Below are 57,543 nucleotides of genomic sequence, written 5' to 3'. Positions count from 1 at the left end.
GTCGCCAACCTCGCCGTCGACCATTACGCCTGGCTGCTCGTCTTGTTCGCTCTTGCCGGGGCCGGTCTCGGCTCCACGTATTCGCTCGGTTTGGCTCATATGACAGAAGTGTTGCCACGTTCGTTGTTACCGACCGGCAATATGCTCTATAGCATCTCGTTCAGCGTCGGTTCGATCAGCGGACCGATGATTGGCGCGTTTTGGATTGCGTTACCGAAAGAAGTGTATTTCTTGATGTACACACTTATTCTCGGCATCTTGGCTGTGAGTCTGTTCACAGCGAAAGCGAAGCCAATCGACGCATAAAAGGGTGAGTCTCGACGGAGACTCACCCTTTTTCGTATCACTCATTCCTTGATTGGACCGAGACGAACGTCGTTCCGTTCGAACGCGCGCATGAACACTTCATCGAGCGCGAACGGTTCTGTCTCTAGTGAGGCCAGCACGTCCGACTTGATTGTGACTTCAATGACGCGATCATTGATATGCCACTTCGTCTGGATGTCCTCCCCTTGCCTCGTGGCACGCGCGTCTACTTGGTCGTGATGCTCCTTCAATCCGCGACTTACGCACTTCATCACGTATTTGACGTACTCGTCCCGTGGTTGACGCGAGATGAGTATATTTCGGACAATCGGATTTCTTGCCATGGCACAATCCTCCCTTCTATCAGATTCGCACGCAAGTCTTTACAACGAAGACCGATTTTCAACTGAAAGAATTCAGAATTTTTAATATATTTTGCCATGGGAACAAGATTCCGTCAACCGTGCGTCAGCTTTGTTTGATCAACGGGCCGAACGGTTGACTCGCCCCTGGAAATAAGTCGAGAGATAGATGCCCGCGATGACGAACAATAATCCTACAAGCGCGTTCCACGGGATCGTTTCACCGAGTAAAACGCTCGATAAGACGACACCGAATAAGGGAACAAAAAACATATAAAGTGATACCCGGCTGACCGGATTATATTTCATGAGTGTGTTCCATAACGTGAACCCGATTGCAGACAAGAGCGCGAGATACAGCAAGAAGAAAAGCGTCGTGACTGTGTAAGGAAGGAACACATCCCCTGGCGCGAGCACATAGCCGACGACGAGAAGACCGAGCGAGCCGAAGACCATCGCCCAAGCCGTCATCGGGGCGACATCATGTGCGCGTGAGTAGTCTTTCGCAATCAAGTTCCCGAACGCCCCTGAGATCATCGCCATAATGAGCAAGATCTCGCCAATCCCAAATCCTATCTCTGCGTGCGCTGTCGGCCAGTTGGCGATGACGATCCCAGAGAACCCGAGTGTGAGGGCAATCCCCTTCAATCGGTTGAGACGATCATCCTCATAACGGAAATGGGCAAGCGCCATTTGGAAGAATGAGGTCGATCCCGCGATAATCGAACCTTGCACCCCGGTCGAGATGGAAAGCCCGATATAAAAGAACAAATATTGTAAGAATGTCAAAAATGCCCCTAAATGTGCATACGCCTTCAACTTTTCCGCGTTTAATCGAATCGGCCGTTTGAAGACGAGGTGGCTAATCACGAGCAAGAGCAGTCCGGACAATAAAAAACGTTCGCCGGCAAAAAACAACTGCTGGCCGTACTCGTGTTCTTGAATATCGAGCGCCTCGTAGCTCAGTTTAATGAACGGGAACGCGCTCCCCCATAAAAACGTGTTGAATAGCGCGAGGAACGTGACCGTCCAAGGGCGTTGAAATACATTCTGCATGACACAAAAACTCCTTAATCTTTTAGTTTGTGAGTTATTACGATTGGTGCTAAAATAGACTTACATGATAATCATTATAAATAAGATTATGAGCCGAAACTAGTATTAAATCCAATCATATCAACAATAGATAATGATAATCATCCTCAATCATTATCATTTAACTGATATATATTCTCATTTAGAAAGAGGTGCTCACATGAACACATCAACCGTCACACAGGAAAAAAGCCACGTCTTCAAACGGGCCAACTGGTTCGAACATATCGAGCTCATCATGGCGCTCATCAGTGGTGTATTGATTGTACTCGCATATATCGCGGAAAGACAAGACGGAGCTCCTGCGCTCTACGTCACCCTCTATTTGACCGCCTTTTTAATCGGCGGATATGCCAAAGCGAAAGAAGGTCTGACCGATACGTGGGAAACCCGTTCGTTGAACGTCGAACTGCTCATGATCATCGCGGCCATCGGCGCCGCAGCCATCGGCTATTGGATGGAAGGTGCCATCCTCATCTTCATTTTCGCTTTGTCCGGTGCACTCGAGACGTACACGATGAACAAAAACGAACGCGCCCTCGAGTCATTAATGGAACTGCAACCTGAACAAGCGACGCGATTGAACGCTTCGGGCGGCCTCGAGGTCGTCCATATCGACGACCTTCGCGTCGGAGACCACATCTACGTAAGACCCGGCGAACGTATCCCGGTCGACGGTCGGATTTTGAAAGGCAGTGCCTCGATCGAGGAAGCCGCCATCACCGGTGAATCGATTCCGGTCGACCGAAACGTCGGCGACGAGGTATACGGCTCAAGCGTCAACTTGAACGGTGTCTTGACGTTAGAAGTGACAAAACTCGCCACGGAAACGTTGTTCCAAAAAATCATTCAAATGGTACAGCAAGCGCAAGAAGAAAAATCACCGTCCGCCCAGTTCATCGACCGGTACGAGGGACGCTACGTTCAAGTCGTGCTCGCCTCCGTCACCGCAATCATCTTGCTCGGACCTGTGTTGACGCCGTGGTCGCTTGAGACGAGTATTTACCGCGGTATGATTTTACTCGTCGTCGCTTCGCCGTGCGCCCTCGTCGCAGCCATCACTCCGGCCGCACTCGCCGCCATCGCTTCGTCCGCCAAGCATGGAATTTTGTTCAAAGGCGGCGTTCACATCGAGAACATGGGCCGTTTGAAAGCAATCGCCTTCGATAAGACCGGCACGCTTACAATCGGTAAACCAGAAGTCCAATCGGCATTGATCCATCCAACCGTTGAGAAAGAGCACGTCTATCGCATCGTCAGCTTGATTGAAGAACATTCGATGCACCCGCTCGCCGAAGCGCTCGTCCAATTCACAGGGAATTACACAGGAACGATGGAACACTTCAAAGACGTGACCGGGTCCGGGATTGAAGCGACGATCGATGGTGTCGCCTATCGGGTCGGCAAACAAAAATTCGCCGATCCGAGCGGAGATTTCTTCCGCGACGATGTCGAACGTTTAAAAGCTGCCGGCCATACGCTCGTGTTCGTCAGCGATGAAAAGATGACGATTGGAGCGTTCGCGCTCCGAGACACACTACGCCCTGAAGCCAAACAAGCGATCGAACGACTCAACCATCTCGGTATCGCGACGATCATGATCACAGGCGATAACGAGGCGACAGCCCGCGCCATCGCCACTGAGGCCGGGTTGACCCGTTACATCGCCGAATGTCTCCCAGAAGAGAAGGTCGAGCAAATTAAACAATTAAAACAAGAATACGGTAGCATCGGCATGATTGGCGACGGCATCAACGACGCCCCTGCCCTCGCGACAGCCGATGTCGGGATCGCCATGGGTGAAGGGACAGACGCTGCCCTCGAGACGGCCGACGTCGTCTTAATGAAAAACGACCTCCGTCGGTTGAGCTCGGCCATCAAACAGTCCCGTAAATTGAATCGCGTCGTTCTCCAAAACGTCGTGTTCGCCTTAGGTGTCATCCTCGTGTTGATCGCGACGAATATCTTCGAACTGCTCGTCATGCCGTTCGCGGTCGTCGGCCATGAAGGATCGACCATCCTCGTCATCTTGAACGGGCTTCGTTTGCTCAGCACCTCGTGGGAATGACAAAATTCGACACTCATTCAAACCGTCGTTGAAAGCCGTTAGTAATTTCGCTATAATTGAAACAATGTGTCTAATGAGACCGGAACTGATAGGAAGATTGGCTAAAGGTGGTACAGTATATGAATACGATTGCAGTAATCGGCAAGGTGTTTGTCGATATTAAAGGAACCTCGTTCGCCCCGCTTCATAAAGATGCCAAGAACGTCGGTGACATCGCGTTCTCGAACGGTGGGACCGGCCGAAACGTCGCCCAAAACTTAGGTGTTCTCGGGAATGACGTCCGTTTCGTGTCGACCGTGACGAACGATCAAATCGGGATGGGTGTTCTCGAAGAACTCCGCGGTTTGAACGTCAACGTCGATCACGTCGATTTGCTCGATGACAATGGGATGGGCATGTGGCTTGCCGTCATGGATAACAACGGTGACCTGCAAACGTCAATCTCGAAGCAACCGGACGAAGCGATGATGGAAGAATGTATCCTCCGTCGCATCGATACAGTGTTCGCTGAAAGTGAGGCGGTCGCGATTGACCTCGACTTGTCGGTCAATGTATTGAACGAGACCATTGAACTGTGCCGCGAAATGAAGCTTCCGCTGTATGGCGTGTGCGGTCATCTGTCGGTGATTGAACGGAACCGTCATTTACTCCAAGGTTTCACCGGCTTCATCTGTAGCCGCGAAGAAGCGGAGATTTTGTCTGATATGTCCATCGTCACTGTGGACGATGCGTTACGCGTCGCCGAAGTGCTCGCAATGAAAGGAGCTCCGCTCACAATCGTCACGATGAGTGAGCTCGGCGCCGTCTATGTCGACTTACGCACGAATGAACAAGGTCACGTCCCGACGACGAAAGTGAAAGTTGCCGACTCGACCGGTGCGGGTGACTCATTCTTCTCCGCTGTCATCTCTGAGTTGATGAAACGTCACCCGATTGAAGATGCGCTCCGACTCGGGATGCGCGTCGCTGGGAAAGTCATCGCCTCGCACGATAACGGCCTGACACCTGACATGTACGCCTCACTTGAACAACCAGCAACAGATTAACCAAAACGCATCGGCCGCGAGTCGATGCGTTTTGTTCACGATACGAAATCGAAAGGAACGATTCCATTGGTCAGAACGAAATTACGCAGTGCCATCATCCTCGTGAATGAACATGACGAAGTCGCGCTCATTCGCCGAGAGAAAGAAAACCTTTTGTATTATGTGTTTCCGGGCGGCGGTGTCGAATTCGGTCATACGGCTGAAGAGACGGCCGTCCGTGAAGCGTTCGAAGAGCTCGGCGTCCACGTCGAACTTGAAGGCGTGGCCGCACATGTCGCCTTCAATGGAGAGTTGAACCCATACTACTGGGCCCGGATGACCGGTGGTGAGTTCGGGACCGGGACAGGTGAAGAATTTCAAGCAGAGCAAACGAACGGGTCGTATACGCCGATGTGGGTGAAGCGAAGCGCGCTCAGCCATTTGCCGGTACGACCACCATCACTCGCCGACTTGCTGTCGAATGAAGCCGAACGATTTTTCAATAAAACGCTGGCGGAAGACTGATTTCATGTGTAGCCTCCTGACATTTCGGGAAAGAAAGTTTCTAACGATAACGTTCAGGAGGCTCATATATGGATACTACAGAAGTAAAAGAAAAAAAGAATTGGTTCGCCTTCGGGAAAGAGTTGCTTCGTCGCTTCAAAGAACATGATGTTCAAGATTACGGCGCGACACTCGCTTTTTTTTGGTTCTTATCGATTTTCCCGGGTATCATCTTCATTCTCGCATTGCTGTCGTTCTTTGACATTTCTCAGGCGTCGTTCCAAGAGCAGTTGAACAACTTGGCGCCCGGGGCGGCCGCGACTGAATTTTTGACCGGTATCTTCGACGCCATCGGCGAACCGCGCGGCGGACTCCTCTCGATCGGTGCGATTTTAGCCATTTGGTCGGCGGCTAAAGGGGTTGAACGCTTGATCAATATGGCGATTCACGCGTACGGGGAAGATAACGAACGTAATTTCTTCGTCAGCAAAGGCATCGCCCTCGGGTTGACGTTATTACTCGGCGTTGGCATGTTACTGCTCATCGTCTCGAACGTGTTCGGTTCGCAAATCATCGATTTCGTGGCCCGTTTCATCCCTATTTCGGGGGCCGACGTCATCTTGATCAACGTGTTCCGCTACGTGTTGACGACCGTCATCTTGATTTTCACGCTGTCAATTTTCTATAAAATCGCCCCGCAGCAACACGTGTTCTGGAAAAGCACGATTCCAGGTGCGATCTTCGGCGTCATCGCCTGGCAGCTCGTCTCCCTCGGCTTCAGCCTGTACGTTTCGAACTTCGGCAATTACGATTCGACGTACGGCTCACTCGGAGGAATCATCGTCACGTTGCTTTGGTTACAATTGACCGGCATGATCATTTTGATCGGCTCAGAAATCAACGCTACTTGGCAACGTTTCTTCAAAACGCCGAGCGAACGTGAGTACGAGAAAAACTATAAGAAAAATAAAAAGTCCAAATCAAAAGATTCGGACGATGACGACTATAAAGATATCCCCGTCAACACATACGGGTAACGAAAGAAAGGCGGTCTCTCCAGAAGAGACCGCCTTTTGCATTATGCTTCGACGACGTCGAGACGACCGGTCGCAGGGTCGATGACGAACCCATGGACGTTCGTGCCCGGCGGCAAGAGCGGGTGGTTTTTGACGAGGTTGACCGAGTTGACGACGTTCGCTTCGACCGAGTCAAACCCGTGCAACCACTTCTCCAAATCCATCCCTGACGACTTGAGTGTTTGAAGTGTCTGCGGTTCAATGCCGCGACGTTCCATTTCTGCGATGACCGCATTCGGATCAATCGCCGCCATGCCGCAATCATAATGACCGATGACGATGACCTCTTCGGCCCCGAGCGCATACAACGCGACGAGGATCGAACGCATGACCGATCCGAACGGATGTGACAATACGGCTCCCGCATTTTTTATGATTTTGGCATCCCCGTTTTTTAGTCCGAGGGCTTGAGGCAACAACGCCGTCAGACGCGTATCCATACACGTTAAAATGACGATTTTTTTATCGGGAAACTTATCCGAGACAAATTGCTCATATTGTTTCTCTGTTACGAATTTTTCATTGAACGCTAGCATTTCTTGAACGACTGACATGTGGTTCCCTCCTCTTAATTCACGCGATTAGCCGCGCGACCATTAACCCGATGACCATCCAAGCGCCAAACAACGTGTTCACTTTTGCGGTCATCGCCATCGCCGGCATGAGTTCAGCCGGTTCACGCTTGACCCAAAAACGCTTCACTGCCCGTACCATGATTGGAATTGTCAGCAATGACAACAGCACCCACGGCGTCACGCCAAACCCGAATACGGCGACGAGGATGCCGACCAATGCCGCGATAAAGAATCCGGCCAAGACGAGAACGGCACGACGATGTCCGACGAGACAGGCGATTGTTTTGCGTCCATTCACTTTATCATTATCCAAATCACGAATGTTGTTCGCGAGCAAGATCGCCCCGATCAAAAGCGCCATCGGAAACGATACGAGCAACAGTTCTGTCGTCACCGTCCCGATTTGGATATATCCCGAGATGCCGATGATGACATAACCCATGAATAGGCCAGCGACGATTTCCCCGAACGGCGTGTAGGCGATCGGGAGCGGACCTCCCGTGTACAGGAATCCGACGACCATCGACAGCACACCGATCCAAATTAAATGCCAACTCGTTGAAGCCGCAATATAGAGCCCGAGCACAGCCGCCACCCCATACATACCGAGCGCGATCCCGAGCACTTGTCCGGGTGTGAACCCATCACGTACGATCGAGCCACCGATTCCAATGGAACCTTCGTGGTCGAGTCCACGCTTGTAATCATAATATTCATTAAATAAATTCGTCGCGATTTGAATCAAGACCGAGGCGATGAGCATCGCTAAGAACAATCCCCACTTCAACTCGACTTGCCCGAGGACGATGAACGTCCCTAACAGCACCGGTATGAAGCTCGCTGTCAACGTATGCGGGCGAATCATGCGCCAGTACGCACCTTTCTCTCTCTTCTTCATGCACTTCCCTCCCTTCGTTAGTTTACGTCTCTTTGAAAAAACCTGTCAATGCCCGCCGCTCGGACGGCTCCCTTCACTTTCTCGAGCATTTGACGGCCAGTTCTGTTGTGAAGTCATGATACACTAAAGAATGAGAATTCCATTGGATTGAGGAGGCTTTTCTTTCATGCCAGATACTCAAACACACATTAAACAACGAATCGAACAAGCCCATAAACGGGCACGTGCTTGGCAACGACCGGTACTTGCCTCGTACACGTGGGAAATCCCTTCGTTCGACGCGTTCCATATTATTCAAAACACTGAAACGTCCCACTACTATTTTTCGACGCCAGACCGCTCCCTCGAGATGCTCGGATGTGCCGATGCGCTCGTGTTGACGGCTTCCGGTCCCGAACGTTTCCAACGTCTACAGTACGATTGGAGCCTGCACCGCCGGGACGTCGACGCGGTCATTTATGCGTTCTCGGGCTTTTCGTTCGACACGTTCGTGCGGCCCCAAAAAAATATGTGGGAAGCGTTCGGTGAAGCATCGTTGGTCGTGCCGAAATTTCTATATCGCCGCTCGGGCGACAAGCACACGTTGACCGTTTCAACGCTCGTCTCGGCCAAACGTTCGGTCGAACAATATTTGATTCAATTGGCCGATCAACTCGCCCAGTTCAACGCGCTACATGCGCCCGACGAACAAACACCGACTTACTCGCAAGTCAAAGACGGCGTCGACCATTTCAAGTCGAGTTTCCAACAAGCTAAACTGAACATCACTGAAGAACGAGTCGAAAAGATTGTCATCGCCCGGGAAGAAATCTACCAGACCTCGGAAGAGGCGTTCCCGTTCGCGACGACACTGCGCCACTTGTCAGAACATCAGACGGGCAGTTACGTGTTCTTGTATCAGCCGAAGCGGGAAATCGGATTTTTCGGAGCGACGCCGGAACGGCTCGTCAAGAAACAAGGACCGTACATTGAAACGGCCGCCATCGCCGGCACCATCAAGCGACCAGACACCGAGATCGAATCGGATGTAGCCAAACAGACGTTACTCCACGACGCCAAAAACCTCGAGGAACACCAAATCGTCGTGAAGGACATCAAGAACGCCCTCACACCATACGCGGCTACCATCAAGGCACCGGAGTCGCCGCGCATCTTGGAGAACCGGTCGGTGTTCCATCTGCACACACCGATTCAAGCAACGCTCGATACGAACGCATCCTTGCTGTCGATCATCGAGTCGCTCCACCCGACCCCGGCGCTCGGTGGATCTCCGAAACGGACGTCTGTCCGCTTGTTGCGCGAGATTGAACGGTTCGACCGCGGCTGGTACGGGTCACCGTTCGGTTGGCTGAACACGGACGGTGAAGGAGAGTTCGTCGTCTCGATCCGGTCGGCTCTTGTCCACCATCAATTCGTGGCGCTATACGCAGGCTGTGGAATCGTCCAAGAGTCTGAACTCGAAGCGGAGCTCGCCGAGACAGAAATCAAGCTCAGTCCAATCAAGCAAGCTCTCGGATTGGACAAAGTACGCGCAGGAGGCAATGAAACATGAATGAACCGTTAACGGAGTGGGTCGCCGGTATGATGAACCGGCTCGTCGAACAAGGGGTCGAGGACGTCGTCATCAGTCCCGGCTCTCGCTCGACACCGCTCGCCATGGCCGCCTATCTTCATCCGAGCGTCCGACATCATATCATCGTCGACGAACGGTCGGCCTCCTTTTTCGCACTCGGGTTGACTCGTTCGCAATCATCGTTGCGCCCGGTCGCGCTCATCTGCACGAGCGGTACTGCCGCCACCAACTACTTTTCGGCGGTGGCCGAGGCAAATATCTCACAACTGCCGCTCGTTGTGTTGACGACCGATCGGCCGCACGAACTTCGGAACGTCGGGGCGCCTCAAGCGATCGACCAAGTTCGACTGTACGGCGACCACGTGAAAACGAGCGTCGACCTCCCCGTTCCTGAAGCTGCGAGCCAGCGCTACATGGAACAGACAGTGGCCCGGCTCGTTCGGACGAGTATGCATGCGCCATTCGGCCCGGTCCATGTGAACATCCCGTTCCGTGAACCGTTGTTGCCGGATATCGAGCGCTTGACGTCACTCCTGGGCGGTGAAGCCGAATCCTCTGACCCGACCTATCTTAAACCGACAAGTCTCGACTTGAAACGGTTCAAACAAGAGATTGACGTCAATCGTCTCGCCTTCATCGTCGGACCAGGTACTCCGACATCATGGCTTGAGCCTCTCTATGCGTCGGCGCTGGCCCACCGTATTCCGGTCTTCGCCGACCCATTGAGCGGGATGCGCCGGTTTGACCATGTCTTGACGAACTATGACGCGTGGCTCGCTAGCGAGGATCGCACAGAATGGACACCTGACGCGGTCGTCCGGTTCGGGGCTGCCCCCGTCTCGAAACGGCTGAATCAGTGGCTTCACGACGTGCCATACGTCTTGATTGAGCAACCGGGATCGTTCCGCGACCCGTCGAACAGCGCCACGGTCGTGTACGGCGATGCGATTGATTATGTCGCCACCATCAACAAAGACTATGACGCCGACTTATTCGATCGTTTCGCATTGTTCGAACGCGTCGCCGAATCCGCAAAACCTGCTTTGAGCGGAGAAAGTGCATTGACGCGTCATTTGCTAGCGTCTCGTCTTGATCGCATCTTCGTCAGCAATAGCATGCCGATCCGTGATATCGATACAACACTTTCAGCCGGTCAGTCAATCGACGTCCTCGCCAATCGCGGGGCGAACGGGATTGACGGCATCATCTCGAGCGCGCTCGGTGCCTGTCACGATACGGACAAGGCCGCCCTGTTAATTGGCGACTTGGCGTTTTATCATGACAGCAACGCCCTGCAACTCGTCAAATCGCACCCAGGTACGTTCTCCATCGTCGTCGTCAACAATGATGGCGGCGGCATCTTCTCCTTCTTGCCACAAGCTTCGATCGCACCGCAAATGTTCGAGGACTTGTTCGGGACGCCGCTCCACTTGAACTTGCGCGGATTTGCCGAGACATACGGACTCAGCTATCGCTTGCTCGAGCAGCCTGAAGATGTCATGACGGCGATTGAAGCAGGCGTTCAGCTGATTGAATTTCCGTCTGATCGCGCTAGAAACGTGGCCGAGCATCGTCGTTGGACCGCTTCGCTCACGGACCGTTTGACGACGGAGAACGAGTCGTGATGCGTTCCGTGCGTGGCGTCTCCTATGAGGTGCTCGAACGTGGAAGCGGCCGTCCCGTTTTGCTTCTTCATGGGTTCACTGGGAGTGCGACTTGGATCTCCCAGTTCCCTGAGCTCCCCGTCCGGCTCGTCGCCCCGTCGCTATTGCAACACGGCGGCACCGGACAGCAAGCGGTCGGGCGTGCCAAGATGAGTCAACAGATTAAAGACTTGTCGGCGCTACTCGATACGGACGAAGGTCCGTGGACGGTCGTCGGTTACTCGCTCGGCGGACGTATCGGGATGACACTCGCCGCCTATGATGATCGGGTCAACCACTTCATCGGCATTAGCACGACGCCCGGGCTCAACATAGCGGCTGAACGTCGACAACGCCGGCTTCAAGACGAAAAGCTCGCCGAATTCATCGAGCGAGCAGGACTTGAGGCGTTCGTTGACCGTTGGGAACGTCTTCCGCTCTGGCATCAAACCGACGAGATGCGCGCCGCCCTACGTCCTGAGCGGTTGGCCCAACGTCCAGCCGCACTCGCGGACAGCCTCCGCGCCATCGGGACGGGTAGCATGCCGTCGCTCTGGCCGCTACTCGACCGTTTACCTCGCACCGATTTGATCGTCGGGGAACACGATGTGAAGTTTCAACAGATTGCTCGGAATATGCAGTTGATTCGTCCCGATATTGAAATTCATGAAATTTCGGACGCATCTCATGCTCCACATGTCGAGAATGCCCAACAATTTGGTACAATGATAGAGAAATTGATTTTAGGGGGAATTTAAATGGAATCAGTAGCAAACTGGACATCGGTCCGCACGTACGAAGATATCAAGTACGAGAAGTGGAACGGCATCGCAAAAATTACCATCAACCGCCCGGAAGTACGGAACGCGTTCCGTCCACTCACGGTCAACGAGCTCATCGACGCGTTCGCACGCGCCCGTGACGATAAAGAAGTCGGTGCCATCATCTTGACTGGTGAAGGCGATCAAGCCTTCTGCTCAGGCGGCGACCAAAAAGTCCGCGGCCACGGCGGCTACGTTGGTGACGACGAGATTCCACGCTTGAACGTCCTCGACCTTCAACGTTTGATTCGCGTCATCCCGAAACCAGTCATCGCCATGGTAGCCGGTTATGCGATCGGTGGCGGACACGTCTTGCACGTCGTCTGTGACTTGACGATTGCAGCCGACAACGCCCGTTTCGGTCAAACTGGACCAAAAGTGGGCTCGTTCGATGCCGGTTACGGTTCAGGTTACTTGGCCCGCATCATCGGCCACAAGAAAGCACGCGAAATCTGGTACCTCTGCCGTCAATACGACGCACAGCAAGCGCTTGACATGGGACTCGTCAACACGGTCGTCCCACTCGAGCAACTTGAAGCCGAGACGATCCAATGGTGCCAAGAGATCTTGCAACACTCTCCGACGGCACTTCGCTTCTTGAAGGCAGCGATGAACGCCGACACGGACGGACTTGCAGGACTTCAACAGCTTGCCGGCGACGCGACGCTTCTCTACTACACGACAGACGAAGCGAAAGAAGGACGCGACGCCTTCAAAGAAAAACGCGACCCAGACTTCGGTCAGTTCCCGCGTTTCCCGTAAATCGACAAAGAGTAGCGACTTCGCTACTCTTTTTTTGGAGGTTCTGATGATGAATCGTTATGTGACACAACATCGACGCGACGCCATGGCACTCGTCACCGCGTCCGTCAGTTTGACTTGGGCCGAGTTAAGCACGGAAAGCTCTCGTTTGGCCCACTTCCTGGAACGGGTCGCACCCGAAGCCCGGCATATCGGATTACGCGCTGCGAACAGCGCTGATTATGTCATCGCTGTCCATGCCATCCAGTCACTCGGAAAAGTGCTCGTTCCGCTCAACACGCGGTTGACGATGAGCGAACTGGCAGGACAAATCGAGACGGCCGATATCGATGTATTGCTCGTCGATGAACCGATTGAACTGTCGATCACCCAATTCGCGTTGACGTCACGAGATGAGGCGTCACTCGCTACACCGCACGAGTGGGCAGACGATGAAGTCATGTCGCTCATGTTCACCTCAGGCACGACTGGACGGGCCAAGGCCGTAAAGCAGACGTTCGGCAATCACGTCGCGAGCGCCGAGGCGGCCAAGACGCGCCTCGGTTACGGGACAAGTGACCGGATGCTCGTCGTGACGCCGCTCTTCCATATGAGCGGACTCGCGCAAGTGTATCGGAGCGCTCGTTTCGGTTCGCTACTATACGTCGAACCGAAGTTCGATGTCGCTCGTACACTCGAGTTGATTGCGACGGCAAGAATCACCCACATCTCGCTCGTTGCGGTCATGCTTAAGCGGCTCCTCGACGCAGGTCTCTCCCGCCATCAGTTGCAACTTCTGCTCGTCGGCGGCGGTCCCGTACCGCGTCCGTTGCTCGAAGAAGCCGAGCGGCGGCAGTTACCGGTCGCCCAGACGTACGGGATGACGGAGACGTGTTCGCAAGTCGCGACGCTGTTGCCAGCCGAGGCACTCGCCCACATCGGTTCGAGCGGTCAAGCAATCGCGCCGACCCAACTCCGTATCAATGCGGATGGGGAGATTGAAGTGAACGGACCGACGGTGACCCCTGGTTACTATAAACAGCCAGAGGCCGATGCTTGGACGCCCGACGGCTATTGGCAAACGGGCGACCTCGGCACGATGAAAGACGGTTACTTGTACGTCCATGACCGCCGCAGTGATTTGATCATCTCCGGCGGTGAGAACATTTATCCGGCCGAAATCGAGAGCGTGTTATTGCGTTGCCCGGGCATTCAAGACGTCGGGGTCGTCGGTCGTCCCGACCCGACTTGGGGAGCGGTACCCGTCGCCTTCACGGTCGGTACGTTCGATTTCGATGAGGCGATTCAGCTGCTGCACGACCATCTGGCATCTTATAAACATCCGAAAGCATGGATTGCCGTCGACGAGCTGCCTCGTAACGCCAACGGTAAATTGATGCGTCATCGCTTAAAGGAGGCTGACCATGATTCGTCGCGCTGAACTGTATATCGTCCCCCTCACGTTCAAACATCCGATTGTCACCGCCCACGCCGTGTTGACGACGAGACGGACGGTCATTCTCCGGCTGGAGACGGTCGACGGTGTTGTCGGCTACGGGGAAGGTGTCGCGTTCGAGACGCCATGGTATACGGCTGAGACCGTCCGCTCCGTCATCGATACGTCCGCTTTGATTGTCCAACTCCTGAAAGGGATGACGTTGTCTGCCACCTCGTTCGGTCCCCATGTCAGCTCGATCATCGGCCAACCGATGGCGAAAGCGATGTGGGAGAGCGCTCTATGGGAAGTGGAAGCGGCCCGCGCGAATCAGACATTAAAACAATACGTCCAAGCCGGCGATGCCGTGGCATGCGGCCGGACGATTGGCATCGGTCTGCTCAGTCAGACGTTGAACGCCATCGAGGCTGCGCTCGCGTCCGGATTCGACCGGATCAAGTTAAAAGCGTCCCCGCATGAACTGCTTCCTGCGCTCGGCGAGATTCGCAGCGTTTTTCCGGACGCCCCGCTCATGATTGATTTGAACGGAAGTGGCTCCGAGCAATCGCTTGACTGGTTCGAGGCATTGGACACCTACCGTCTCTTGATGATCGAACAGCCTTATCCGAGCACATATTGGGTCGAGACAGCGGACTTGCAGGCACGGCTCACCACAGCGATTTGTCTCGATGAATCGATCAGTGCCGCTCAAGACGTGGCGACGATGCATCGACTTCGAGCCGGTCGCATCGTCAATATCAAACCGGCCCGCGTCGGCGGCTGGAGCGAGGCGCTCGCGATTCGTGATAGCGGCACCCCCTACTGGGTCGGTGGGATGTATGAGTCCTCCATCGGCCGTTATCACACGCTCTTATTCGCCTCATTGAACGGAGCCGCCTACCCGGCCGATATGGCCGGGACGAGCGCTTACTTCGAGACCGATTTGCTCGATACCCCGCTCGAAGTCGAGAACGGACAATTGATGCTTCCCGACCAGGTCGCACCGGATTGGACGAAAATCGAGCAACTGAGCGAACAGACGATTCGACTCCTGTAAAAACTCCGTAAAAAAGGCGGCAGACTTCGCGTCTGCCGCCTTTTCATCGTTAACGGAATGTGCCCGTCAACACTTCATAGCCGTCTTTCGTGACGACGACCGTGTGCTCGAATTGCGAGACGAGGCTGTTGTTCGGGGTGAACAACGACCAACCGTCCTCTTCTGATTGATAGACGATTTCATCTTTCGTCGAGATGAACGTCTCGACGGCAATGACTTGTCCTTCTTTCAAGATGTCGTTCTCTTCACGGCTATAGTAGTTCGAAATCGTCTCCGGCTCACCGTGGAGCGTGCGACCGAGGCCATGGCCCGCCAAGTTACGGATGACCGTGAAGCCGTTCTTACGGGCATCGGCATAAATCGCTTTCCCGATTTGGTTGACCTTGACGCCGGCCTTCACTTTGCTGAGACCCGCTTCGAGCGATGTCAATGACACTTCGACCAACCGCTCGTGTTTAGCCGATTTCGGTGTGCCCGCGATGACCGTACGTCCTGTGTCGGCATAGTAGCCGTCCTTCACGGCCGATACGTCGACGTTGACCACGTCACCGTCTTGGATGACGAGGTCACCTGGAATCCCATGGGCTGCGACTTCATTGATGGAGATACACGTATAACCCGGGAACTCATACATCGTGATCGGGGCCGAGGCGGCCCCTTCCGCTTCTAAAACACGCTGCCCGATTTCATCCAACTGTTTCGTCGTCATGCCTGGTTTGACCGCTTTCGCCATCTCATCGCGAGCCAAGGCGACAATCCGCCCAATCTCGCGCAATGCATCGTAATCATAATCTAACATCATTTTCCCTCTCAATCTAATAGTCGATTTTGATATAAGAACTCTTCAGATAAATCGGCAAACAAGAACATGCCGTCCGGTAACGGATAACTGAACGTCCGCGTCACTTCGTTCGAACTGAAGTCGCGATAATCCTCGGACAAGTAGCCCCGTCCGCGCACGTCCATCGCCGCCATCGTCCGAATAAAGTACGGACGGAAACTCCAGTTATAGCCGCGATACGTGTTATCGACCGTCCAAGCGGACTGTGCCTGATAGACGTTCGCGCTCGTCTGGAACCCGGTTTGGTCCGTCAAATAGTAACGGACGAACGTCCCTTCGAGTTTCGGGGCAATATGGAGCAACCATTCATCTTTCTTATCGCGCGACCACTTCCCGCTTTGGACGAGATCGTGGATTTGTTTATGGAGTTCGAACTCCAATTCATATAATCGCTTTAATCGCTCTTGATCGTGTAAGAAGAACGACGGTACTTCTTGCGTCAATACGCTCATACCTTTCGCTTCGCGCGGCGGCATCGCATCGCTTTGCCCGAGGAGACTGCCCATATAATAACGTCCGCCATGACGCCACGCATAACGCAACTGTCCGAGATGGTCGATCGATTTATAGAGGAGCGGAGCCCCGAGACGGGAAGCGATGTATTCCATCGTCTGAAGCATTTGCGGATACGTGACCGATAACGTCTTCTTCTCGACCATCGTCGCCAAATCGACGAGCAACATCTCAGGCGCCACCGTCATGATGTCTTCGATGCTCGTTGACTCAGCGAAGTCGAGCGCGACTTTAACACCAGATGAACGATAATATTGGACGACTCGTGACAAGCGTGACACGTCGACGAGATCCGTCCCTTGAAGCGTCACATAAATGCGATGGAGCGGGAAGTTCAATTCTCGGAGCGGGGCCAAAAACGCCTCGCCTCCTTGTTCGAGAATCCACTCTGAACGACATCGGAACGTGACGAATTGCGTCGCATCCCTTAACTGTTCGGCCGCTAAACGCTCCATCCGTTTGGCGATATCGAGCTGATACTCGAGCGGAACGTCATCGTCGTAAAAGAATGGGGTGAGCGACTCGCCCCTGAACTGTCCATGGACCATATAACCTTCTACTTGGAAGGTGGCGGCTCCCAGGATTGGTTCAAATGTCACTTCGACTTCTTCTGGATTCATCATCACATCCACTGCGTCCAACTTGATCACCTCGTCTTTTTTCTAAACACGAAAGCGAGCTGGGTTCAGCTCGCTCGTGTATGCACATACATATAGGCACCGAAACAAGCAATGAAATATACGATACTCATCACACCGTAGCCGATTCCCATCTTCCCGCCCACGCCGATGGCCATCACAAGCCAAATCATCGCGCCGAACAGGAGCGTGGCGACCGGGATATATCGAAAATTCGGACGCTCGGTCCGCGTAATAATCGGTTTCAAAGCCAGGACGCACGCCACTAGTATGACGAGACCAAAACCTAGTTCAATCATCCGTTGACACCTCATTTTTCTGTCTCTACTCATCTAGTGTAGCATGACACCATAAAAAAAACCGCAAATCCACTTAAGGAGATGCGGTTTTAGTTATTGATTAGTCACGCGGACGGCGTGGGCCACGGTCGTCTGAACGACGACGGTCGTCTCCACCGCTACGTTTGCCACGGTATCCACCGCCGCCACCGCTGCGTCCACCACGGTCACCGCCACCACGACGTTCTCCGCCGCCGCTGCGATTTCCACGGTATCCACCACGGTCGTTACGTCCACCTTGACGTTTGACGCGTACTGGTTCTGCATACGAGATTTCAACCGGAGTTGAATCTGGCTCTTTCGTCAATCCACGAAGTGCCGCTGCAAGAAGCTCGACTGCTTCGTATTCTTCAAGAAGCTCAGTCGCAAGTTGCGTGTAAGCTTTGAAGTCGCCCGCTTGAACACGTTCGATCAATTCTTCAGCCGATTGCTTTTGGTTGCCCTCGAGCACTTCTGAGATTGTCGGTACGTGACGACGGTTCATTTTCTTGTTCGTTACGCGTTCGATTGCTTTGACTTGACCGAATTCACGTGGCGTGATGAACGTAAGGGCTGTACCTGTTTTACCAGCGCGGCCTGTACGTCCGATACGGTGCACGTAGCTTTCCGGGTCTTGTGGGACGTCAAAGTTGTAAACGTGTGTGACACCTGTGATATCAAGACCACGGGCTGCAACGTCTGTCGCGACCAAGATGTCAATTGTGCCGTTTTTGAAACGACGGATGACTTGGTCACGTTTTGATTGCGTTAAGTCACCGTGAAGACCATCAGCCGTGTAACCACGTTTGATGAGTGCTTCTGTCACTTCGTCAACACGTTTCTTCGTACGAGCGAAGATGATGCTGAGTTCTGGCGAGTCGATGTCGATCAAGCGGCAAAGCGTATCGAATTTTTGACCTTCGCGCAATTCGAGGAATTGTTGGTTGATGTTCTCAACTGTCATTTCCTTCGCTTTTACTTTGATGATCGTCGGCGACTTCATGAAGCGCTCAGCAATCTTCTTGATTTGTGGTGGCATTGTTGCAGAGAAGAGAAGCGTTTGACGTTCAGCCGGAAGGCCTTTCAAAATCATCTCGATGTCTTCAACGAAGCCCATGTTGAGCATTTCATCTGCCTCGTCCAAGATCACAGTTTGGATCTCGTCGAGTTTGATCGTCTTGCGCTTCATGTGGTCCATGAGGCGGCCCGGTGTGGCAACGACGATTTGTGGGTTCTTTTTCAAACCACGGATTTGGCGGTCGATTTGTTGGCCACCGTATACTGGAAGTGCGTAAACGCGCTTCGCTTCACCGATTTTGTTCAATTCTTCTGCAACTTGAATCGCAAGTTCACGTGTCGGTGCAAGAACAAGTGCTTGGACTTGACGTGCCTTTGTGTCGATTCGCTCAATTGTCGGAATACCGAAAGCTGCTGTTTTCCCTGTACCTGTTTGCGCTTGACCTAATACGTCCACTCCTGTGAGTGCGACAGGAATTGTCTCAGCTTGGATCGGTGTAGCTTCTTCGAAGCCCATTTTGAGTACACCTTTTACTAATGCTTCACTTAACTGTAAATCTTGGAATTTTGTCAAATTATATTCTCCTTTTTTCATACAAAAAACGTCTGAGGTTTTGTTCTACAGACGTTTTTCCAATGTTTCCTCGTAGTCAACTTTACTAACTATAACGTATTTGTTTCTAAAATGAAAGAAATACATTCTAAAACTTTTCATAGCCACCTGGACATGAGTTATCTTATTTCAATTTATAGCCGTTGTCGAGTTTTTCAACTTGCTTTTCTTTCAGCAGTTTCCCGAGTGCGCGTTTGAACGCCGCTTTACTCATCCCGAACTCACGATCGATCACGTCCGGCGCCGTCTTGTCGCCATAAGGCATTTGGCCGCCGCGTTCTTCAATATAAGCACGGATACTTTCCGCGTCCGGGTCGATGGCTTCATATGCCCGCGGTTTCATCGAGACGAGTACCGTCCCGTCTTGTTTCACTTGCGTCACACGTACGGTCAATTGCTCACCGAGACGTGGCCAACGTGTCATCTCTGCTTCATGTAAGAAACCGAGTGATTCATTTTCGACCCAGACGTTCACACCGACTTCGCGTCGATTGACGACGACCGCATGGACATCTTGATTGCCCCATTCTTCTTTAGCGGGACGCGCCAACAAGTTCAAGTACGCATAGTGGGCCGGTTCCCCGAGAAGACGGCTCTTTTGATCGTACTTGAGACGAATGCAAAGCTTGTCCCCTTCTTTTGGCCAATACGACCGGTTCTCAGGAAGATCATCTAATGAGACGAGTACATCCTTTTGAATCCCGATATTGACGAACACACCGGTGTTATACCGGACTCCAGTCACTTCATACCACTCATAGTCATCGAACGTGACGCTCGGAATCGTCATCGTCGAAGCGAGACGTCCTTCTGAGTCGTGATAAAGGAAGACCCGCACCGTCTGTCCGACTGTGACTTCTTCAGTTTGTTCTTTTCGATGAAGGAGTACCTCTTCGCGACCGTTTCCGATAAACACACCAAAATCAGCTGAACGTTCCGCGACCAAGTCTACTACTTCTCCTGCACGTAATGCCATACAATCCACATCCTTTTTCATCTATTACTGTCAGTATACCTACCTACACACGTTCCTAATCATATCACGTTCGATTTCCTTACTCCGTTCAATTGTGTCTAAAATGTGAACAAGATTGCCCCTCCGTTTTGCTAAATGGGTCCGTATACTAGCTTCTATATTTCAAATTTTGTGACAATTTTGTGAACGCGCATTTTCCATCTAGTATCCACATTTTGAAAACGTTATTATTAAGGAAGTGTTGTTTAACGAATTAGGTTTCAGCCATGGCCGAACGGGGGATATAAAATGTTTGATGTACAATCTCGATCATTCGCGAAGCGCTTCATGAAAGGCTTATTGATTGCTTTCTTCGCGCTACTCGCTTCACTTAGCTTCATTTTTTCAAACGGAGTCGATACGAACGTATCTTCATCCGTCACGATGGTCCAAGAGTAAACGCCCTCTCCTGACAGAAGGCGTTTTTTTGTTTTGTTCCGACAAAAAAAGGGATTTTTTATGCATCTGTCGAACGAACATAACGTTCGGCTTTTATTATTGAATCATCTGGGAAGGGAGAGTCACTCATGCTATTTTATTTTCTCACCACGATTCTTTCGGTCGTCGGTTTGTCCGTCTCGCTCCAAACCGGTTTTTTCAAAGACCCGATCGGTACATTCCTGTTCGCCGTATTGCTCGCCATGGGCTTATCTTCATTTAAACAGTTGGTCGCACAAACGAACGTCTTGCTCATCGAGCGCCGGAATCAAAAAAAGATCAAGCGCATCGTGGCGCGCATGCATTCAACTACGCGTAAACGTTCTACATAACGCTCGTCTTCCCCCTCCACTTTTGTTATTCTATTCTAGACAAGAAGAGCAAAACGGACTCAACCCGTAGGAGGCACAAACACGTATGAACGAAATCCCTTTATCGAACGAATGGCTATTGCGTTATTCACCTGTCATGGAGCTATGGCTGAAAGAAGACGGCATCTTGCTCGTCGACGATGACAATCGCATTCGACTCACGCTTGAAATCGGCAGTGACCAAGTCATGCAGTTCAAGAGCATCGAACAAGATGGGGCTTACTTTGCTGTGGACCCGGTGAATAAACGAATCACGTTCGAACTCGAGGAAGAAGAAGAGGAAAGCGATTCTCGCTTCTGGGAATAAAGATTCATGCCGAAGAGTCGGATTCTCGTCAAGAGAGGAAGACTCTTTCTTCGTGTCCAGACTCATTACTGAACGATCGAGAGGAGAAATATGTATGATCCGCACCGCCATCTGGTTTATCGCCTTTTTCGCCGTCTTACCGCTGACACTTCCGTTCTATCCGAAAGCGAAGCGACTGACGCCCCCGGAACGTTATGGATACGTCCAAACCGTCGCTTATAAATGGGCAAGCTTTCTATTACGAATCGCCGGCGCTCGCGTCCGTGTTCACGGCCAAGAGAACATCCCGAATGAACCGGTCGTCTACGTCGCGAACCACCAAGGGAACTTTGATGTCCCGATTATGATCACAGCGACGAAACATCCAAAAGCGTTTATCTCAAAAATCGAAGTGCAAAAGTTCCCAATCATTCCGCGTTGGATGGAACTGATGGGTTGTATCTTCATTGACCGCAGCGACCGGCGCCAGTCCATTAAAGCAATCCGTTCCGGCGTCGAGACGATCCAATCAGGACAGTCGATTATCGTCTTCCCGGAAGGCACCCGCTCAAAAGGCGGACCAATCAAAGAGTTCAAAGCTGGTAGCCTGACGCTCGCCACATCAAGCGGTGCCAAAATCGTCCCTGTCGCCATTAAAGGAAGCCACCATTTGCTCGAGACGACAAACCGAATCACACCGGGTACGGTCGACGTCACGTTTTTACCGGTCATCGATCCGGCAGACGTCCCGAATAAAGAAATTGCGGCGCTGGCAGAGACGATGATTCGCCGCGTCGTTGAAGGAGAAGAATCATGAGTTTATTAGCCATCGAAGGCATTCATAAAGAATTTGCAGATAAAGTCTTGTTCGACGACGTCACGATGACGATTCACCCAGGCAATCGCATCGGGGTCATCGGGGTCAACGGCTCCGGAAAGTCGACGTTCTTAAAAATCATCGCCGGCGTCGAGACCGCAGACCGGGGTTCGATGCAACACCCGAACGATTACCGGATTCGTTATTTGACCCAAACGGTCGACTTCGCCCCCGGGCAAACGATTTTAGACGCGTTGTTCACGAGTGAGACCCCGTCCGTCCAGGCGTTGAAACAGTATGAGCTCGCGCGCCAAGCACTCGAGGCGAACCCGACGAGCGAACAATGGTTGGAACGCTTCATGAAAGCCCAGCAAGCAGTCGATGCAGCCGACGCATGGGAGACTGAAGCGAAGTTGAAATCGATTTTAAATCGGCTCGGTCTTCCGGACGTGACGGCAGAGATCAGCTCGCTTTCCGGTGGACAACAGAAACGGGTCGCTTTGGCCGCAGCCCTACTCGACGAAGCTGACTTACTATTACTCGATGAGCCGACGAACGAACTCGACGCCGATACGATTGCTTGGCTTGAGACGATTCTCGCTGATTACCGGGGGGCCATCCTGCTCATCACCCATGACCGTTATTTCTTGAACCGAGTCACGAATCATATCCTTGAAATCGCCGATGGCACGAGTTACTTCTATGACGGCAACTATGAGCTCTTCCTTGAGAAGCGTGCCGAACGAAAAGCTCGGTCGCATTCAATGGAGCAAAAGCGGCAAAACATTTTGCGTCGTGAGCTCGCTTGGCTGCGTCGTGGTGCCAAGGCACGGACGACGAAACAGAAGGCACGCATCCAGCGCGTCGAGGACTTGAAGCATCAAGAGACGCTTGCCGAGGATGAGGCGCTCGAAGTATCCGTCGGTTCGCGCCGCCTCGGGAAAAAAGTAATCGAGGTGGAGAACTTGTCCTTCGGTTATGACGATCACTTGCTCATTGAAGATTTCACGTGGTTGTTCGGACGCCGGGAACGGTATGGCATCGTCGGACCAAACGGTAGCGGGAAGACGACGCTCATGAACTTGCTTGCCCATCGCCTTCAACCGACGCAAGGAACGGTCGTCCATGGCGAGACGGTCCATCTCGGCTATTACGGGCAACAAGTCGAATTTGAGGACACATCGCGCCGTGTCATCGATGAGATTGAACGCATCGCTCAAGTTATTTATACGCCGGACGGCGAGACGATCACGGCCAGTCAGATGCTCGAACGCTTCCTATTCACCCCGGACGCTCAATACAAACCGATTGCCAAACTGTCGGGTGGAGAGAAACGCCGCCTCGTCTTGCTCCGGATTTTAATGGACGAGCCGAACGTGCTATTTTTAGATGAACCGACGAACGATCTCGACACGGAGACATTGTCCGTCCTCGAGGACTATTTGGAGTCGTTCCCAGGCACGGTCATCGCCGTCAGTCACGACCGCTATTTCTTAGATCGGATCGCCGAACAGCTGATTGCGTTCGAAGACGGGACGATCAACGTTTATCATGCGGAGTACAGTGACTATTTAGCCACACTCCAAGAACAGACGAAGCAACAAGTGAAAAAAGAATCGAAAGAGAAGAAAGAGCGTGTCAAAGTCGATGTCGTCAAATTCACTTTTAAAGAGCAGAAAGAATGGGAGACGATCGAGGATGATATCGCCTCTCTCGAATCTGAGATCGAAGCAGCCGAGGCACGGCTCGCTGCAGCGGGTAGCGACCTCGGTAAAGTGAATGAACTGTACGCCGACATTGCCGCGTTGAAAGAAGCGCTCGATGCGAAGATGGAGCGATGGGAATATTTATCGGAGATTGATGAACAAATTCAAGCACAGAAGAACTAAAAACAAGGATCACGCGTCGGCGTGATCCTTGTTTGTCGTGTAGCCATGTGTGGACAATTCGAGTGCAGCGCTTGGAAGCACCCTGTTCATCCTTTACTGACGATATTATGTTGAAACGCATAAACGACGGCTTGCGTCCGGTCGTAGACGTCAAGCTTCGTCAAAATGTTGGAGACGTGTGTCTTCACCGTCTTCAACGAGATGTATAGTTCATCGGCGATGACTTGGTTCGATTTCCCTTCCGCCATCAATTGCAAAATCTCACGTTCCCTTGCCGTCAGACTCTCGTGCAACGTCTTTTCCGGATGTCGGAGCCGTTCGAGCATCTTGCCCGTCACTTGGGCGGCCATGACCGGATTGCCGGCTGCCGTTTGACGAATCGCATCGGCGATCTCGTTGGCGTTCGCCGTTTTCAAGACGTAACTCATAGCCCCGGCCTCGATGACCGGATACACTTTCTCGTCATCCAAGAAACTCGTCACGACCAAAATCTTGGCCTCTTTCCAACTCGCCTTGATCCGCTTCGTCGACTCGACCCCATCGACAGGCTCCATCACTAAATCCATCAAGACGACATCGGGCTTCTCGGCGATGGCAAGCTCGGCCCCTGTCGCGCCATCCGATGCTTCTCCGACGACTTCGATGTCAGGCTGCGTCGACAGAAACGCCGAGACGCCGGCCCGCACCATCTCATGGTCATCAATCAATACGACTCGAATCATTCTAACCCCTCCACTTGTTGTTTCACACGCACTTCAATCTGAGTACCGACGCCTGGCACACTGACGAGTCGTAACGTCCCGCCGACCTCAGCCGTCCTCTCTCTTATCGATTGTAAGCCATATGAGGCGACTTGTGTATCATCGACATTAAAGCCGATCCCGTCGTCGTTTATTTTTAAGATGACCGTCTGTTGCACGGTCCGCATTTCGATTTCAAGTCGTTTCGCTTTCGCATGGCGAAGCGTATTGCTGATCGCTTCTTGGACGATGCGGAACAGTTCGTTCTCAGTATGTCGCGACAATTCGACTTCTTCGAGACGCCATACGAGCTCGGTCGATTGTTTGCGGGACAGTTCTTCTAACAGGCGCTCGATTCCCGTCTTGAGCGTCATTCCTTCGAGCTCGACCGGACGGAGTTGCAACAGGAGCGAACGCATTTCCGCCTGAGCAGTTTGTGCCATCACTTCGACCTGCTCGATTTGTTTGGCCGCCACGTCTGGTTTTGAAGTGATCGTCTGTTTGGCCGCCGTCGTCATCATCGAGATGGCGTACAGTTGCTGACTGACCGAGTCATGGAGTTCACGGGCGACACGGCGACGTTCTTCGACGACTGCTTCGCTGCGCGCTTCCTCGACACTGACAGGTCGGTCCCCGACCCGTTTGGCCATCTCAATCATTTCCGTGCGTTGCTTAGAAATCCGGGCGATCCGTTCGAGCGTATCTCGATAAGGCGACAATGGACGGAAGGTAATCTCTTTTTGATTCTCAAGCTTCCACAAGGCAATCGCCACTTCCCGGAAGTCGCGTCGCAAATAAAAATACGAACCGACCCCGAAGATGCTACCAATCAAGACGGCGATGACGAGGATAGACACACCGAAAGGCAACCCTTCTTCACGTGTGAACAAATCTCGGAGTGAAGTCGAGTCACCTATTAAAAATGCGATCGTGACGAACAGTGCCGTCAGTAGGCTGCTAAATAACTGATGCCAGACGACCGTCCTTGGATACGAATCCTTCTTCATACGGTCATCACCTCGACACTTCCGCTCATGAGCACGATATGGATGCGGACTTTCCGTGTTGCTGCTTGATAATCGTCCGAAGCCGTGTAAAAGCGACGGTTGAACACCGGTGAATAGTTCGACTCATCGACTTGAATCTTGCCGAATCCGATTGATGCATCAATCGAGTAATCGTAGCCGGCCGGAATGAGAATTCGGACGTCCCCGGCGAGTCCGTTCAATAGTAAGAACGTCTCTCCCTCCGGAATGATGGCGCGCGACAAGTCGAGTTCGACGTCACGCAATAAGAAGAATTCATTCGTGTCTTGAAGCACGTAGTGACCGCTCTCTTTCGTCCCGAACGAAAAGGCCTGTTCTTGCCGGATATGTGACTTGAACCGACTCGATTCGAGCGGACGATTCTTGTACAGCCGATAGCCGAACATGAGCAATAAACCTGACAATACAAAACCGAACGCCGCCGACGAGAAGATGAGCCCGACGAGCATGATACCGCCAATCCCGTAAAAGATATAGCTGACCGGCTGATTGCCTTTGCGGCTAAAACGACGCCCGATATACAGCAACAATAGCGGGACGACCATGCTGAAGAGGACGCTGTTACCACCCGTCGCGATATCGATAAATAGTCCAATGGCGAATAGAATAATCATAAAGCCGATGATTTGGCGTGTGTTCCAACGTTCCACATTGCTTCCCCCTCTCTAACAGTATGTAACATGAAGCAAAGAAGCGATGGCCCAACCATTCGCCGGACCATCGCTGAACCGTTGCGTCAGTCTTGTTTGAAACGACGCTCAAGTTCTTTTAGTTTTGCTTCGAAATCATCTTCGTCCGCTGGATCGATTTTCTCTTCAGCGGCCGGTTCTTGTTTCTTCTCTTCTGTTTTTTTCTCTTCTTCCGTGAATGGATGTGTCTTCGACGTCTCTGCCCCGAAGATTTGATCGAGCGCACCTTTCAATAAATCCAGGTTCTCACGCATTGCGAACTCATACCGTTTGTTTTGCATCTCATCGAGTTTCAGTCGCATCTCGAGAGCTCGGCGCTCGAGGGCATCGAGTTCCCGTGCTCCTTCGTCGAGGAGACCTTCAAAATAACGATACTGCTCGCCGTAGTGTTTCGACTCGAGAGCTGCCCGTTCGGCGAGCTTGTCTTCGCCTGCTTGTTTTGCGAGTTCCGTCTGCTCGTAACGCTTATCGGCCATCTGCTTGGCGTCATCGCGTTTTGTAGCAAGTTCCTCGAGCAATGACTTTTGACGCTCAACGAGACGTTCGACTGACAGCGCCTCTTTTTCAGCACCGCGGATATGGCGGTTCAATTCGGCTTCCCCACTTGAGCGTGGAGCCGAACGTGGCCCCTCTTTATCTTGAAACTTCTTCATCTCTTTCGATAGTTCTTTCGTCAACTCGTTAGCTAAATCACGAAACTGGTCAAATGGTGTTTTCATCTTGATGTCCTCCTTTTGAATCTTAGCGACGGTTTACAAACTTCTGCCAAACTTGATCGAACGATTGAAAACTGCTGCGGCTCGCACGCGACCCGTCCGCATTGAAAATCTCGACGTCTTGTTTTTGGTTGGCATACATCATATACCCTTTAAACAATACCCATGCCACCACAATCCCGATCAACGCCCAAATATTCGATAAAATTGTGATGATCCCGATCACGGCAAGCGCGCCGTAACCGATTTTTGCGCCGACATGTGTCACGGCCATGAATCTGACTCCAGCCCACAGTGCTAAGAGCGCCCCCAAACCGAACATGATCATGTTCGGTAAAAAGCCGATTAGAACGAGAACTAAAGAGATCGCGGCCACAATGAACAATACTTGCTTCACCTGGCGATTCATCGATTATCCCTCCTCGTTAAGTACACTCTTATCATAATACGTTATTTTCAATAGTGCGACGAGCGGAAGGCTTGTTTTCCCTCGGTCTGTAGACTGAGATGATAGCGTTCTCAAATCGTGTGCTATACTAGAGGCATCGAACAACGAAAGGATGATGTTTTATGAGCACCGTACAATTCGCAGTACACACTTTGTCAGCCAACAGGAGGGCGACTGTCCTCCACAACTAAAAGGAGGATTCTATTTGAATCAAACAACGACAACGGGACGTGTCACGGCACAGTTCCAACATATGTATACCATCACGACTGAAAGTGCGAACTATACGTGCAGTGTCACCGGGAAATTCCGACATGAGGCCGAAAGCGAGCGCGACTATCCGGTCATCGGTGACTTCGTCGAGTTCACCGTTCGTGAGCATGGTCAAGGCGTGATTCGGCGTCTCCTTGAGCGGCGCACTGTCCTGTCACGGGCAGCGGCCGGCAACGAGACGCGCGAACAATTGATCTGCGCGAACGTCGATTTTATCTTGATCACGATGGCGTGCGGACATGATTTCAACCTGCGCCGGCTCGAGCGCTATTCGCTCGCCGCGTGGGAAACCGGAGCCACACCGCTCATCATCTTGACGAAATCGGACCAAGTCGACAACGCCGAGGCGCTCGTCGATGAGCTCGCTTTGACGGTTCCGGGGGTCGATGTCTTCCCTGTCAGTTCACTCACAGGCGACGGCGTCGAGGCGTTGCGAGCCGCACTGCCAAGCGAAAGCACGATCGTACTCGTCGGCTCGTCCGGCGTCGGGAAATCGTCACTGACGAACGCACTTGCCGGTGAGACCGTCGCCGAGACACAAGCCGTACGCGAGAGCGATGAGCGCGGCAAGCACACGACGACGCATCGTGAACTGTTCCGGATTGACGATTTGTTCGTCATCGACACCCCGGGCATGCGTGAGTTCGGACTTTGGGACGGGGCCGATCACCTCGACGACACGTTTCGGGATATCGAGGCGCTGGCCGAGACGTGTCGGTTCCGGGACTGTTCGCACAGCACCGAACCGGGCTGTGGCGTCCGATCCGCCATCACATCTGGAACGCTCGATGCGAAACGCTATCAGAGCTTCGTCAAGCTCGAGCGCGAGCTCCGCTACGCGGAAAAACGGCAAGCGGAGGCGGCACGTCTCGCTGAGAAGAAGAAACGAAAAACGAAAGCTTAATCTAAGAGAGGAGTCACAGAAAAACTGTGGCTCCTTTTTCGACCTTCCTGCCCTAGCACCAAGTCTTATCACCAATCCGTCATTTGTGAACAATCGTTCAGAAATAGTTCGCATAAATGCAGGCAAAACCCTCGAAAGAAAGCGGTTTCTCCGCTACAATGGATTCGTATTGTCACAGATAAAAATCGCTAGCATACAGGGAGAGACCTATGAAAACATTGAACGAACGCGCACTTGAGATGCACGCCATGCACCACGGAAAATTGGAAACGACACCGAAAGTCGACGTCGACACGAAAGAAGCGCTCAGTCTCGCTTATTCACCAGGTGTCGCCGAACCATGCCGTCGCATCGCTGAAGATAAAGAACTGTCTTACGACTATACACTCCGTGCCAACACGGTCGCCGTCGTCTCGGACGGAAGTGCCGTCCTCGGCCTCGGCAATATCGGTCCAGAGGCCGCGCTCCCGGTCATGGAAGGGAAAGCCGTCTTGTTCAAAAGCTTTGCCGGGGTCGATGCGTTCCCCATCTGTCTCGACACGCATAACGTCGACGAGATCGTCCGGACGGTCGAATTGCTTGCGCCGACATTCGGTGCCGTTAACTTAGAAGACATCAAGGCGCCCGAATGTTTCGAGATCGAGGCGCGCCTGAAACAGACGCTCCCGATTCCCGTCTTCCATGACGACCAACACGGGACGGCCATCGTTGTGCTAGCAGGTCTCGTCAACGCACTGCGACTCGTCGACAAGACGATGCCTGAACTTCGGGTCGTCATGAACGGTGCCGGGGCTGCCGGCATCGCCATTGCGAAACTGTTGAAGCGCTTCGGCGTCGAAGACCTCGTCATCTGTGATACGAAAGGCGCGATTTACGAAGGACGCATCGAGGGGATGAACCCGTTCAAAGATCAAATCGCCAAAGCAACGAACCGGAAGCAACATGAAGGGACGCTCGCCGATGTGCTTCAAGGTGCCGACGTCTTCATCGGCGTCTCGGCGGCCGGTGCCGTCACCGAAGAGATGGTTCGTTCGATGGCTGTCGACCCGGTCATCTTCGCACTCGCGAACCCGATTCCGGAGATCATGCCGGACCTCGCGACAAAAGCCGGGGCGCGTGTCGTCGCGACCGGTCGTTCCGACTTCGCCAACCAAGTGAACAACGTCCTCGCCTTCCCTGGTATTTTCCGCGGGGCGCTTGACGTTCGCGCCACCGAGATCAACGAAGAGATGAAAGAAGCGGCCGTCCACGCGATTGCCGACTTGTTGACCGAGGAAGATCTCATAAACGGGGTCGTCATCCCGAGCCCGTTCGATGAGCGAATCGCACCCGCCGTCGCAGTCGCGGTCGCCAAAGCCGCCGTCGAGACCGGCGTCGCCAAGCGCCCACTCGATGAGGCCGCCATCCGTCAGCACGTCAGTCAAAAACATTTGTAATCCAAAAACTGCGCAGACCGTGACGGTCTGCGCAGTTTTTTAAACGGTTCCTTGTAAGATCCCTTCCGCCCATTCGACTTCTTCCGTCGTCGGGGGTTTAATCCCTTTGAGCGGATAGTCGAGACCGAGTGCCTCCCATTTATAGACACCCATCTCATGGTACGGCAAAATTTCGACTTTCTCGACGTGGTCGAGCTTTTGAATGAACGCGGCCGTGCGGCGGAGCGCTCCTTCATCAAGTGTCCATTCCGGGACGAGGACGTGGCGAATCCACATTTTCGTTCCGCGCTCGGATAAATGTTCAGCAAGCGCGAGCGTGTTGACGTTGCTCCGTCCCGTCAGTTTCTTACACATGTCATCGTCGATATGTTTGATATCGAGTAAGACGAGATCCGTATGATCTAAGATGGCGTCCAAGTTAGGGGGACGAAGTGCACCCGACGTGTCGAGTGTCGTGTGGAGCCCGTGTTTCTTCGCTTCACGCAACAGCGCTTCTAAAAACTCTGGCTGCGCGAGCGGGTCGCCCCCTGAAATCGTGATACCGCCTTTTGATGCTTCCATGAACGGACGATAGCTGAGCGCTTCTTGAATGACGTCCTCGGCCGAACGATGGTTATTCTTTTTGAAATCCCACGTGTCAGCGTTGTGGCAATACAAGCAACGAAGCGCACAACCTTGTAAAAAGACGATAAAACGAATTCCTGGGCCGTCAACGGTTCCAAACGATTCGACCGAGTGTACATATCCCATTGTCATCGAAATGACCTCCTAACGAGTGAGCGGCCTTCAGAAGAAGGCCGCCAAGCCTTGATTACTTACAATGAACCGTGGAACGTCCGGTTGATGACGTCGATTTGTTGTTCGCGCGTCAACTTGATGAAGTTGACCGCATAGCCAGAGACGCGGATGGTGAGCTGTGGATATTCTTCCGGATGCTCCATCGCATCGAGTAACGTTTCACGGTTGAAGACGTTGACGTTCAAGTGATGTCCTTTATGCTCGCCGCCCATATAGCCGTCAAGAAGTGCCGCTAAGTTGAGTTCACGAGCTACTTCTTCTTTGCCTAGTGCTTTCGGTACGATCGAGAACGTGTATGAGATTCCGTCTTGCGCATGCTCGAACGGAAGTTTCGCAACTGATGAGAGCGATGCGGCAGCACCTTTCGTATCGCGGCCATGCATCGGGTTCGCACCTGGGGCGAACGGTTCGCCGGCACGGCGTCCGTCCGGTGTGTTCCCTGTTTTCTTGCCGTAGACGACGTTTGATGTGATCGTCAAGACTGATTGCGTATGGAGCGCGTCGCGGTATGTTTTATGCTTACGCACTTTTTCCATGAACGACTCAACGAGTTCGACGGCGATTGAATCGACACGGTCATCGTTGTTTCCGAATTTAGGGAAGTCGCCTTCTGTCTCGAAGTCGACAGCAATGCCTTGCTCGTTTCGGACCGGTTTCACGGTCGCATGTTTGATGGCTGACAGACTATCTGCTGTGACCGAGAGACCGGCGATTCCGCATGCCATCGTCCGTAGGATTTCTGGGTCATGAAGTGCCATCTCGATCCGTTCGTATGCATATTTATCATGCATGAAGTGGATGACGTTGAGCGTGTTGACGTAGAGCTCGGCGAGCCAATCGAGCGTCCGATCGAAGTCGGCATACACTTTGTCGTACGTGAGCACGTCTTCGGTGTTCATCTCCCAAACCGGTGCGATTTGGTCGCCGCTCTTCTCATCGCGGCCTCCGTTCATGCTGTAAAGGAGTGCTTTTGCCATGTTGGCGCGGGCACCGAAGAACTGCATCTGTTTCCCGATTTTCATCGGTGACACACAGCAGGCGATGCCATAGTCGTCGCCAAACTCTGGAAGCATGAGGTCGTCGTTCTCATATTGGATCGCAGACGTCTCAATCGACATCTTCGCGCAATATTGTTTAAATCCTTCTGGCAATTTCGTCGACCAAAGCACCGTCAAGTTCGGTTCTGGTGCTGGCCCGAGGTTTGAGAGTGAATGCAAGAAGCGGAATGAGCTCTTCGTCACGTTCGAGCGACCATCCTCACTCATCCCACCGATTGACTCGGTCACCCACGTTGGGTCACCCGAGAACAATTCGTTGTAGTCAGGCGTGCGCAAGAATTTGACGATCCGGAGCTTCATGATGAAGTGGTCGACGATTTCTTGAACGTCTGACTCGGTCAAACGACCTGCTTCGATATCACGTTCTGCGTAAACATCGAGGAATGTCGAGACACGTCCAAGTGACATCGCGGCGCCGTTCTGTTCTTTGACGGCTGCGAGATATGCAAGGTATACCCATTGGTACGCCTCTTGTGTATTTTCTGCCGGACGGCCGAGGTCAAACCCGTACGCCGCACCGAGTTGTTTCAACTCTTGGAGGGCCCGGAGCTGCTCAGACATTTCTTCCCGTGTCCGAATATCTGACTCTGATAAGAAACCGCCACGGTTCGCCAAGTCTTTTTTACGTTCTGCAATCAAGAAATCTAACCCATACAAGGCAACACGACGGTAGTCGCCGATGATCCGTCCTCGGCCGTAAGCGTCAGGAAGACCTGTGATGATCCCTGACTTCCGCGCCGCCCGCATCTCAGGTGTATACGCATCGAAGACACCTTGGTTATGCGTTTTGCGAATTTCCGAATAAATCTTTGTGATTTCAGGGTTCGGCTCGAAACCGTATGACTCAAGGGCAGCGTCGACCATTCGGATACCGCCGTTTGGATGGATCGAACGTTTGAACGGCTCGTCCGTTTGAACACCGACCACTTTCTCGAGCTCTTTGTTTAAGTATCCCGGTCCGTGCGAGACGATTGTCGATGGGTTGTTTTGATCGACCGCCCAAACACCACCGCGTTCCCGCTCTTCTTTCGTCAATTCCATCACTTGTGCCCAAAGACGGTTCGTCGCATCGGTCGGTCCGACGAGGAAACGATCGTCCCCTGTGTATTCGTGTCGGTTCAAACGGATAAACTCACCGACGTTCACTTCGTTCGTCCACTGCCCAGGTACAAATCCTGACCAGGCTGATTTAATTTCGGTTGCCATTGTGGGTCACTCCTCATAGTTGAGATAACTGCGTGCTTTCTATAAGTTGAGTGTACGTGAAAACGTGAACATTTTGTTTTACATTCTTGTGAAAGTTGTAACAATCTCATGAACGTTGGCATAAAGCCGTTTTTGTAAGCGCTTTAAATACTGTTATAATGCAAAAAGCCTTCCTTCTGAAACAGATAAGTCTTGTTACGGCAGGATTCAACTCATTTCTGTATCATTTCAGATGGGATGTGACGATTTATACAGTTTTCGTAGTGATGTACCTCACACCTCGGGGATAGAACTTGAATTTTTGCCTTATATCGGACACAATGAAGGCAGAACATTGTAGAAGAGGAAGGGGTTCTTCCCATGACGTACGAATTATTGACAACCGCTCACGATTTAAAGACCGGTGACCGCATCTCTCTTAAAGTAGAGGAAAACGGTGAACAACGTGACGGATTCATCACAGAATTTGAAGACGCAGGTTTTTGGATTCGCTTTGACGACGACATCGAAAACGAGGATTTCATCGACTACCGCGATAACTTGCTCGTTGCTCTCATCTCGCGCCCGATTGACGTGGCAGCGACGTATCCAGAGCTCGCTTCATACGAACGGTTGACGAAAGAATTGCAGTACCGTGTGTATCAAGGCTTCACCGTCGAAGGCGTCGAGGCGTCGGCTGACCAAATCGATGTGCACATCAAACTCATCGAGGACGGACAGACGTTCACACAGACACTCCGTTCTTCATTCGACCAAGATACTGAACATGTTCGCTATATCTAAGACAGGGAGCGCTTATGCTTCCTTTGTTTTTGCCCCACGATAAGGAGAATTGATATGAACTTTACAAAACCATTTATTAACGAAGCCTGGGATCGCCTTGGCTTTACTGAACCAATGCCGGTCCAAGCCGAAGCCTTCCCGCTTCTTCTTGACGGAAAAGACGTCACGATCGAAGCGCCGACAGGTACCGGGAAGACGCTTGCTTACTTATTACCCGCCATCGAAAAAATCGACGCGTCGAACGACCGCATCCAAGTCGTCATCGTCGCGCCGACGCGTGAACTCGTCATGCAGATTCAAACGGTCGCGCAACGCTTCACCGAGAAAGGTGACGTCCGCATCGCTTCGTTCATCGGTGGTGTCGAGTTGAAACGTCAAATCGACCGGTTGAAGAAAAAACCACATTTGATCGTCGGGACACCGGGCCGACTCGTCGAACTCATTGAGAAGAAAAAGTTGAAACTTCACGAGACGCATACGATCGTCCTCGACGAAGCCGATCAAATCATCGATAGCGGTTTGACAGAATCTGCCGAACGGATCATCAAACATACGGCGCATGAACATCAAATCGCCCTCGTCTCGGCGACACTCACAGACACGCTTCAAGCTTGGGCTGCCCCATTCTTGAACGAACCGGCCCACGTGAAAATCGAGCGGGCGGTAAGCGCACAAGTCACCTATGGGTACATGTTGACGACGCGCCGGTATAAACCAGAGTTGCTCCGCCGCCTGTCTCACGTCGACAACGTCAAAGCGCTCGCTTTCATCAACAACCGGTCGTTCTTGCCACCGTTGAAAGGTGAGCTCGACAAGATGAAAGTGAACTATCGCATGCTCGACAGCTTGAAAGGAAAGCGCGAACGTGTCGAAACACTTCGTGAGTTCCGTAAAGGTGACTACCCGCTCCTCATCACGACTGGCCTCGCAGCCCGTGGTCTCGATATCGAGGAAGTGACGCACGTCGTCCACTTCGACTTGCCAGAATCAATCGACGACTTTATTCACCGCTCAGGCCGGACGGCACGCGGCAATGCGGCTGGGACGGTTCTCTCGCTCGTGACAGATGAGGATTTGACCCATTTGAAATCGTTCGCCCGTCAACTCGGCGTTGAATTGAAAGAACTCGAGATTTACCGTGGCGACGTCATCGAGAAGCGAATCGAGGATAAACCGCCGGTCGTCAAGCGTCCTGCGAATAACCGAGGACCACGCCGATGAAAAAAGACCGGAAAGTAATTCCATTCCCTTTGCTCGTAGAAGAGTCCGAATTGCTGGCCGAGCTGAAAAAATTGTATGAGCAGGCCGCGCTCGCGCGCAGCACGCAATGGACGAACTATATACAAGAGATTGCCTCGGAAGGCACGTGGCACTTGAAAGACGCGGAGTTGTTCCGCGACTTGTTCATCGACTGGGCCGTCTTCTTCGAGACGGACGAAGACGGGATGACGCCGCATGGCCGCTACTTGGCGGATCACAAGGCCGAGATGTCCCCTGCCCTCTATCACGCGCTTCGGGGCTTGGCGGTCCCGCGTTGCTCGGTCTTCGAAGTGACCGAGGACGGTTTACGCGATTGGGAGACGAAAGAAATCTACAAAGTGACGCTTCCGGAGGCTCGTGAACCGGGCGATGTGATGCTCGGTAAACTGCTCGATATCCGCGGCAACTGGCGGTTCGGGTCGGCATTCCTCGCCCTCCCGGCGAAGATGGCCGGTAACGTGTCGGACCTGTATGTCGATTTCACCGACGAGGTCGGTCCAGGTGCGTTCCTCGACCAGTTCCCCGAGTTCTGTGCGGAACTGATCGACATGTTGCTTGATCTAGAAGAAGGGGTCATCATCCCGAAACCATCAAAATAAGCGAGAGGCGGCCGCCTCTCGCTTATTTTTTATTCCACGTAATATTCTGTGTTGGTCACCAATGCTTTCGCCTCGTCGTTCGTCGCTTTCACCGTGGCGCTCGAGATGGCTTTTCCATCTTGATAGACGTCGATGACGGCCCCGTCTTTCGTAGGGCGGGCATGGTACAGTCGGTCCCCGATGTATGAGGTCGTGCCGACCGAACCATCGATGACTGAACGTGTCGACTGCTTCCCAGTCTTCAAATCGATGACGAATTCGGTCCCGTCTTCTTGTAAGGAAATCAATTGATCCTCGTACACCGTCGCGTTCCACATGTCACCGTCTGGCATCAATTCAACGACTTGCTTCGTTTCCGCATCATACGCATAAATCCCAATCTTTTCTTGCTCACTTAAATAAGTTTCTCCATTTTCCGTGATGGATGTTTGCTCGGTCATGCCAACCGGGATGAACCGATTATCCGCGTCAATCGTCGCCATGTACGGTCGGAAAGCCCACGACGTTCCAGTCACGGTCGAAATGGATTCATCTTGTAACGCCACGCTCTCGATCACGATTTGTTTGGCAGCCTCATCGAACCTAGCAATTTTCGTCTCTGGATTCTCTCCATAACCATCTCGGTAAATGACATGCACGTTTCCTTCATGAACAAAGAGGCCGGCCCAAGGACTGTCCATCAATTCAGAAGCTCCATCAACTTCATTCCCAAAGATTTGTTTGGTGACTTCTTGTCCATTCATTCGGAACACCGCAATCTCTTTGTTCCCGTTCTGGCCGACGCCAATATAGCCGTCAGCTGTTCGAATCGATTGCATAAAACTTAAGCCAGACAATTCTCGATAAAAACCACGAACTGACGAATCTACCTCGCTCCGATAATTTAACGCCTCTTCGATGTAGTTCACATTGCTCATCACACGACTACGATCGGTCGTCAATTGGAATCGTTCCGTCGTACCTTCTTCTTCCGTTCCGTAAAATAGACCAACCGTTTGTGACTCCCACACACTAGGATTCGTTTTGACATCTAACTCCCATTCCGCTTTCGTGTCCCTCATATCGAAAGCGAACGTCCCGAGACCGATGACGACGACCGCACCGAGTGCGACCACATTCCACATTCGTTTCATACGCTCACCTCACACACTTAATTTCTTCATTAGGTAACGACGACTAATCCACACCGCTGCCATCATCCATGCCATCAGACCGAGACCAATCACAAGCATCATCTCATCCATAAACAAGCGGTTCTCCAGGAAGAAAAGTGCCGTCATAGGAACGACAATCAACGTTCCAAGCATCAGCATCGCAATGATTGACGACCACATTGTCCGTTGCCATAGACTTCGTTCAATCAACACGAATGTGAAGACGAATAAAATGATGATCACAATCAGCACTTGATGGATGATAAAGTTGACGATTGAAGCAGGATACATGATTGAGAGCGCCCCATCGTAGCCGATGGCCTGTTCGAAGGAGCCACGCATCGGAATCATTTGCGAGTCAAACCAACTCGAAAACGCTATGTACTGGAGTTTGAGCGCAATCCACTGCACGGAGAACAATCCAAGGATCATCAACATCATCGTCACTAGCTTCGCACCGAAGACGAGCATCCGCTGTTGCGGCATGAGCAGCAGGCGCATCATGAACGTGCCGCGACCTTGGAAATCCCGATACCAAATCCAAAAACTGAAAAATATCATCGCCGTCACCGCTACCCCGATCGACAAAATAAACGCCATGCCTCCGAGATAATTGGCGAACGTCAAGATATAATCCGGTGTCCCGGTGCGACGGATTTCTTCATACATATTCGTCTCGCTCCATAAAAAGAATCCGAGCCAACCGAACTGAACGACGACGAGCAGTGTGATCAAGATGAGATACGGTTTCGTCATCCGTTCGACTTCCCATCCGATTAGTTTCAATAAGTTCATGCCCCAAACTCCTCTCTCATGACATCGACGATCGACTTTCCGTGAATGAAGCGGACGTCTTCAACGTCGAACTCACGGACGATTCGACCGTTGTTCAACATGACGGCCTTATCGACCAAATATTCGATGTCTTCAATCTCATGCGTCGTGATCAAGACGCCGCGGTCTTCCATGATGTCACTCGAGAACAACTCGACGATTTGTTCTTTCGAGAATACGTCGATGCCCGAGAACGGTTCGTCGAGCAATAAATAGTCCGGGTCTTGGGCGATGCCGAGCGCCAAATTCACTTTCGCGAGCGTCCCTTTTGAGAGTTCATTCAACTTGTCCTCTGGGAACAGCTTGAACTCATCGACAAGACGGGCAAACAATTTCGGGTCGAACTTTGGATAAAAGTCGCGCATGAACGCCTCGCACTGTTCAATCGTGAAATGGATGGGGAACGTCGAATGATCCGGTACGAACGCGACACGATTCAAGTCGAGCGGTTTGCCGTCGACGAGCACCGTGCCCCGGTCGAATGGCGTCAGCCCCATGATCCCTTTGAGAATGGTCGACTTCCCGGTCCCATTCAAGCCGATTAGGCACGTGATTTCTCCTTTTTGGGCCGTGAACGACACGTCTTCGATAACTTGTTTTCTCCGGTAACGTTTTTTAACTCCCAATACTTCGATCATCGAGATTCCCCTCCCCGTATTGCCGTTTGATTTTATCGACGAGCTCATCCATCGTGACGTCGAGTTCTTGAATCGATTCGACGAAGACGGCGACCGCCTCATCGACGAGTTCGGTACGGATCCGTTTCAATACATGTTCATCCGTCGTCACGCGGCTTGGGCGATTCCGTTCGGTCGTAATCAATTGTTGTTCCTCCATTTCTTTGAACGCCTTTTGGACGGTGTTCGGGTTAATTTTCAATTCGCTCGCTAGCTCACGCCGCGACGGCATCTCTTCGCCCGCTTTCAGTTCGCCAAGTGCCATTTTCTTTTTGAAGTAGTCGACGACTTGGATGTAGACCGGGGCTCTCGTGTTGAATTGTATGATCATGTTGTCACCTCTCTAAGTGTATGATGCGACTAATACACTACCTGACTGTATTATCACCATAGTACACTAACAGAGTCAACAGTTTTTTCCAAAATAAAAACGCATCCTCCTATAAGTGGATGCGTCAACTGGATTGAACGATGTGATTGGCTTTGGCTTTCGGGTTGACCGTCTTCAAATAATGCACTTCTCCGGGCCAGTACCGGCGCTCGTACTTGGCAATCCGCTCCGACAACTCGCCGATATACGTATCCCGATTCAAGACCCGTTCATACCGGACCTCCCGCGGACAGTCGAGATAGACGACGTAGTCAAAATGAGGGCGCCACTCGTCCCGCAATAAGAAAATTCCTTCGATCAAGACAAGTGCGTTCGGAGCAATCTCGATCGTTCGCATGACGATTTCGTCCCGGTCGCGCGCATAGTACGGTAACGTCAGCGTTGTCTCCCCTTGCCGCAACGGTTCGAACAACGTCTGGACAAGTAAGTCGACGTCCCATTGGAGCGCATAATATTCCATCGCTTCCGATTGTCCCGTCCCGTAACGCCGATGCCGCTCGACGATAAAATCATCGATATGTAGCATCACTTCCTTCGGTGAGGTCCCGCGCAGTTGATCAACAAGCGTCGTCTTCCCAGCTCCGCTCAATCCATCGATGGCGACGATGAACGGCCGGCCTTGCGGATGCTTGGCGTGTTCTCGACGAATGGTTTCCCGTAAAGTGTCCATCCCCTCATCTCCTTCCCACAAAAAAAGTCAGCCCCGCTAAAGGGCTGACTTCAGTTTACCAGAGCACCCAGCCTTTCGCTCCCGGTGGCGCACTCTCAATCAAGTGCCAAATCGGGACCGTATAAGCGAACGCGATCAAGACGAACGTGACGGTGATCCATAGTTTCCAGTTTTCAAAGAAACGAGGCGTCTCCATCGCTGCCTCTTCCGTCTCAGCGAGCGGGAATTCTTCCTCCCCTTTCGGCGCGAGGAACGACAAGTTGAACATTGAGTATACGAAGATGAGGACCGAGATCAAGAGGATCGTCCCGCCAATCGCCATGGCGATGTGGTATGGAATCCATTCGCGCGTAAGCGCATCCGAGAAGTACGTTGCCGGTCCGGTCCGACGCGGGTTACCTTGGAGTCCTGAGATGTGCATTGCGTAAGACATGATTGACATCCCAAACGCCCACGTTCCCGTTTGAATCAATCCGAGTCGGTTCATCTTTTTCGTGAGTGTACGACCGCGCAATACCGGTACGAGCCAATATGCCGTTCCGAAGAACGTCAAGGCGACGGCCGTCCCGACTGTGATATGGAAGTGACCTGTGACCCAAAGTGTGTTGTGGACCATCGCGTTCAATTGGTGCGATGCGTTGATGATCCCGCCGGCTCCGGCTGGAATGAAGAACAACATGCCCACGAACGGCGCGAGGAAACGGACATCCCCATATGGCATTTTCTTGACCCAACCGAATAGCCCACGGGCACCGAGTGCACGACCGCGAAGCTCGAACGTCGCAAACAGCGAGAACGCCGTCATAAACGACGGGATGACGACGAGGAACGTCAAGATGACTTGAACGAACTTCCAGAACGGCTCAATCCCCGGCTCTGTCAACTGGTGGTGGAAACCGACCGGGAACGAGAACAAGAGGAACAATAGGAACGCCATCCGGGCGAGCGCATCCGAGAAGATTTTCCCGCCGATGACTTTCGGCACGACCGTATACCAGACGATATAGGCCGGCATGAGCCAGAAATAGACGAGGGGGTGACCGAAGTACCAGAACAACGTCCGTGACAACTCAATCCCGACCGTATCTTTCCATCCGAGCGAGAGCGGTAGCAGCTGGAACAGAATCGTTCCGGCCACACCGAGCGTCGCGATGACCCACAATAGCATCGTCATGACACTCATATACGCCGGAAGCGGCGGGTGAATACCTGGGTTCTCCCGTTTGTAGTCCGCATACATCCGGAACATGGCGAACGCAGACAACCATGTGCCGACGACGAACAAGACGAGGCCGATATAGAAAATCGGGTCGGCCATGAGCGGCGCGTAAAACGTATACAACACGGTCGCTTTATTGGCGAGCACCATGATCGTGACGAGCACGGCACCGGCGATGATCATCCAAAATCCGAGCCACGCGACCCGGGTCGGGAACGACTCAAAACGTCCGAACGACTTAGCGAGGAGCGCGTAAAGAAGACCGATGATGAACATTGTCGTGAAGACGAGACCGAGCATGATGCCGTGTGCGGTCAAGAGTTGATAATAACCAAATACTTCCGGGATGACACCGGTCCGGATGAGCGTCTGCATGAGTCCTGCCAAACCGCCGATCAGGACAGCGAGGACCGAGATGACGACATGGGCATAGGCGAGGCGTGCTTCTTTAACACCGATACTTGGTACCGGTACGCCGCGTTCCATTTCCCACTGTTTTAATTTTGAGGCTACGTCATTCATTTAGTCCACCACCTTAATTTTTGTCGACATCATGTGATGTCCGGTCCCACAGTATTCGTTACATAGAATCAAGAATTCGCCTGCTTCTTCGAACGTATACGTGAGCGAGTTGATGTGGCCTGGCACGACCATCATATTGACCGGTGTCCCCGTCAATTGGAACCCGTGGACGACGTCCGGTGACGTGACGAGAAACGTGACTTTCGCCCCTTTTGGGATTTCCACATTGCCCGGTGTGAATGTGAACGCTTGGGCGACCATGACGAGCTCATACTCGTTGTCACCGATTTTATGAAGCCCTGGTTTGTCGAACGGTGCAGTTTGATGCACTTTTGCCGGGTCGATCAAATCGGCGTCCGAAGCCGGCTGATTCCCTGCCGCAAACGCAGAGATACCGAGCACTGTCAAAAAGACGCCTAATAGAATAATGCCGAATACTAACCAATACTTCTCAAGTTTATGAATATGCATCGTGCTTCCCTCCTCTTGCTCGTTATCGTGTCACAAATAAGTAAAAGACCGACGACCACATGGCAATGATGACGCCAGCGACAATCATGACCGATGTGAACGTGCCTTTTAAGTTCGGTTCTTGTCCATCGTTTTTCTCCACGTGAAGGACCCCTTTCCCTTTGATTTCCACTTTCATTGTATGAAAAGGGGCACTGATTAATATGTGACATTTGTCACTTCAAAAGTGACAATCACATCAAATTTGCGTAGTTTCCACACATAAAGTTCACATTTGGAAAAAAGGCATACAAAAAGGCGATTGCTCCGACATCAGTCGGTCCAATCACCTGTTCATGTTCTCATGTTGTGACGCCGCACGTTTTTCAACGCTTATGAACGGCAAGTCAAAGCCGACAAATACCGGCGGGACAGCCTTCGCAGTAACATAGCTCTTTTAGGAAATCGATGTCATGCAACACCATCGATGTCGGAGTCGTCGTTAACACGCCTTCTTTCCGCCACTGGTTCATCATTCGATTGACCGTTTCGCGAGGTGCACCGATCAATTGTCCGAGTTCGCCGTCAGACGGATGTCTCGGAACTGTGACCCCCTCTGTCTCCTCTACGCCGTGCATTGCCGCCATGCGAAGCAACGTCGAGGCGAGCGCCCCTGGCTTCCCATACAGCAACAAGTCACGCAACTTCATCTCGGACTGTTTACGCATCATCGAAGTCCAACGCAACACCTCCGTAGCCAGCTGCGCGTCTTGACGCACGAGCTCGTCCATCTCTTGTTTTGAAATCCAGCCGATGACACTGTCCTCGGTCGTCTCGATACTGTAGGAGCTCGGGAATACATCGTCGATGTCGAACTCTCCAAAGAAGTCGTCAGCGCCGTATATGAACATGATGAGCGAACTCCCTTTTTTCGTCAGTTTCGTGAATTTGACGGTACCGCTCTTCAAATAAAAGAACTTACTGCATTTTTCTCCTTCCCAACAAACGATACTCGCTTTTGAATATTCTTGAAACGTCATCATCTCGAATAAGAGCTGTTTCGTCTCTTCTGAGAAGACGAAGCTGTTCGGTTGGGTCGTCCCACATTTCATAGTCATGTTGTCTGCTCCCTCCACTGGTCTCATGCCTAATCTGGCCTCGTGCGTGATATATGGTTTTATTATACAGGAGGGCAATGGGCATTTTCATAAAAGTATGTGACATTTCAAACAATCTTCTTATTTTTTCGTTCACAAAAAAAGACTGCAGGCTCTCTGCAGTCTAATCCAATCATCGGTAGACGAGTCGAATCAACTTCTCGGCTCCTTTGAAGTTCGGATAACGAACCGGTAAATCAAATTTCGTCGTATTGCGTAAAATCGATTTGGCATGGCTGAACGTCTCAAAGCTGTAGCGACCATGATACGAGCCCATTCCGCTCTCACCGACGCCACCGAACGGCAGGTTCGGGTTCGTCAAATGCATAAGGACATCATTGACACAACCTCCGCCAAACGTGAGATGCTTCATCACCTTCTGCTCCACCTCTTTCGTCTCAGTGAACAAATAGAGCGCGAGCGGGTGTGGGCGCGCTGCGACGAAATCAATCACTTCGTCGAGTTGACGATACGTGAGTACCGGTAGAATCGGCCCAAAAATCTCATCCTTCATAACGTTTGCGTCTTCTTCGATGTCCGTCAATACAGTCGGAGCGATCTTCAATTGATCTCGGTCGGTCTGACCTCCGAAAAATACGTCGCCTTCCGTCAAATATCCGATCAAGCGGTCGAAATGTGTCTCATTGACGATTCGTGTGAACCGCTTCGTCCCGACGCCATTCCCGAACATCGTGAACGCTTCACGTTTAATGGCTTCGAGGAATACCTCTCGTTTCGATTCATGGACGAGGACATAGTCTGGAGCGACGCACGTTTGCCCGGCGTTCATCCATTTGCCCCAAGCGATCCGTTTCGCCGCAATCTCGATATTGGCATCGTCATGGACGATGGCCGGCGATTTCCCGCCGAGCTCAAGCGTGACCGGCGTCAAATGTTTTGCCGCCGCCTCCATGACAATTTTTCCGACCGGTGTCGACCCAGTGAAGAAGATATGGTCCCACTTCTTTGCGAGCAGTTCCGTCGCCACGTCTTTATCTCCTTCGACGCTGACGACGTAGCGGTCAGTGAACGCCCGTTCGAGCACTTTTGTGATTATTTGGGCGACGTTCGGTGTCAATTCCGAAGGCTTCACGACTGCCGTGTTCCCTGCGGCAATCGCTCCGATGAGCGGTGCCATCGCCAATTGAAACGGGTAGTTCCATGGAGCGATAATCAGTACCGTGCCATAAGGTTCATACATGACCTCACTTTTCGTCCCGAGATGAATCGAAGCACCGCGGACTCGCTTCGGGCGCATCCAACGTTTCAACTCACGAGTCGTCCGTGTAATCTCATCGTAGACGAAACCAATCTCCGTCGTGAACGCGTCGAGTTCCGATTTGTTCAAATCCTGCTCCAACGCTTGGAGAATTTCGGCCTCATGATGTTTAATCGATTCTTTTAAAAACGTCAGCATACTGAGACGGAATGCGAGCGATTTGGTCGCTTGGGTCCGATAGAAGCGACGTTGTTTACGGATGAGCTCTTCGATGGTCAACTGTTCGATTGGTGCGAGCATAAATCTGCCTCCCTTAGATGATAGCGCTAGCTTCATCTTATCATTTTCTCTTGGCCATCGACCATTTTGAACCTTCGCTCCGCACACTCTCGGTCTACCTTATCTCACGGGCACGTTCCGCTTTTTCGCTTGTTGCATCATGACGAGAACCACCCCGGCGGCGAGCAAGATGCCTCCGGTCACCGTGAATTTTTGCGTCAACGTGATGGAAAGCCAGCCTAAAAAAGCAGAGCCCGTTACCGTCCCAAGCGAGAAGAAGGCATAAAAATATCCGTAGGATTTGCCACGGTTGGCATGGTTGGTGGCTTTGATCAACATCGTGTTGATGGCTGGGAATAAGATCGCGAAACCGACACCGTACAAGGCGAGCACCCCGTATAAGAGACTAGATGTCTCGGCACGGCCGATCAACAGTTGGCTCACACCAAGAATGCCGACACCGAGTGCCGCAAGTTTCGCTGGTTCGATTTGATCGAACAAACGGTTCGTCGGTAACACAAATACGAGCACCGCCATGATTCCGAACGTACTAAGCAGTGTCCCGCTCAAGCGGGAGTCATAGCCGAGCGACTGTACATAAAGTGGTAGCAAGAACGCGATCGCACCTTGCGAGAACATTAAAAGGAAGGCACCGATATACGCCTTCACGACGTCACGTTCAAGCCGTGACTTCCCTTCCTCTTGACGGCTCGATGTTCCGAGCGACAGTTTCGACGGACGTAAAAAGATGAGTGCGAGTAATGCGACCATCGCCCCATAAAACGCGACGTATGTGAAAACGACGGGGACGGTCGTTCGACTCGCCATGATCCCACTGAACGCCGGCCCGATGATGGCCGCCAACCCGACAAAACTGCCGGTCAATGCCACTTTCTTCCCTTGACGGTTTGCTGCGGTCAAATTGGCAGACAACGTGAACGCGGCCGGTACGATCAAGCCGGCGACGAACCCGTGCACGATGCGGACGATGAGAAGCGTCGTCGATGTGTCGACGAGATGGTATGACAATAGACTGAGGCTCGATAGCCCGAGACCGACGAATAAGATGACGATCGGACCGATCCGGTCAGTCCAGATTCCCGATAAAATGTTGCCGAACGTGTTCGACAACGAATAAATGGCAATGACGAGTCCGGCGATGAACGGTGTCGCACCGACCGATGTCGCGAACGTGCTCATGACCGGAAGCTGTGCAAAAAGATCAAAGAAAGCAAAAAAGACGATACTATAAATGACAAAGGCAGATGCTTTGTTCATAGTCACAACTCCTTGGTACAGCCCGATTTTCGAACTGTTCGTTTCAGCTTCAGTCTAGCTTGCCAGTTTCACTTTGTATACACGGGAAGGCGCACGGACACAAAAATGCCCTACAAACCAGTGGCTTGTAGGGCATTTGCATCAGTTCGTGACTTCGACCGCTGTATCGAGTGCGACACGGATCATCTCGTCAAACGTCGTTTGACGTTCTTCGGATGTCGTCTCTTCTCCTGTCAACAAGTGGTCTGAGATCGTAAGGATCGTCAACGCGTTCACTTTATGTTTCGCAGCGAGTGTGTAGAGTCCTGCCGCCTCCATCTCGATGGCGAGGCAACCGAAGTCGGCCCACTTCTTGAAATGGTGGAAATCATCTTGATAGAATTGGTCGGCTGTGAAGATTTGACCGACTTTGACCGGGATGCCGGCCTTTTCAGCGTTCATATAAGCGCGATGTAGGAGGTCGAACGTCGCTGTCGGTGCATAGTCCATCCCGTTGAAGCGCACACGGTTTTGACCCATCTCACTCGATGCGCTCATCGCGATGACGACGTCACGTACTTTAACGTCTTCTTGAATCCCACCGGCCGTACCGACACGGATCAAGTTTTTCGCGCCGTATGACATGATTAATTCGTTCACGTAAATCGACATCGATGGAACGCCCATTCCTGTCCCTTGAACCGAAATGCGTTTCCCTTTATATGTTCCTGTGAATCCATACATCCCGCGGACCTCGTTATATAACTCGACGTCCTCAAGGAACGTTTCCGCGATATATTTCGCGCGAAGCGGATCTCCCGGTAACAATACCGTTTCTGCGATTTGTCCTGGTTCTGCCCCAATGTGTACACTCATGATTAAATTCCTCCTTCAAGATAGTCGGTGACACTGCTCCCGATATTCATTCGGGGTGATGCCAACCTGTTTTTTAAAGACTTTCCGGAAATATTTATCATCCGAAAAGCCGACCGCTTGGGCGACTTCATAAATACGTTGTCTACTCGTCTCAAGGAGACGTTTCGCCTCGAGCATCCGGATCGACAGCAAATATTCGGATAAGTTGACGCCGTACTGTTGTTTGAAACGACGCGATATGTATTCGCGGCTCAAGTAAAAGCGCTCGCTCATCCCTTGTAAGCTGAGTTCTTCCGCATAATGGCGCTCGATGAACGCACCAATCTGTAGAATCGGATCCGCTTCATCAGGCGTGACGTCAGCAAGAGCGCGTGCAAGCGTCTCATTCAAGACGTCCGGGTCGATCGGCTTCAACAAGTAATCAAAACTACCGAGCTGAATCGCACGCCGCATGTACGAATATTCGTCATAACCGGTCAATACGATTAGCTTGGTCGCCTCAGCTTCCTTATGAACCCATTCCATCAGCTCGATGCCGTTACAACGAGGCATCTGCAGGTCCGATAAAATCAGTGCCGGCCGTTCCTTGGCGATGATTCGTTTCGCTTCTTCCCCGTCCTGCGCCTCGATCACTTTCGTGACGCCGAGCTGTTCCCACTCCCCGAGCAGTTTCACCGCTTCCCGTACCGGCGACTCATCATCGACGATCAATACTTTCGTCATGACGCATCCGCCTCCTTTACAGCCGGGAAACGCATGACAATACGAAATCCGCCTGTCTCTGGTGTAGCCAACATAAACTGAGCCTCCCGATTATAGTTTAACATGAGTCGATCCCGAATGTTCTTTAAACCGGTGCCTTCTGCACCATTCAAAGGTTGGGTCGACTTCTCAATCCGTTCTTTTAACAGCGCTAGCTCTTCGTCCGAGATATCGCGTCCGCTATTCTCACATCGAATCACGAGATCTGGCCCCACCTGGTGAATCCGGACCGAGAAGCGGTTCGCTGCTGTCGCACCGTCCCGCTCAAACCCGTGCTTAAAGAAGTTCTCGGCGAGCGGCTGCAAAATCATCTTCGGCACGGTCAAGTCGAGGAGCGTCTCCGGCACGTCGACCTCGATCTCGAATTGATCGGGGAACCGGACTTGCTGCAGCCGAATGTAAGACGTGAGGTGGTCGACTTCTCGCCTAAGCGTCACCATCGATTCGTCCGGATGCATCGTGTAACGCATCATCGACGAGAGTTGGGTAATCAACCGGTACACCGTCTTACCGTCCCCTTTCAGGGCAAGCGTCCCAATCGACTGCAAGGCGTTGAATAAAAAATGTGGGTTCGTCTGGGCTTGGAGCGCTCTCAGTTCATTCGTCCGATTTTCGAGCGCCAGACGATACTCGCGTTGAATCAAATCGTCAATGCGTTCGATCATCCGTTTGAATTGCCGTCCAAGCACACCGAACTCATCATTTCCCAGGGAATCGAACGAGACCGTCATATCCCCTTGTTCGATGCGCCATATATTCGATGTCAGTGTCTTGATCGGAGTCGTCAAGCGCATCGAAGCGTAGGTCGCACCGATCAACGCCAATACGAGCGACACCATCCCAACAACGAAGATGATGAACGATGTCCGCGATGCCGGTTCGGTCAACAGACGATCTGGAATCGATTTCCCGACGTAAAACGTCTGGTTCTCAAACTCGAACGATTTGACAATACGGTGATGCTTCCCGTCGCTCGACAACGAGTTCGTCGACACGTTTTGCGGGATTTCACCGTCACCGAGTTGCGCGAACACTTGATTACCGCCTCCGATGAACCAGAGGCTCTCAGTCGGGTTGTTCTGTAACGAGGCGAGCTGACCGATGAAGACGTCTTCCGGGATATCAATGGAAAGAATCGCGAGCGGCTGGTCCGTCTCAATCTTATCGAGCCGAAAATGAAGCGTGACGACCTCTTCTTCCGAGACGAGCGGACCGAAATCATGATACGGCACAAGCGGATGCGAGGCCTCGAGCAGGACGCGACTCTCTTCATCCTTCAACAACTGCTGTTGAATCGCACTCGGTTGCTGTTTCGAACGCGGGGACACTTTCATTTTATAAGCGGCGAACGAGTCCATGTCCTCGAGCATGAGCAGTTGAATCTGGGCCACATCCTCGCGGGACAAGTACATTCCGAGGAGCGCCCGTCTCACTTCCAATTCGGTCTGCTGAAGGGATAGCCCCGGCCCATACTCGAGAATATCGAGCACGTCCCGGTTCGCATATAGACTTGTCGGCAGGCGGCTCAAGTCCGAGATATATCGCTCCATTTGCAGCGTCCCACGCTCAAGCGACCATTCGGTGAGCTGGAGCCCCCGCTCTCGCTCCCTGTCTTTGACGTACCAAAAAGAAATGACCGTCGCCAAAATGACGGGAACGATAATCGTCAAAGCGATCATTCCCGTCAGCTTCGTCCGAATGCTCATCCGCGCATCGCCTCCTCGCTGTCATTATATCACGGCTTATGCAAGCGTTTGCAACACTTGAAAATAAAAAGGTTTATGACCTTTGTTCCGGCCATAAACCTCGTTATTTATTCGTATGATTGAATCAATTCGATGATGCCTGTCGGTTGCCCGGAGTCAGCTGCGAGTTCGGCCGGTGTCATGCCATCCTCGTTCTCAAGCGAGACGTCGGCGCCGTTCTCAAGCAACAACCCAACCGTATCGATGTCCACGCCTTCATTATAGAGCAAGTTATGAAGCGGCGTGTCGCCGTACAAGTCTTGCGTGTTGACGTCAGCCCCGTCTGCCAATAAAGCCTCAAACTCTTCGTACGTTGCGGCGTTGTAGGCAAGTTCTTGAATCGGCTCTTCTGCCATCGCATCAAGCGAGCCGAACCCTTCTGAGAAGCCAGTCAATCCGTCGCTCGTGAACAACCAGGCGACAATGGCCACATTGACAATGACGCTCAAGATAATCGTGCTGATAATCGACCCTTTGACGTATCCGGCCGTCTTGAAGACCGGAACGTTCGTCTCACCGGCGTTCGTCGCGATGGCCGCAATCCGTTTCGGGAGCGGCGGATGCGTCGATAACAGCTCGCTCAACTTGGCGATAAATCCGTTCTCACGGCTCGCTTCGTACAAGTAGTCAAACTCGCTCACTTCTTTTGCCAACTTCCCACCGATCGCAAGAATCGTGAGGGCACGTTTCGATGCGGCTTGGTCTTGAATGTAGTGGGCGGCCATGCGGTCACACGTAAATTCACAGGCGCGCGAATAGGCAGACCCTAAAAACGGGATCCAGCCGCCGAGCATCATGGCCCACTGTTTTTGAACGTGATTACGGCGAATGTGTGCCAGTTCATGCGCAATGACAAACTCGACTTCTTTCGTGTACCCATCACGTGACAACTCGACGATATCCGAATACAAGATGACCATGTTCTTTTGGAAGAAACGTGTCGCGAAAGCGTTCAAGACGCCCCCGGCTTGAAGAATATAGACGTCCGGGAGTAGGCGAATCCCCATCTCTTGCCCGACACGCTGATACGTATGATGCAAGTCGGCGAATTGACGCTCTGTCACTTTGACGCCGTTCGTGCGAATATATCCGATTTGAAGCCAGTGCGTGAATAGAGACAGTGCTAAAATCGTTCCGATTATCCATAAGAAAATACCGAGTGAGGCGATTGTGAAGACGATTCCTAACACCACCGTCAACACGCTGGCCGCGACGAGCAGTCCAAAATACAGTTTTTCGTTCTTATGTACCAATTGCGATTGTTTCATGTAAAATTCCCCTTCATTTTCCATATGAAGTCCATTATACCTGATAATTGGATATCGACAACAAAAAAAAATAGAAACTGACACGGGTGTCAGTTTCTATTCGAGGGTCAAGCGATACAGCTGATCATCCTCATTGCTCGGATTTCCGCGTCCATCCGTATTGTTCGTGATGAAGTAGAGCTCTCCGTCTCCTAACCAGACATCACGGATACGCCCTTTGTCCTCGACGAGCGGGGTGACCTCTTTTGTCTCTCGGTCGACGGCAACAAGGCGATTCCCCCGAAGCGTCGCCATGTATACGTAACGGTCGTCCGCCGCGATTCCCGAAGGTGCCCACGATGTCTCCCCGACTTCGAACCATGGTGTCTCGAGACCATCTTGTTCCTGGTCTGCCTCGATGAGCGGCCAGCCATAGTTGTTTCCCCGCTCGAGAATGTTCACTTCATCGTGACCGGACGCCCCATGTTCACTCGCATAGAGCGTGTCGCCAACTTTCGTCAAACCTTGGGGATTGCGGTGTCCCGACGAATAAATCCAATCGGTCGGCTCGCCTGTTCCGGATAAGGACACCCGTAACACTTTTCCGGCAATCGACGTCTCATCTTGAGCGAGATCCGGAACGAGGGCGTCTCCCGTGGTGACCCAAAGTGCGTCGCCATCGAGCAATAAGCGGCCGCCGTTGTGGAACTGGGCGCCTGGGATCTCATCGAGCACGACAGCCGTCTCTTCAAAGCGCTCCCCGTCCCACGTCAATTCGACGACCCGGTTTCGTACGTCCCCAGGTGTCCCGTACGTATGATAGGCGTACACTTGTCGGGATGTCGTGAAATCTGTTGTCAAGGCCAGGCCGAGTAAACCACCCTCGCCGATTTCGAGCACATCTTCTTCGAGGACGACCGGTTGTCGATCGAGATTCCCGTCCGCATCGATGACGGCGATTGTGCCACCTCGTTCCGAGATAAGCCATCCTTCGTCGGTCCTTACCATCGACCACGGTACGTCCAATTGCTCAACGACAGACTCGCTCGCACCGAATGTCAGCGAATCGTCTGCTTCCGATGTTGGTGCATCGCCTGGTGTATCTTCCGCAGGTGTTTCTTCGGTCGACTCTTCGCCCGGAGTCTCTTTTGGCGCCGGTGCGTCAGCAGGTTCCGATGCACAACCTGCTAATACGGCAAGAGATAACACAAGGATCCATCGTTTCAACATGATCGCCTCCTTTTCACCATCATACCGTGTCTTTAGTTGTCGCGTGAAGGTTCGGGTGGGTTAGCTGGTAAGCGAAGCGCGATCAACAACGCGATGAACGCCGCGAGTGCCGCTCCGATGAAGACGGTATTCAATCCGGTGGCGATGAGTTGCTCGCCTTGGAGCCGGACCGTCGTGTTTAACGTCTCGGTGACGCTTCGATTAAAGAACGATTCGAGTGATACGTCGCTCAAGCCCGCCTCGTCACGGAAACCGCTGAGGACGATAAAGTTGAATACTGCACCAAACACGGCAACACCGAGCGTCTGACCGACTGTACTCAAAAATGAGTTCGCGGCCGTCGCGGTCCCGCGTTGCCGGTAAGATACGACGGTCTGCAAGACGACGATGAACATCGGTTGCGACAATCCGAACCCGACTCCGATGATGGCCACAGCGAGATAGACCCACGCGTCCGCGCTCGCCGGGTTCATGAGCGTTAAAATAATCGTCCCAATCAAGAGCAGGCTCATTCCTGTCACGGCCCGACGCCGTGGCGAGGCCGCTCCAAGTGTACGGCCGCCGATAATCGACGTGAATGTCCAAGCGACCGAGAGTGGCATGAGCATGAATCCGGCTTCGGTCGCTGATTTCCCAAGGACGGCCTGTGCCCAAATCGGGATATAGGCCGACATTGACACGAGGACCCACGCCGCGAAGAAGACGGCCCCATTGATCGACGCGATGATTGGTTGTTTCAATAATTCGAGTGGCAAGAGCGGTGTCTTCGCCCGTCGTTCCGATAAGAAGAAACTGGTGAGCAAGATGACGCTGAAGACGGCACTGGCGACGACCGAGGCCGTCCAGACGTTCGTCTCGCTGAACGTAATCAGCCCATACAAGAACGCCGTCGTACCGAACGCGAACAACAACGCTCCTTTGACGTCAATCCGTTCCGTCGTCTCGGTCACGGTCTCTTTATAGAACGTGACGATCATGATGAACGATAACAGTGCGAACGGTACGTTCAATAAGAAGACGTAACGCCAAGACAACGTCTCGACCAAGAATCCGCCGATGACCGGACCGAGCACGCCCGATACGCCCCACACCGCGCTCAAAATCCCTTGAATCTTGCCGCGCTCTTCGTATTTATACAAATCGCCGATAATCGTCATCGAGATCGGTAATACCGCACCGGCGCCGAGCCCTTGAAGCGCCCGGAAGACAATCAGTTGTTCCATCGATGTGGCAAGTCCGCAAAGAAGTGAGGCGAGCGTGAACAGCCCGATTCCAAATAACAGGACACGCTTTCGGCCGAACAAATCGGCCACCTTCCCATAGATTGGTGTCGATACCGCCGTGAACAGCAAGAAGGCGGCAAACACCCAGCTCACGAGGGCAGCCCCATTCAATTCGCTCGCGATGACCGGCGTTGCGACGGAGACGACCGTCCCTTCAATCGCCGCTAAAAAAGTCGCCAACAACAGCGCGACCGTAACATTCTTTCTCATTTGTTTCATCTCCCCAATAAAATAGTGGTGCCGGAAGGTTCCGAGCACCACTTCAACTGTCTATTATTTTGTGCGAGCCGCGCCGGTTTGACAAGCCTCAACTTCCGATTCGAAAAAGAAACGTTTGATTTCAGCATAAGCCGCCGCTTCGTCCGTGACGAGGACGCGACCTGCGAGCCGACCGTCCTTGAGCATCCATACTTCATCAGCGAGCATCGCTGCCACATCAAGCTGGTGTGTCGAGCATACGATCGTCGCACCACGTTCAGCTTCTTCCCGCAACAAGTCACCGAGCAGACGCATCCAAGTCGGATCGAGTCCGTTCGTCGGTTCATCGAGGAGCAAGATGTCAGGTTTCGTCACGAGCGCCTGCGCCAGTAGGAGACGTTGACGCATCCCTTTCGACAACTTCCCGACGGCTCGGTTTCTCAATCCATCGAGACCGACGCGCTCCAACAGCGCTAAATCTGGTTTCACACCTTGCCATAATGTGTAATAGGCGTACGTCTCACCGACGGTCCAAGACGGATCGAACGCAAAGTCGTCTGGCATGTATCCAAACGTCCGATGGTACGCCTTCCCGTCATCGATCGTTCGACCGTTCAAGGACACGCTCCCGACGCTTGGGGGAATCGTGCCGTTCATAAGATTCAACAGTGTCGACTTCCCAGCCCCGTTGCTGCCGCATAAAGCGACGACCTGGCCTGAGTCAATCGCACCGTCAAGCGGATGGAGCGCCCATGACTCGCCGTATCGTTTTCCCACTTGATTAAGTTGAATCATGTCGACCCTCCCGTCGTAACCACCACGCCGCCGCGCCCAACATACTGAGAATGACCCCGATGATTGTCGCACCGACGACAGCCGTACCGACCGGGCCGTCGAGCCACCCAATAAACGTTTCATAGATGGCCCCGAACAAATCGGGGGCCGCCAATACTGCGCTCACCCAGACGCGCAACAACTCAAATCCGTTCAAAAACAAGGCGCCGACCATCGCTTCCGCCTGAACACCGTATGGTATCCACGCAATGACACTGACGAGCACCGTCGGCCATAACAAAATCAAGACAGTCCAAACGAGGAAAGACATGAGGACAGCTTGAAGCCGATTTCGACCGATGACGCCAACGAATGTCCCGAACGCCGCCCCATACGCGATGAGCCCGAGCGAATATGCCCAAAGGACGACCCACGTCTTGAGAGGCATCGATACGAAGAATGACGAGAGCGCATAGGCGAGCGTGACAATTAAAGCCTGCGTCGCGAGAAAGGCGGTGTAACGCATCCAGACGAGGTGAAACATCGATAGCGGGTACGTCGTCAAGAGACGCAAACGTTTCGACTCCCGCTCCCCTCCCCACTGGAGCGCCGTCGTCAACATGACGAAAAGCGGTAAGACGAGTCCGATGATGGTGAGTAATGTCGCGTTGACGTTCGTGTAGGCGGTCGCCACCGGTAGCGCTTGTCCGAGACCGCCAAGCAGCACGAGCGTCACCATCCAGGTGAACAGGAAGACGTAACTCTCTTTTTGACGTAACGTGCGCGACCACTCGATCCGCCACAGCATCATTTACTGTCCGTGGCCTTCTGAGGAATCATTCTCACTCATCTTGCTGTCATCATCTGCGTTCATCTTTTTATGCTGTTTCATTTCCCCGCGCTCCCATGAATGGTCTTTCAAGTCGTCGAGGTCCATGACCATGCCGCCGTTCTCGTCCACGTATGCCTCAGCATCCGCTTCCTTCGCAAACGAGACGATATTGTAAGCCATCGGTGTCTTCGACATCTTATCGTAGACGAATGTTCCTTCTTCAAGGTCGACCCATTCTTTCGTGTTGTAGTCTTTGACGTACATAGCTGCGATGTCTTCTTCTGTCTGTTCCGGATACCAGTCCCGCATCAAACAACCGATGTCATCGAATGCATAGCCTTTTCCGTTGTCCATGATCGCCTCGGCAGCGAACTGTTCGTCCATGATCTTCATGTTACATACTTCGCATTCGGTCTCGCCCCATTCGATGTCAAACGGTTCCGCCGCCGCGCTTGAACACGCACCTAATGCGAGCGTCAATCCTGATACGGTAAGTAATCCTGCCATCTTCTTATAAGTAATCATCTTGTTTCCTCCCAAATCGCCATAATAAAATCAATAATCCACTTAACACGGTTGCCCCAACCGTTCCCTGCCACTTTAACTCGAACGTCGTCGCCCGTGGCGAAACATCGGTGAGCGTGACCTCGTCGGGGCTCCTGAGGACACGCTCGAGTACGGTCAACCCTGGAGCCCCGTACAGCAATTCAAACGCTTCATACGAATCAGCGAGCAAAAACAAATATGGGTCGGCCCGATACGGGATCTCGCTCTGCCCGTCCTGGGTCAAATCGAGTGTCTGCCCGCCCCATTCGTTGCCGACAATCACGTTATCGGCCGCTTCAAATGATACGACGGGATAGCGATTGTTCGTCACATCGTTCCCGGTCAACGTCATCCCGTTGGCCCGTTTCATCCTTAGGCCGATATCATTTCCGTTCACACCGTTATCATGGATTGTCGTCCATTCCGATTTTTCGGCATAAATGCCGACGCGGTTCCCATAAATCGCATTGGCACGGATGCTCGTTTCAATCGCTTCGAACAGCATGAGTCCCATTCCTGTCGCACCGACTTGATCATAGATTTGTCCATTCTCGATACGGACGCGCTCGGTCCCCATCACCATCGCGCCAGTTTCATTGTTGTGCAGATTCGGGGACACAATCGAGACGTCCGTCGGGAACATAAGATGAACGCCGTATCGTGAGTTCGTGACGAGCGGCCGGGTCAACTCGTGTCCGGTCCCGTTTTCAATATAAATGCCGTCACGGACGTGGTCGACGATGGCTCCTTTGATGACTGTCGCCTCGCTATCCTCGATGGAGATTCCTTCCTCCTCACGCTTCCCTGTCACGTTCGGTCGAATCAACCTGACCCCGTAACTGTTCTCGACGGCGATCCCGGTCCCGGTCGCCTCAATCGTAACGTCGATGACTTGATGGCCGAGTCCCACGACGAGCACCGCGGGTACGGTCGTCCGTTCGCACTGTTCGATCTCGACGTTCTCGAGCACGGCCCCGGTCCCTTCGAGTTGAAACGCAGGATGTTCACAACTACTGAACCGCTTTCCTTCACCGTTAAACGTTTCGTTCGATTGAATCACAATCGGTTCTTTGAGCGACACCGGTTCCTCGTTCGCTTGAACAGTGATCGGTGAGAAGAAACATAACGCGAGTAACCCGCTTAGTCGTTTCATAACCCCTCCTCTTGATGAATCGCTTACAGAACATATTGTACGAAAACCTAGGGGGGTATGTGTGTCATTTTTATGGGATTCATGTGACAGTTTCTTCATAAAAAAAACACAAGTGGCGAAGGGGTCATTTCGCCGCTTGTGTTGCTATCATTTCGCCTTATCGGCCCATACTTTCGTGAAGTCTTGAAGCATCTCGTCGCCTGTCTTTTGACCGCCAACGTATGCTTGCATCAGTGCGCCATACTCGTTGACCGCACCATCCGGATACTTGAACCAGTTCCACGAGATCGTCTTGCCTTCGTTTGAATAGGCCAAGATATCGTCCGCAAGTGGTCCAAGGTCGTTCGCTTCAATCGATTTGAACGCCGGGATAAATTTGAACTTGTTGACCATGTAGTCTTTACCCGTATCGGACGTCGCCATCCATTCGAGGAAATCCTTCGCTTCTTCCTTATACTCGGAGTTTTTGTTGACGACCCAGTTGTTCGGGACACCGACCGGGAGGCGGTCCATCTTCTCTTTGTCATCATTGATCGGAATTGGCACGAAGCCCATCTCGATGTCCGGGTTCACGTCAAGAATCATCTGTTGCGCCCAGTTCCCTTGTTGAAGCATCGCCGTCTCACCTTGAGCGAACTGAGTGACTTGCGTGTTATAGTCCGTCGTAAGTGGATTTTTATTTCCATATTTGATCGTGAGGTCGAACAGTTTCAAGAACTGTTGGAATTGCTCGTTGTCCTCGAATTTTCCTTTATTCTCGTTCAGCGCCTGGATAAACGCATCCGGATCGTCTTGCTGCGCCATCGGAATGTTGAGCAAATGGATACCGAGAATCCAGAATTCGGCATAACCGACCGAGAACGGCGTGATGCCTGCTTTATCCAACTTCTCAGCCGCATCCGTCAACTCAGACAACGTCTTCGGCAGTTCGCTGATGCCCGCCTTATCGAACAGCTCTTTATTATAGATGAAACCATAGCCTTCCAAGTTCATCGGCATCCCGTACAGTTTGTCGTCCATCGTCATCGGTTCTTTGGCCACTTCGGTCAAGTCACCGACCCATTTCTCGTCCGACAAGTCTTCCAACTTGTCTTTCCACGTTTGTGCTTCGGTGAAGCCACCGTTATTGAAGATGTCCGGTTCATTGCCTGACGCGAACTGGGACTTGAGCGCTGCCC

At 52.4% G+C, this 57,543-nt stretch carries 59 protein-coding genes (2 of these 59 running past the window's edge); 21 read left to right on the top strand and 38 right to left on the bottom strand.

Annotation, left to right across the window (positions count from 1 at the left end):
• A protein-coding gene (locus tag AC13H5_RS03550) for an MFS transporter (RefSeq protein ID WP_138859923.1) crosses the window boundary here: on the top strand, positions 1–306 show its final stretch. It extends 837 nt beyond the left edge of the window; 306 of the gene's 1,143 nt are visible here — the last part of the coding sequence; its start codon lies off the left edge, out of view; the stop codon is at positions 304–306.
• 41 nt (positions 307–347) lie between these two features.
• Here the strand turns inward: AC13H5_RS03550 and AC13H5_RS03545 are convergent, their stop codons facing one another.
• Together AC13H5_RS03545 and AC13H5_RS03540 are read right to left on the bottom strand one after the other, a co-directional pair.
• On the bottom strand, positions 348–650 hold the full coding sequence (locus AC13H5_RS03545) for a hypothetical protein (protein WP_128123764.1): 303 nt from the start codon (positions 648–650) through the stop codon (positions 348–350).
• A 138-nt stretch (positions 651–788) separates the two neighbouring features.
• Positions 789–1,724 (bottom strand): DMT family transporter, encoded by a 936-nt coding sequence (locus AC13H5_RS03540; RefSeq protein WP_483546317.1) that lies wholly within the window; start codon positions 1,722–1,724, stop codon positions 789–791.
• Positions 1,725–1,923: 199 nt separating this feature from the next.
• On the opposite strand from AC13H5_RS03540, the gene AC13H5_RS03535 reads away from it, so the two are divergent.
• From AC13H5_RS03535 to AC13H5_RS03520, 4 genes are all read left to right on the top strand, one after another.
• A complete protein-coding gene (locus tag AC13H5_RS03535) occupies positions 1,924–3,831 on the top strand; it encodes a heavy metal translocating P-type ATPase (RefSeq protein WP_483546316.1) in 1,908 nt (635 codons plus the stop codon).
• A gap of 119 nt (positions 3,832–3,950) precedes the next feature.
• Entirely contained in the window at positions 3,951–4,877 is a 927-nt protein-coding gene (locus AC13H5_RS03530; RefSeq protein ID WP_034781033.1) for a carbohydrate kinase family protein, read from the top strand.
• 66 nt (positions 4,878–4,943) lie between these two features.
• Positions 4,944–5,381: an NUDIX domain-containing protein gene (locus AC13H5_RS03525; protein WP_034781346.1), complete on the top strand. Its 438-nt coding sequence runs from the start codon at positions 4,944–4,946 to the stop codon at positions 5,379–5,381.
• Between the two features lie 68 nt (positions 5,382–5,449).
• Positions 5,450–6,397 carry a YihY/virulence factor BrkB family protein gene (locus tag AC13H5_RS03520; RefSeq protein ID WP_214754223.1) on the top strand — a complete coding sequence of 316 codons (948 nt, stop codon included), beginning with the start codon at positions 5,450–5,452 and terminating at the stop codon, positions 6,395–6,397.
• Between the two features lie 41 nt (positions 6,398–6,438).
• Here the strand turns inward: AC13H5_RS03520 and AC13H5_RS03515 are convergent, their stop codons facing one another.
• Positions 6,439–6,990 carry a beta-class carbonic anhydrase gene (locus AC13H5_RS03515; protein WP_034781037.1) on the bottom strand — a complete coding sequence of 184 codons (552 nt, stop codon included), beginning with the start codon at positions 6,988–6,990 and terminating at the stop codon, positions 6,439–6,441.
• Between the two features lie 19 nt (positions 6,991–7,009).
• Positions 7,010–7,909 carry a 1,4-dihydroxy-2-naphthoate polyprenyltransferase gene (locus AC13H5_RS03510; protein ID WP_138859928.1) on the bottom strand — a complete coding sequence of 300 codons (900 nt, stop codon included), beginning with the start codon at positions 7,907–7,909 and terminating at the stop codon, positions 7,010–7,012.
• A gap of 166 nt (positions 7,910–8,075) precedes the next feature.
• Here AC13H5_RS03510 and AC13H5_RS03505 point away from each other — a divergent pair, with 166 nt between their 5' ends.
• The 6 genes from AC13H5_RS03505 to menC are packed head-to-tail and all read left to right on the top strand — an operon-like array spanning position 8,076 to position 15,179.
• Positions 8,076–9,461, top strand: coding sequence for an isochorismate synthase (locus tag AC13H5_RS03505; RefSeq protein WP_483546315.1), 1,386 nt, complete (start codon positions 8,076–8,078; stop codon positions 9,459–9,461).
• Complete coding sequence (menD, locus tag AC13H5_RS03500) at positions 9,458–11,107, top strand: 2-succinyl-5-enolpyruvyl-6-hydroxy-3-cyclohexene-1-carboxylic-acid synthase (RefSeq protein ID WP_483546314.1); 1,650 nt, start codon at positions 9,458–9,460, stop codon at positions 11,105–11,107. The genes AC13H5_RS03505 and menD overlap by 4 nt, the downstream gene beginning before the upstream one ends.
• Entirely contained in the window at positions 11,107–11,883 is a 777-nt protein-coding gene (locus AC13H5_RS03495; RefSeq protein ID WP_483546543.1) for an alpha/beta fold hydrolase, read from the top strand. Before menD ends, AC13H5_RS03495 begins: the two co-directional genes overlap by 1 nt.
• Positions 11,884–12,708, top strand: coding sequence for a 1,4-dihydroxy-2-naphthoyl-CoA synthase (gene menB / locus AC13H5_RS03490; protein ID WP_021067784.1), 825 nt, complete (start codon positions 11,884–11,886; stop codon positions 12,706–12,708). It abuts the gene before it with no gap.
• Positions 12,709–12,754: 46 nt separating this feature from the next.
• Positions 12,755–14,128, top strand: a complete 1,374-nt coding sequence (menE, locus tag AC13H5_RS03485; protein WP_483546313.1) for an o-succinylbenzoate--CoA ligase — start codon at positions 12,755–12,757, stop codon at positions 14,126–14,128.
• Positions 14,112–15,179 carry an o-succinylbenzoate synthase gene (gene menC / locus AC13H5_RS03480; protein ID WP_214797582.1) on the top strand — a complete coding sequence of 356 codons (1,068 nt, stop codon included), beginning with the start codon at positions 14,112–14,114 and terminating at the stop codon, positions 15,177–15,179. Before menE ends, menC begins: the two co-directional genes overlap by 17 nt.
• Before the next feature lie 49 nt (positions 15,180–15,228).
• Here menC and map read toward each other — a convergent pair whose 3' ends face one another.
• From map to AC13H5_RS03455, 5 genes are all read right to left on the bottom strand, one after another.
• Positions 15,229–15,978 carry a type I methionyl aminopeptidase gene (gene map, locus AC13H5_RS03475; protein WP_138859932.1) on the bottom strand — a complete coding sequence of 250 codons (750 nt, stop codon included), beginning with the start codon at positions 15,976–15,978 and terminating at the stop codon, positions 15,229–15,231.
• An 11-nt stretch (positions 15,979–15,989) separates the two neighbouring features.
• On the bottom strand, positions 15,990–17,165 hold the full coding sequence (locus tag AC13H5_RS03470) for an EAL-associated domain-containing protein (RefSeq protein WP_371743433.1): 1,176 nt from the start codon (positions 17,163–17,165) through the stop codon (positions 15,990–15,992).
• Positions 17,166–17,218: 53 nt separating this feature from the next.
• On the bottom strand, positions 17,219–17,470 hold the full coding sequence (locus tag AC13H5_RS03465) for a hypothetical protein (protein WP_034781064.1): 252 nt from the start codon (positions 17,468–17,470) through the stop codon (positions 17,219–17,221).
• A 100-nt stretch (positions 17,471–17,570) separates the two neighbouring features.
• Positions 17,571–19,079, bottom strand: a complete 1,509-nt coding sequence (cshA, locus tag AC13H5_RS03460) for a degradosome RNA helicase CshA (RefSeq protein WP_214754233.1) — start codon at positions 19,077–19,079, stop codon at positions 17,571–17,573.
• 163 nt (positions 19,080–19,242) lie between these two features.
• Positions 19,243–20,094 (bottom strand): CvfB family protein, encoded by an 852-nt coding sequence (locus AC13H5_RS03455; RefSeq protein ID WP_034781077.1) that lies wholly within the window; start codon positions 20,092–20,094, stop codon positions 19,243–19,245.
• Between the two features lie 288 nt (positions 20,095–20,382).
• On the opposite strand from AC13H5_RS03455, the gene AC13H5_RS03450 reads away from it, so the two are divergent.
• The 5 genes from AC13H5_RS03450 (at position 20,383) to AC13H5_RS03430 (ending at position 23,934) form a co-directional block, all read left to right on the top strand.
• Positions 20,383–20,532: a hypothetical protein gene (locus AC13H5_RS03450; protein WP_021067792.1), complete on the top strand. Its 150-nt coding sequence runs from the start codon at positions 20,383–20,385 to the stop codon at positions 20,530–20,532.
• A 128-nt stretch (positions 20,533–20,660) separates the two neighbouring features.
• Complete coding sequence (locus AC13H5_RS03445) at positions 20,661–20,903, top strand: hypothetical protein (RefSeq protein ID WP_034781078.1); 243 nt, start codon at positions 20,661–20,663, stop codon at positions 20,901–20,903.
• Positions 20,904–20,988: 85 nt separating this feature from the next.
• Positions 20,989–21,249 (top strand): hypothetical protein, encoded by a 261-nt coding sequence (locus AC13H5_RS03440; RefSeq protein WP_034781079.1) that lies wholly within the window; start codon positions 20,989–20,991, stop codon positions 21,247–21,249.
• A gap of 94 nt (positions 21,250–21,343) precedes the next feature.
• Positions 21,344–22,045 (top strand): lysophospholipid acyltransferase family protein, encoded by a 702-nt coding sequence (locus AC13H5_RS03435; protein WP_034781080.1) that lies wholly within the window; start codon positions 21,344–21,346, stop codon positions 22,043–22,045.
• Complete coding sequence (locus AC13H5_RS03430; RefSeq protein WP_214797583.1) at positions 22,042–23,934, top strand: ABC-F family ATP-binding cassette domain-containing protein; 1,893 nt, start codon at positions 22,042–22,044, stop codon at positions 23,932–23,934. The genes AC13H5_RS03435 and AC13H5_RS03430 overlap by 4 nt, the downstream gene beginning before the upstream one ends.
• An 86-nt stretch (positions 23,935–24,020) precedes the next feature.
• On the opposite strand, the gene AC13H5_RS03425 is transcribed toward AC13H5_RS03430, so the two are convergent.
• The 5 genes from AC13H5_RS03425 to AC13H5_RS03405 all read right to left on the bottom strand — a co-directional run bounded on the left by AC13H5_RS03425 (position 24,021) and on the right by AC13H5_RS03405 (position 27,534).
• Positions 24,021–24,656 (bottom strand): response regulator, encoded by a 636-nt coding sequence (locus AC13H5_RS03425; RefSeq protein WP_034781089.1) that lies wholly within the window; start codon positions 24,654–24,656, stop codon positions 24,021–24,023.
• Entirely contained in the window at positions 24,653–25,681 is a 1,029-nt protein-coding gene (locus AC13H5_RS03420; RefSeq protein WP_034781091.1) for a sensor histidine kinase, read from the bottom strand. Before AC13H5_RS03420 ends, AC13H5_RS03425 begins: the two co-directional genes overlap by 4 nt.
• Positions 25,678–26,370, bottom strand: a complete 693-nt coding sequence (gene liaF, locus AC13H5_RS03415) for a cell wall-active antibiotics response protein LiaF (protein ID WP_034781097.1) — start codon at positions 26,368–26,370, stop codon at positions 25,678–25,680. The genes AC13H5_RS03420 and liaF overlap by 4 nt, the downstream gene beginning before the upstream one ends.
• Before the next feature lie 86 nt (positions 26,371–26,456).
• On the bottom strand, positions 26,457–27,128 hold the full coding sequence (locus tag AC13H5_RS03410; protein ID WP_483546312.1) for a PspA/IM30 family protein: 672 nt from the start codon (positions 27,126–27,128) through the stop codon (positions 26,457–26,459).
• A gap of 22 nt (positions 27,129–27,150) precedes the next feature.
• Positions 27,151–27,534 carry a lmo0954 family membrane protein gene (locus AC13H5_RS03405; protein ID WP_034781108.1) on the bottom strand — a complete coding sequence of 128 codons (384 nt, stop codon included), beginning with the start codon at positions 27,532–27,534 and terminating at the stop codon, positions 27,151–27,153.
• A 244-nt stretch (positions 27,535–27,778) separates the two neighbouring features.
• Here AC13H5_RS03405 and rsgA point away from each other — a divergent pair, with 244 nt between their 5' ends.
• Complete coding sequence (gene rsgA, locus AC13H5_RS03400; RefSeq protein WP_483546311.1) at positions 27,779–28,750, top strand: ribosome small subunit-dependent GTPase A; 972 nt, start codon at positions 27,779–27,781, stop codon at positions 28,748–28,750.
• Between the two features lie 209 nt (positions 28,751–28,959).
• Positions 28,960–30,186 (top strand): NAD(P)-dependent malic enzyme, encoded by a 1,227-nt coding sequence (locus tag AC13H5_RS03395; RefSeq protein WP_483546310.1) that lies wholly within the window; start codon positions 28,960–28,962, stop codon positions 30,184–30,186.
• Positions 30,187–30,225: 39 nt separating this feature from the next.
• Here AC13H5_RS03395 and pflA read toward each other — a convergent pair whose 3' ends face one another.
• Both pflA and pflB read right to left on the bottom strand, forming a co-directional pair.
• Positions 30,226–30,942, bottom strand: coding sequence for a pyruvate formate-lyase-activating protein (gene pflA, locus AC13H5_RS03390; protein WP_021067805.1), 717 nt, complete (start codon positions 30,940–30,942; stop codon positions 30,226–30,228).
• A 59-nt stretch (positions 30,943–31,001) separates the two neighbouring features.
• Complete coding sequence (gene pflB / locus AC13H5_RS03385) at positions 31,002–33,248, bottom strand: formate C-acetyltransferase (RefSeq protein ID WP_483546309.1); 2,247 nt, start codon at positions 33,246–33,248, stop codon at positions 31,002–31,004.
• 360 nt (positions 33,249–33,608) lie between these two features.
• Between pflB and AC13H5_RS03380 the strand changes: the two genes are divergently transcribed.
• The 3 genes from AC13H5_RS03380 to AC13H5_RS03370 are packed head-to-tail and all read left to right on the top strand — an operon-like array spanning position 33,609 to position 35,890.
• On the top strand, positions 33,609–34,031 hold the full coding sequence (locus AC13H5_RS03380) for a hypothetical protein (protein ID WP_483546308.1): 423 nt from the start codon (positions 33,609–33,611) through the stop codon (positions 34,029–34,031).
• A 54-nt stretch (positions 34,032–34,085) separates the two neighbouring features.
• Entirely contained in the window at positions 34,086–35,252 is a 1,167-nt protein-coding gene (locus AC13H5_RS03375) for a DEAD/DEAH box helicase (protein ID WP_483546307.1), read from the top strand.
• Positions 35,249–35,890 (top strand): hypothetical protein, encoded by a 642-nt coding sequence (locus AC13H5_RS03370; protein WP_483546306.1) that lies wholly within the window; start codon positions 35,249–35,251, stop codon positions 35,888–35,890. The genes AC13H5_RS03375 and AC13H5_RS03370 overlap by 4 nt, the downstream gene beginning before the upstream one ends.
• 29 nt (positions 35,891–35,919) lie before the next feature.
• Here the strand turns inward: AC13H5_RS03370 and AC13H5_RS03365 are convergent, their stop codons facing one another.
• The 22 genes from AC13H5_RS03365 to AC13H5_RS03260 all read right to left on the bottom strand — a co-directional run.
• The gene (locus AC13H5_RS03365; RefSeq protein WP_483546305.1) at positions 35,920–37,023 is read right to left on the bottom strand and encodes a hypothetical protein; all 1,104 of its coding nucleotides are present in this window, start codon (positions 37,021–37,023) and stop codon (positions 35,920–35,922) included.
• A 9-nt stretch (positions 37,024–37,032) separates the two neighbouring features.
• Positions 37,033–37,839, bottom strand: coding sequence for a hypothetical protein (locus AC13H5_RS03360; protein ID WP_215192378.1), 807 nt, complete (start codon positions 37,837–37,839; stop codon positions 37,033–37,035).
• Complete coding sequence (locus AC13H5_RS03355) at positions 37,836–38,516, bottom strand: ABC transporter ATP-binding protein (protein WP_214754252.1); 681 nt, start codon at positions 38,514–38,516, stop codon at positions 37,836–37,838. Before AC13H5_RS03355 ends, AC13H5_RS03360 begins: the two co-directional genes overlap by 4 nt.
• Complete coding sequence (locus AC13H5_RS03350) at positions 38,494–38,886, bottom strand: GntR family transcriptional regulator (RefSeq protein WP_214708735.1); 393 nt, start codon at positions 38,884–38,886, stop codon at positions 38,494–38,496. Before AC13H5_RS03350 ends, AC13H5_RS03355 begins: the two co-directional genes overlap by 23 nt.
• A 124-nt stretch (positions 38,887–39,010) precedes the next feature.
• Positions 39,011–39,616: a kinase gene (locus AC13H5_RS03345; RefSeq protein ID WP_483546304.1), complete on the bottom strand. Its 606-nt coding sequence runs from the start codon at positions 39,614–39,616 to the stop codon at positions 39,011–39,013.
• A 55-nt stretch (positions 39,617–39,671) separates the two neighbouring features.
• On the bottom strand, positions 39,672–41,357 hold the full coding sequence (locus AC13H5_RS03340) for a b(o/a)3-type cytochrome-c oxidase subunit 1 (protein ID WP_034781132.1): 1,686 nt from the start codon (positions 41,355–41,357) through the stop codon (positions 39,672–39,674).
• Entirely contained in the window at positions 41,358–41,828 is a 471-nt protein-coding gene (locus AC13H5_RS03335; protein WP_034781134.1) for a cytochrome c oxidase subunit II, read from the bottom strand.
• Positions 41,829–41,850: 22 nt separating this feature from the next.
• Positions 41,851–41,970 carry a cytochrome c oxidase subunit 2A gene (locus AC13H5_RS03330; RefSeq protein ID WP_232819585.1) on the bottom strand — a complete coding sequence of 40 codons (120 nt, stop codon included), beginning with the start codon at positions 41,968–41,970 and terminating at the stop codon, positions 41,851–41,853.
• 244 nt (positions 41,971–42,214) lie between these two features.
• On the bottom strand, positions 42,215–42,925 hold the full coding sequence (locus tag AC13H5_RS03325) for a Crp/Fnr family transcriptional regulator (RefSeq protein WP_034781136.1): 711 nt from the start codon (positions 42,923–42,925) through the stop codon (positions 42,215–42,217).
• A gap of 172 nt (positions 42,926–43,097) precedes the next feature.
• Entirely contained in the window at positions 43,098–44,483 is a 1,386-nt protein-coding gene (locus AC13H5_RS03320) for an aldehyde dehydrogenase (protein WP_214712847.1), read from the bottom strand.
• A 99-nt stretch (positions 44,484–44,582) separates the two neighbouring features.
• Entirely contained in the window at positions 44,583–45,740 is a 1,158-nt protein-coding gene (locus AC13H5_RS03315) for an MFS transporter (protein ID WP_483546303.1), read from the bottom strand.
• Between the two features lie 141 nt (positions 45,741–45,881).
• Complete coding sequence (gene deoD, locus AC13H5_RS03310; RefSeq protein ID WP_034781140.1) at positions 45,882–46,595, bottom strand: purine-nucleoside phosphorylase; 714 nt, start codon at positions 46,593–46,595, stop codon at positions 45,882–45,884.
• Positions 46,596–46,610: 15 nt separating this feature from the next.
• A complete protein-coding gene (locus tag AC13H5_RS03305) occupies positions 46,611–47,318 on the bottom strand; it encodes a response regulator transcription factor (RefSeq protein WP_034781142.1) in 708 nt (235 codons plus the stop codon).
• Positions 47,315–49,063 (bottom strand): sensor histidine kinase, encoded by a 1,749-nt coding sequence (locus tag AC13H5_RS03300; RefSeq protein WP_483546302.1) that lies wholly within the window; start codon positions 49,061–49,063, stop codon positions 47,315–47,317. The genes AC13H5_RS03305 and AC13H5_RS03300 overlap by 4 nt, the downstream gene beginning before the upstream one ends.
• A 107-nt stretch (positions 49,064–49,170) precedes the next feature.
• Complete coding sequence (locus AC13H5_RS03295; protein ID WP_483546301.1) at positions 49,171–50,370, bottom strand: M48 family metallopeptidase; 1,200 nt, start codon at positions 50,368–50,370, stop codon at positions 49,171–49,173.
• A 96-nt stretch (positions 50,371–50,466) separates the two neighbouring features.
• A complete protein-coding gene (locus AC13H5_RS03290) occupies positions 50,467–51,579 on the bottom strand; it encodes a PQQ-dependent sugar dehydrogenase (RefSeq protein WP_483546300.1) in 1,113 nt (370 codons plus the stop codon).
• Between the two features lie 32 nt (positions 51,580–51,611).
• Positions 51,612–53,072, bottom strand: coding sequence for an MDR family MFS transporter (locus AC13H5_RS03285; RefSeq protein WP_214797598.1), 1,461 nt, complete (start codon positions 53,070–53,072; stop codon positions 51,612–51,614).
• A gap of 63 nt (positions 53,073–53,135) precedes the next feature.
• Positions 53,136–53,855 carry an ABC transporter ATP-binding protein gene (locus tag AC13H5_RS03280; RefSeq protein ID WP_214823797.1) on the bottom strand — a complete coding sequence of 240 codons (720 nt, stop codon included), beginning with the start codon at positions 53,853–53,855 and terminating at the stop codon, positions 53,136–53,138.
• The gene (locus AC13H5_RS03275) at positions 53,842–54,645 is read right to left on the bottom strand and encodes an ABC transporter permease (protein ID WP_251128358.1); all 804 of its coding nucleotides are present in this window, start codon (positions 54,643–54,645) and stop codon (positions 53,842–53,844) included. Before AC13H5_RS03275 ends, AC13H5_RS03280 begins: the two co-directional genes overlap by 14 nt.
• The gene (locus tag AC13H5_RS03270; protein ID WP_215190612.1) at positions 54,646–55,191 is read right to left on the bottom strand and encodes a nitrous oxide reductase accessory protein NosL; all 546 of its coding nucleotides are present in this window, start codon (positions 55,189–55,191) and stop codon (positions 54,646–54,648) included. It lies immediately after the preceding gene.
• A complete protein-coding gene (locus tag AC13H5_RS03265; RefSeq protein WP_483546299.1) occupies positions 55,178–56,365 on the bottom strand; it encodes a right-handed parallel beta-helix repeat-containing protein in 1,188 nt (395 codons plus the stop codon). The genes AC13H5_RS03270 and AC13H5_RS03265 overlap by 14 nt, the downstream gene beginning before the upstream one ends.
• Positions 56,366–56,512: 147 nt before the next feature.
• Positions 56,513–57,543, bottom strand: partial view of an ABC transporter substrate-binding protein gene (locus AC13H5_RS03260; protein ID WP_034781154.1) — the 3' portion only. 265 nt of this gene lie beyond the right edge of the window; the window shows 1,031 of its 1,296 coding nt (coding positions 266–1,296); its start codon lies beyond the right edge, outside the window — the gene reads right to left on this strand; its stop codon occupies positions 56,513–56,515.

It is taken from the genome of Exiguobacterium sp. FD-YE-25-4, assembly GCF_057004685.1.
Note: the sequence above shows the minus strand (reverse complement) of the source record. Positions and strands in the feature narration are given on the sequence as shown.

Bases quoted from the DNA above. Each gene is read 5' to 3' on its own strand.
- AC13H5_RS03435 (WP_034781080.1), top strand. From the start codon at position 21,344: ATGATCCGCACCGCCATCTGGTTTATCGCCTTTTTCGCCGTCTTACCG.
- AC13H5_RS03360 (WP_215192378.1), bottom strand. From the start codon at position 37,839: ATGAACTTATTGAAACTAATCGGATGGGAAGTCGAACGGATGACGAAA.
- menE (WP_483546313.1), top strand. From the start codon at position 12,755: ATGATGAATCGTTATGTGACACAACATCGACGCGACGCCATGGCACTC.
- AC13H5_RS03455 (WP_034781077.1), bottom strand. From the start codon at position 20,094: ATGGCATTACGTGCAGGAGAAGTAGTAGACTTGGTCGCGGAACGTTCA.
- deoD (WP_034781140.1), bottom strand. From the start codon at position 46,595: ATGAGTGTACACATTGGGGCAGAACCAGGACAAATCGCAGAAACGGTA.
- AC13H5_RS03355 (WP_214754252.1), bottom strand. From the start codon at position 38,516: ATGATCGAAGTATTGGGAGTTAAAAAACGTTACCGGAGAAAACAAGTT.
- AC13H5_RS03270 (WP_215190612.1), bottom strand. From the start codon at position 55,191: ATGATTACTTATAAGAAGATGGCAGGATTACTTACCGTATCAGGATTG.
- AC13H5_RS03510 (WP_138859928.1), bottom strand. From the start codon at position 7,909: ATGAAGAAGAGAGAGAAAGGTGCGTACTGGCGCATGATTCGCCCGCAT.
- AC13H5_RS03300 (WP_483546302.1), bottom strand. From the start codon at position 49,063: ATGAGCATTCGGACGAAGCTGACGGGAATGATCGCTTTGACGATTATC.
- menD (WP_483546314.1), top strand. From the start codon at position 9,458: ATGAATGAACCGTTAACGGAGTGGGTCGCCGGTATGATGAACCGGCTC.
- AC13H5_RS03345 (WP_483546304.1), bottom strand. From the start codon at position 39,616: ATGGACACTTTACGGGAAACCATTCGTCGAGAACACGCCAAGCATCCG.
- AC13H5_RS03515 (WP_034781037.1), bottom strand. From the start codon at position 6,990: ATGTCAGTCGTTCAAGAAATGCTAGCGTTCAATGAAAAATTCGTAACA.
- AC13H5_RS03530 (WP_034781033.1), top strand. From the start codon at position 3,951: ATGAATACGATTGCAGTAATCGGCAAGGTGTTTGTCGATATTAAAGGA.
- menC (WP_214797582.1), top strand. From the start codon at position 14,112: ATGATTCGTCGCGCTGAACTGTATATCGTCCCCCTCACGTTCAAACAT.
- AC13H5_RS03445 (WP_034781078.1), top strand. From the start codon at position 20,661: ATGCTATTTTATTTTCTCACCACGATTCTTTCGGTCGTCGGTTTGTCC.
- AC13H5_RS03340 (WP_034781132.1), bottom strand. From the start codon at position 41,357: ATGAATGACGTAGCCTCAAAATTAAAACAGTGGGAAATGGAACGCGGC.
- pflA (WP_021067805.1), bottom strand. From the start codon at position 30,942: ATGACAATGGGATATGTACACTCGGTCGAATCGTTTGGAACCGTTGAC.
- AC13H5_RS03410 (WP_483546312.1), bottom strand. From the start codon at position 27,128: ATGAAAACACCATTTGACCAGTTTCGTGATTTAGCTAACGAGTTGACG.
- AC13H5_RS03365 (WP_483546305.1), bottom strand. From the start codon at position 37,023: ATGAAACGAATGTGGAATGTGGTCGCACTCGGTGCGGTCGTCGTCATC.
- AC13H5_RS03370 (WP_483546306.1), top strand. From the start codon at position 35,249: ATGAAAAAAGACCGGAAAGTAATTCCATTCCCTTTGCTCGTAGAAGAG.
- AC13H5_RS03425 (WP_034781089.1), bottom strand. From the start codon at position 24,656: ATGATTCGAGTCGTATTGATTGATGACCATGAGATGGTGCGGGCCGGC.
- menB (WP_021067784.1), top strand. From the start codon at position 11,884: ATGGAATCAGTAGCAAACTGGACATCGGTCCGCACGTACGAAGATATC.
- AC13H5_RS03520 (WP_214754223.1), top strand. From the start codon at position 5,450: ATGGATACTACAGAAGTAAAAGAAAAAAAGAATTGGTTCGCCTTCGGG.
- AC13H5_RS03465 (WP_034781064.1), bottom strand. From the start codon at position 17,470: ATGATTGAACTAGGTTTTGGTCTCGTCATACTAGTGGCGTGCGTCCTG.
- AC13H5_RS03420 (WP_034781091.1), bottom strand. From the start codon at position 25,681: ATGAAGAAGGATTCGTATCCAAGGACGGTCGTCTGGCATCAGTTATTT.
- AC13H5_RS03405 (WP_034781108.1), bottom strand. From the start codon at position 27,534: ATGAATCGCCAGGTGAAGCAAGTATTGTTCATTGTGGCCGCGATCTCT.
- AC13H5_RS03290 (WP_483546300.1), bottom strand. From the start codon at position 51,579: ATGTTGAAACGATGGATCCTTGTGTTATCTCTTGCCGTATTAGCAGGT.
- AC13H5_RS03430 (WP_214797583.1), top strand. From the start codon at position 22,042: ATGAGTTTATTAGCCATCGAAGGCATTCATAAAGAATTTGCAGATAAA.
- AC13H5_RS03275 (WP_251128358.1), bottom strand. From the start codon at position 54,645: ATGATGCTGTGGCGGATCGAGTGGTCGCGCACGTTACGTCAAAAAGAG.
- AC13H5_RS03440 (WP_034781079.1), top strand. From the start codon at position 20,989: ATGAACGAAATCCCTTTATCGAACGAATGGCTATTGCGTTATTCACCT.
- map (WP_138859932.1), bottom strand. From the start codon at position 15,978: ATGTTAGATTATGATTACGATGCATTGCGCGAGATTGGGCGGATTGTC.
- AC13H5_RS03350 (WP_214708735.1), bottom strand. From the start codon at position 38,886: ATGATCATACAATTCAACACGAGAGCCCCGGTCTACATCCAAGTCGTC.
- AC13H5_RS03540 (WP_483546317.1), bottom strand. From the start codon at position 1,724: ATGCAGAATGTATTTCAACGCCCTTGGACGGTCACGTTCCTCGCGCTA.
- AC13H5_RS03380 (WP_483546308.1), top strand. From the start codon at position 33,609: ATGACGTACGAATTATTGACAACCGCTCACGATTTAAAGACCGGTGAC.
- AC13H5_RS03320 (WP_214712847.1), bottom strand. From the start codon at position 44,483: ATGCTCGCACCAATCGAACAGTTGACCATCGAAGAGCTCATCCGTAAA.
- AC13H5_RS03395 (WP_483546310.1), top strand. From the start codon at position 28,960: ATGAAAACATTGAACGAACGCGCACTTGAGATGCACGCCATGCACCAC.
- AC13H5_RS03305 (WP_034781142.1), bottom strand. From the start codon at position 47,318: ATGACGAAAGTATTGATCGTCGATGATGAGTCGCCGGTACGGGAAGCG.
- AC13H5_RS03505 (WP_483546315.1), top strand. From the start codon at position 8,076: ATGCCAGATACTCAAACACACATTAAACAACGAATCGAACAAGCCCAT.
- AC13H5_RS03285 (WP_214797598.1), bottom strand. From the start codon at position 53,072: ATGAGAAAGAATGTTACGGTCGCGCTGTTGTTGGCGACTTTTTTAGCG.
- AC13H5_RS03495 (WP_483546543.1), top strand. From the start codon at position 11,107: ATGCGTTCCGTGCGTGGCGTCTCCTATGAGGTGCTCGAACGTGGAAGC.
- AC13H5_RS03545 (WP_128123764.1), bottom strand. From the start codon at position 650: ATGGCAAGAAATCCGATTGTCCGAAATATACTCATCTCGCGTCAACCA.
- pflB (WP_483546309.1), bottom strand. From the start codon at position 33,248: ATGGCAACCGAAATTAAATCAGCCTGGTCAGGATTTGTACCTGGGCAG.
- AC13H5_RS03375 (WP_483546307.1), top strand. From the start codon at position 34,086: ATGAACTTTACAAAACCATTTATTAACGAAGCCTGGGATCGCCTTGGC.
- AC13H5_RS03295 (WP_483546301.1), bottom strand. From the start codon at position 50,370: ATGAAACAATCGCAATTGGTACATAAGAACGAAAAACTGTATTTTGGA.
- AC13H5_RS03335 (WP_034781134.1), bottom strand. From the start codon at position 41,828: ATGCATATTCATAAACTTGAGAAGTATTGGTTAGTATTCGGCATTATT.
- AC13H5_RS03280 (WP_214823797.1), bottom strand. From the start codon at position 53,855: ATGATTCAACTTAATCAAGTGGGAAAACGATACGGCGAGTCATGGGCG.
- AC13H5_RS03315 (WP_483546303.1), bottom strand. From the start codon at position 45,740: ATGAACAAAGCATCTGCCTTTGTCATTTATAGTATCGTCTTTTTTGCT.
- AC13H5_RS03535 (WP_483546316.1), top strand. From the start codon at position 1,924: ATGAACACATCAACCGTCACACAGGAAAAAAGCCACGTCTTCAAACGG.
- AC13H5_RS03325 (WP_034781136.1), bottom strand. From the start codon at position 42,925: ATGACTATGAAATGTGGGACGACCCAACCGAACAGCTTCGTCTTCTCA.
- AC13H5_RS03265 (WP_483546299.1), bottom strand. From the start codon at position 56,365: ATGAAACGACTAAGCGGGTTACTCGCGTTATGTTTCTTCTCACCGATC.
- AC13H5_RS03450 (WP_021067792.1), top strand. From the start codon at position 20,383: ATGTTTGATGTACAATCTCGATCATTCGCGAAGCGCTTCATGAAAGGC.